Genomic DNA, 55,230 nt, shown 5'->3' on the forward strand with positions numbered 1-55,230 from the left:
CTTCTTCGTCAACCCCGCGCAGAAGGAGAAGGGCTCGCAGCTCGGCGGGCAGGGCATCTCGGTGGTGGCATATTCGCCTAACCGCGCCGAAGCGCTCGAATATATCAAGTGGTTCGCCGCGCTCGACACCCAGAAGAAGTGGTGGGCGCTCGGCGGCTACAGCTGCCACAAGGGCGTGCTCAACGATCCCAACTTCAAGAACACCGCGCCGTTCGCCGCCGACTTCCTGGTGGCGATGGACCAGGTGGTCGACTTCTGGGCCGAGCCGTCCTACGCCCAGCTTCTGCTCGCGATGCAGAAGCGCGTCCACGACTATGTCGTCGCCGACCAGGGTACGGCGAAAGGCGCGCTCGACGGGCTGATCGCCGACTGGACCAAGGTGTTCAAGGAGGACGGCAAGCTGTGATGGAGGCGGCACCTCTCGCGCAAGCGAGATCCGCCACGACGATCCCTCCGGCGAGCTTCGGCTTGCCGGGCGGACCAGCCAGTCTCACCGCCAGCCCGAAGCCGCCAGTGAAGCAGCCCCTCGCATGACCGACCAAACCGGACTGAGCAGCCTCGTCGACCGCGCCGCCCTGGTGACGCCGCCCGCCGTGGCGGGGCGCGTGCGCGGCCTGTCCGAGCGCGCCATCGCCTGGCTATTCATCATGCCGACCATGCTGCTGCTGCTCGCGATCAACATTTTCCCGTTGATCTGGACCATCCGGCTGTCCTTCACCAATTATCGCGCGAACCGTCCGAACGCCACCGTGCTCGATATCGGACTCGCCAACTACCAGTCGATCCTGACCGATCCGGACGTCTGGGCGGCGATGACGGTGACCGCGCGCTTCGTGTTCTGGACCATCCTGATCCAGACCCTGCTGGGCTTTACGCTAGCGTGGCTGATCGACAAGAAGTTCCGCGGCCACGGCCTGTGGACCACCTTGATCCTGCTGCCGATGATGCTGTCGCCGGCTGTGGTCGGCAACTTCTGGACGTTCCTCTACCAGCCGCAGATCGGGCTCTTCAACTACGTCATCTCCGCCGTGACGGGCGCGCCCGCATCGTCTTTCCAGATGCTGGCGCAAGTGCCTCTCGCGCCCTGGGCGATCGTCATCGTCGACACCTGGATGTGGACGCCTTACGTGATGCTGATCTGCCTTGCAGGTCTCCGCTCGATTCCCGACTACATCTATGAGGCGGCCGAGGTCGATCGCGCCTCGCCGTGGCGGCAGTTCTGGTCGATCACTTTGCCGATGGCGCTGCCGTTCATCATGCTGGCGGTGCTGTTCCGCGGCATCGAAAACTTCAAGATGTTCGACATGGTCAACCTCCTGACCGGCGGCGGTCCAGGCTCGACGACCGAGGTCGCCTCGATCACCCTGAAGCGCGAAGCCTTCGAGAAGTGGCGGACCGGCTATTCCTCGGCCTTCGCCATCATCCTGTTCGTCACCGTGTTCGGCCTCGCCAACATCTACGTCAAGGCGCTCAACCGGGTGAAAAGCCGATGACCGGTCTCGCAACCGCCCATTCCGTCGTCGATCCGTCGCCGCTGACCAAGCGGATCGCGGCAACCGTGGTGATCGCCTATGCGCTGATCACTCTGGTGCCGCTGCTGTGGATCTTCATGACCGGCTTCAAGTCGCCGTCGGACGCGATCGCCTATCCGCCGAAGCTCGTCGCCGAGCCGAGCCTGGAGGGCTATTGCAACCTGTTCACGACCCGGACCCGGCAGGCGCCGGAGTACATGGCCAAGCTGCCACCGGCTGCCAGTCTGTGCGACCGCATCTCGCGCGGCCGCAACATGGTGGTCGCGGGTCCATCGAACTACATCCCGCGCTACGTGAATTCGCTGGTGATCGCGTTCGGCTCGACGGCGCTGTCGGTCGTGCTCGGCACGCTGGCGGCCTACGCGTTCTCGCGCTTCAAGGTGCCGTTGAAGGATGATCTGCTGTTCTTCATCCTGTCGACCCGGATGATGCCGCCGATCGCGGTCGCGATCCCGATCTATCTGATGTATCGCGAGCTCGGCCTGTCCGACACGCGGCTCGGCATGATCCTGCTCTATACGTCCGTCAACATCTCGCTCGCGGTCTGGCTGCTCAAGGGATTCATGGACGAGATCCCGCGCGAATACGAGGAGGCGGCGATGGTCGACGGCTACACCCGCCTGCAAGCCTTCTTCAAGGTCGTGTTGCCGCAGGCCACCACCGGCATCGTCGCCACCGCGATCTTCTGCCTGATCTTCGCCTGGAACGAATATGCCTTCGCGGTGCTTCTGACCTCGGGCACGGCGCAGACCGCGCCGCCCTTCATCCCGATCATCATCGGCGAGGGCGGCCAGGATTGGCCGGCGGTCGCGGCGGGCACCACGCTGTTCCTGATCCCGATCGTCGTGTTCACGGTGCTGCTGAGAAAACATCTGTTGCGCGGCATCACCTTCGGAGCGGTGCGCAAATGACCGAGATGGCACAAGATCAGCCGGCCGATGCGGCGCACTCGCGCTGGCCACGGGCGCTGCGGCGCGGCCCGATGGAGACGCTGGCAACGATCCTCATTGCGGCCGGCGTGCTGATGCTGCTGCAGCCGTTCGCACTGGTGCTCTACACCTATTCCTTCATCACCACGCTCGCCGGCGTCGTGATGTTCACCATCGTCTCCAAGTTTCCGGACTGACGCCATGGCCGAGATCCGGATCGAGAATCTGTTCAAGGAGTTCGGCGGCTTTGCCGCCGTGCGCGGCACAAGCTTCACGATCGCCGACGGCGAGTTCTTCTGCCTGCTCGGTCCGTCCGGCTGCGGCAAGACCACGACGCTGCGCATGATTGCAGGCCTGGAGCTGCCGACCTCGGGGGCGATCAGGCTCGGCGGCGAGGACGTCACCTTCCGCCGCGCGCGCGAGCGCGACATCGCCATGGTGTTCCAGCTGTTCGCGCTCTACCCGCACATGAACGTGCGCCGGAACATCGCTTTTCCCCTGGTCTCGATGGGGGTGCCCAAGGGGGAGATCCGGCGGCGGGTCGAGGAAGCCGCGCGCATCCTGCGCATCGACCATCTGATCGACCGTCCGGTGAGCGGGTTGTCGAGCGGCGATCGCCAGCGCGTCGCGCTCGGCCGCGCCATCGTCCGCGAGCCGAAAGCGTTCTTGATGGATGAGCCGCTCGGCGCGCTCGATGCGGAGTTCCGTCACATCATGTGCGGCGAGCTGCGCGCCCTGCACGACCGGCTCAAGGCCACCACCGTGTTCGTGACTCACGACCAGCTCGAGGCGATGTCGATGGCCGACACGATCGCGGTGATGAATCGCGGCGTCGTGGAGCAGCTCGGAACGCCCCAGGAGATCTACGACCGTCCCGCCACCATGTTCGTCGCGGACTTCATCGGCTCGCCGGCGATGAACTTCATCCGCTTCGCGGGCAGGCTTGGCGCCGGCACGAACTGCGTGCGGATCGACGGCGCCGAGATCGGCGTGCCCGAGCTGCGCGAGGATGCCGGGAGCGACGAGTTGGTCCTCGGTGTGCGGCCGGAGCAGGTGGCGCTCAGCGCCGAAGGCGGGCTGCGCGGCGAGGTGTTCGGCGCCGAATATCTCGGCACCACCCAGATCATCACCGTCACGACGTCTCATGGCATCGTCAAGGCGCGCGCGCCCGCGGCGGTCCGGGTGCAGCGTGCGGAGCCGGTCGGGCTCAGCTTCCGCGCCGACCGGCTGTCGCTGTTCGACGCCGCCACGGGCCGCGCGGTCCGCACGGCGCTGTATGAGCAGCCGGTGAGAGGAGGGCGCCATCATGGCTGAGACGCGGCTCAACGCCGTCAGCAAGTCGTTCGGTTCCAAGCCGGCGGTACGGGATTTGTCGCTGACCATCCGCGACGGCGAGCTCGTCGTGCTGCTCGGGCCGACCGGTGCCGGCAAGACCACGACATTGCGGCTCGTGGCCGGCCTCGAGATGCCGGATCGCGGCAGCATCACCATCGGCGGCGTCGACCAGACGAAGGCGACGCCGGCCGCGCGTGACGTCACGTTCGTGTTCCAGCAATATTCTCTCTATCCGCATCTGTCGGTGTACGACAATCTGGCTTTCCCACTGCGCTCGCCGGTGCGCAAGATTGCGGAGGCTGAGATCAGGCGCATCGTCGGTGACGTCGCGGCGATGCTCCGGATCGAGGACAAGCTCGGCAACCGCGCTACTCAGCTCTCCGGCGGCCAGATGCAGCGCGTGGCGATCGGCCGCGCGCTGGTGCGCAGACCTGCGATCGCGTTGCTAGACGAGCCGCTATCCTCGCTCGACGCCAAGCTGCGTTCCGAGCTGCGCATCGAGCTCAAGCGTATCCAGCAGGATCTCGGCGCCACCATGCTCTACGTCACCCACGACCAGATCGAGGCGATGACGCTCGCCAACCGTATCGGCGTGATCGAGCAGGGCCGGCTGGTGCAGGTCGGCAGCCCGCGGGAGGTCTATGAGGATCCGGCCAATACCTATGTGGCGACCCGGCTCGGCAGTCCCGGCATCAATCTACTGCCGCGCGGGCTGTTTCCGGATCTTGCGGTGCCGGGCGACGTCGCGACGATCGGCGCGCGCACCGAGCACATGACGGTCCGGCGCGCCGAGAGCCGTGCCGACGCACGGGTGAAATGGATCGAGCATCTCGGCGATCAGAATCATCTGCATATCACGCTGCAGGACCAGACCATCGTCAGCCTGGTGGAGCCGGATACGGAATTGAAAGTCGGCGACTCCGTCGCTATCGAGTTCACCCGGCCGCTGCTGTTCGACCGGGCGGGCCAGCGGGTGAGATAGACAATGGACCAGGCGTTCAAGCGCAAGGTGATCGTGGCGATGGCCGATGCCATCATCGCCCATGCGGAGGAGCTGACCGCGCTCGACTCGGCGATCGGCGACGGCGATCACGGCCTCAACATGAAGCGCGGCTTCGAGGCCGTGCTCGCCGATGTGGACAATATCTCCGCCAAGCCTCTTCCCGAGGCGTTGAAGGCGGTCGGCATGGCGCTGGTGATGAAGGTCGGCGGTGCGTCCGGTCCGCTCTATGGCACGCTGGCGATGGGACTTGGCAAGGCGCTGCCATCAGAGCCCTCTGCCGCCGAAGCGGCGGCGGCGCTCGGTCGCGCCATCGCGGACGTCAGAGCGCGTGGCAAGTCGGAAGCCGGTCAGAAGACCATGCTCGACGTCTTGATCCCGGTGCAGGCAGCTTTTGCGGCCGGTGGCGACGATCTCAGTTCCCGGCTGCCCGCAATCGCCGCCGAGGCCGCCGACGCGACGGTGCCGATGCTGGCGATCCGCGGCCGTGCTTCGTTTCTCGGCGAGCGCTCGATCGGGCACATGGATCCCGGCGCGCGCTCGTCCAGCCTGCTGGTGCAGGCGATCTGCGGCGTATTCAATGAGGCCTGGGCATGAGTGAGCAGAAGAATGTCGGCATCGTCATCGTGTCGCATTCCGCCAAGGTGGCGGAAGGCGCGGCCGACATGGTCCGGCAGATGGTCGGCGACAGCGTGCCGCTCGCGGCGGTCGGCGGCAATGCCGATGGCGGGCTCGGCACCGATGTCGGCGCCATCATGGGCGCGATCGACAAGGCATGGTCGGAGTCGGGCGTTGCGATCCTGGTCGATCTCGGCGGCGCCGAGACCAACAGCGAGATGGCGGTGGAGATGATGCCGGAGGAGCGGCGCGAGCGCATCGTGATCTGCAACGCGCCGCTGGTCGAGGGCGCCGTGATGGCGGCGACGGAAGCTTCCGGCGGCTCGCCGCTCGATGCGGTGCGCGCGACCGCCGAAGAGCTGATGGGCGGATGAGCAGGAACGATAATGGCTGACGGTGGAGAGATCGGCATGCAGGAAGCGAAGGCGCGTGCGCTGCTGACCAACGAGGTCGGGCTGCATGCGCGGCCCTCGGTCAAGCTGACCCAGCTCGCCAAGCGCTTTGCGTCGAGCATCGAAGTCGCGATCGCGGCCGACGGGCCCTGGACCGACGCCAAGAGCCCGGTGAAGATCATGCGCGTCAAGGCGGCCAAGGGTGAGACGCTGTTCCTGCGCGCCAACGGAACTGATGCCGAGGCGGCCATCGCGGCGCTTGTCGATCTGGTCGACCGCAAGTTCGACGAGGAGTGACGATGGAGCGGCGCATTTTCGGGCGTGGAGCGTCGGACGGGTTGGCCATCGGGCCCGCCGCGATCCTGCATGCGCTGGAGGGCGCCAGCCGGAGCAAAGGGGCGATCGCCGAGGAGCATGAAGCGCTCGCCACAGCGGTCGCACATGCACGTGAGGCCGTGGCCGAGCTGATCGACGGGCTCGAGGGAGACGCGGCCGAGCTGATCGGCTTTCAGCTCGCACTGCTCGAAGACGATGCGCTGACAGAAGCGGCTTACGTCCAGATCGAGGGCGGCGTCGCTGCGGATGCGGCCTGGCGTGCGGCGATGGCGGAGGAGATGGCGGGGTATGAGTCCGCTGAGGACGAATATTTCCGCGCCCGCGCCGGCGACCTCGCCGACATCCGGGATCGCGTGCTGCGACACTTGTTCGGCTTGCAGCAGAACGGCAAGTTGCCGAAGGGGGCGATCGTCGTTGCGCGTGATCTGGCGCCATCGGCTTTCCTCGCCATCGAGTGGACGAATGGAGGGGGCATCGCGCTCGGCGAGGGCAGCCCGACCAGCCATGTCGCGATGTTGGCGCGCAGCCGCGGCGTGCCGATGGTGGTCGGGCTCGGTCACGATTGGGACAAGCTGACAGGGGATTTGCTGGTCGATGGCGGTCGCGGTGTCGTCATTGCCGATCCCAGTGCGCAGCGTATCGCTGCCGCCCGGGCGGAGGATGCGACCGCCTCGCGCCGCAAGGCGGACGCGATCGCGCGCCAGCACGAACCGGCACTGACGCGCGACGGCACCCGCGTCTCGGTGCTCGTCAACATCTCCGGCCCTGCCGACATGACGCTGCTTCCGGCCGCAGCCTGCGACGGCATCGGCCTGGCACGCACCGAGTTTCTCACCGGCAACCTGCTTCACGACGAGGAGGCACAATATCACGCCTATGCCGAGCTCGTGCGCTGGGCCGAAGGCCGGCCGGTCACGATCCGCACGCTCGATGCCGGCGGCGACAAGCCGATTCCGGGCTACACGATCGATGGCGAGAGCAACCCGTTTCTCGGCCTTCGTGGCCTCCGTCTGTCCTTGCGTCACCCCGAGATCTTCCGCGTTCAACTGCGCGCGCTGGCTCGCGCCGCTGCGCTCGGACCGCTCAAGGTGATGCTGCCGATGGTGACCAATGCAGCGGAGCTGGACGTGGCGCGTCGCCATCTCCGCGCCGTGCTCGCCGACTTGGCCGCCGGCAACGTCGCGTTCGCCGCGCCGGCCTTCGGAATGATGGTCGAGGTGCCGGCTGCTGCGTTGGCAGCGCATGACTTCGCTGCGGACTTCTTCTCGATCGGCACCAATGACCTGACCCAATACGCGACCGCTGCTTCGCGTGACGGCGCCGAGGTCGCCGACTATGCTGACGTGCTGCATCCCGGGGTGCTGGCGATGATTGCCCATGTGGTGCGCGCTGGTCGCGCGCGGGGCGTGGAAGTCTCGATCTGCGGCGACGCCGCCGGTGATGTCAGAGCCATGCCGGCGCTGCTTGAGCTCGGTGTGCGCGCGCTGTCGGTCGCGCCGGGCCTGCTGCCGCTGGTGAAGGCGGCGATCCGCGAGCTTGACCTCGCCAAGGGCACGGAAAAGACCGCGGAAGAGGGCGCATGAGTGACCAGGATGCATCGGGGGCCGCGAGTCCGCTCACCGAATACAAGGCGATCCTGCGCGCGGTCATCGACAGCCGTCCCTCCGGTACACGGCAGCGGCTGGCGGAGGCGATCGGCAAGAATCGCAGCTTCATCTCGCAGATCGTCAATCCGGCCTATGCGACGCCGATCCCGCTGCAGCATCTCGAGACCATCTTCCACATCTGTCACTTCTCGCCGCATGAGCAGCAGGCTTTTCTGACCGCCTACCGCGCCGCCCATCCGGGCCGGCTGGACGAGGTCGAGGCGCAGCGGCCGATGCGGCGCCTCGTGGTCGAGCTGCCGGACTTCGGCGACCCCGCGCTCAACGCCCATGCCGACCGCATCATCACCGGCGTCGCGCGCGGCATCACCGCGCTGATCTCAGCCAACGAAAACAACGACGACGCCGAACCGGGAGGGAAGCCATGAAGAAGCTGATCAACGCCGTTTCCGATGTGCTGAGCGAGAGCCTGCAGGGTTTTGCCGCCGTGCATGGCGACATCGTCACGCTGGGCGAGGACAACAAGTTCGTTCGCCGCAAGAGCCTCAAACCGGGCAAGGTCGCGCTGATCTCCGGCGGCGGCTCCGGCCATGAGCCGCTCCATGCCGGCTTCGTCGGGCCGGGCATGCTCGATGCCGCCTGTCCGGGCCAGGTGTTCACCTCCCCGACGCCTGACCAGATGCTCGCGGCCGCGCAGGCCGTGGACACCGGCGCGGGCGCGCTGTTCATCGTCAAGAACTACGAAGGCGACGTGATGAATTTCGCGATGGCCGCGGAGATGATGGAGGGCAAGGTCGCGACCGTCATTACCGACGACGACGTCGCGGTCGAGACCTCGACCTATTCGACCGGCCGCCGCGGCGTTGCCGGCACGCTGATCGTGGAGAAGATGCTGGGTGCTGCGGCCGAGCAGGGCCGCGATCTCGACGCGCTGAAGGCGCTTGGTGACGACGTCAACAGGCGCACCCGCTCGATGGGCGTGGCGCTGACCTCATGCACGGTGCCGGCCGCGGGCAAGCCGACCTTCACGCTCGGCGAGGACGAGATGGAGATGGGGGTCGGCATCCATGGCGAGCCCGGCAGGCGCCGGGTCAAGCTGGCGTCCGCGGACGCCATCGCCGAGGAGATGATGGGCGCGATCCTGGCCGATCTTGCAGCGAAGCCCGGGACTCCGTGCCTGCTGCTGGTCAACGGCTTCGGGGCTACGCCAGCGATGGAGTTGTACGTGATGGCCAATGCGGCGCGGCGCATCTTGGAAGGGCGCGGGCTCGCCATCGCGCGCGGGCTGGTCGGCTCCTACGTCACCTCGCTCGACATGGCCGGCTGCTCGCTCACCGTGACCGCGCTCGATGATGCGTCGCTGGGACTGTGGGACGCGCCGGTGCACACCGCGGCGCTGCGCTGGGGCTGCTGAAGCAATGCGTGCTCAGCGGATCTCGTTCGAGTAGTAGTGTTGCGCCGTCGTGGCGCGGTGCTGGCTGAGGATCGCCAGCGCGCCGGTCTGGTCGAAGGCCTCCTCGTCGATCACGAGCACGGCGCTCGGAGAGGGCAGGCCGAGCAGCTTGCGGTCCTCCTTGGTGGCGACCTCGGCCGTCACCTTCTCGCGCACCGCAGCGATCCGGATGCCATAGGCCTCGAGCAGATGGCGGTAGATCAGGGCAGGGACCTTCTTCGGCTCGGCCGGAAATCCCGCCACGCGGCTCGCGACAATCGAGATCCGCGAATGCAGCACCGGCGCGCCAGCGACGCGGCGGATGCGATGAAGATGCAGCAGCGGCCCGCGCTCGGCCATCGCGAACAGCGCCGCTTCGTCTGGCTCGGCGGCGCGTGTCGTCACCGACAGCACCTCGGCCTCCGAGTGCAGCAGGCCGCCGTCCGCGCCGAGCAGGCGGAAGTACTGGAAGAAGAAGCTGAGCCCATGCTGCGACGCGCGGCCCGTCACCACCGTGCCGGTCTTGCGCCGGCGCATCAGCATGCCGCCCGCGGTGAGATCGGCCAGCGCGCGGCGGATGGTGCCGACGGCGACGCCATATTGATTGGCGAGCGCGACCTCGCCGGGCAGCACCGTCCCCGGCGGCATGTCGCCGATCAGGATCGCCTCGGCGATCTGGCGCTTGACATGCTCGTAGAGCGGCACCGGCAGCGCGCCTGGACCCGCCCCCACCCCGTCTGCCGCTTTGCTGGCCACAGCTGCCTTTTTCATGGAATTGACAAACGCCGCGTCGTGAATTCTATTTCTATATAGAATATAGGATAGAGCTGGCGGCAAATGATTTCTGAGGGCATTCCAGCGGACCGGGGCGCGCGCAGCCTGGCCAGCGCTTTTGCCGCGATCGACGCCATGGCCGAGACGGCGGTCGAGGACCTGCGGAAGATGGTGGCGGTCGACACCAGCTTTCCTCCGGGGGCCGGCTACGATGCATTTGCCGACGTGATGGAGCAGCTCGCTGCCCCGCTGGCACTGGATAGCGAGCGCGTGATCGTTCCGGAGGACCTATGGCGCGCACCGGGCGCGCGCGGATCGCGGACGAATCTGATCGCACGGCGCCGCGCCGGCAGACCGGTGCTCGGGCTCTATTTCCATGTGGACACGGTACCGGCGGCGCCCGGCTGGGTCACCGATCCGCTGCAGCTGAGCCGCGACGGTGACCGTCTGATCGGACTCGGCGCGGCCGACATGAAGGGATCGATTGCGGCGGCGCTGCTCGCACTCCGCGGCGCGCAGCAGACTGGATTGCCGCTGGCCTATGATCCGATGTTGCTGCTGTGCACGGACGAGGAGGCAGGGCTTTATCCCGGCGTGCGTTACCTTGCCGAGCAGGGCCGTCTCGAAGGGCATATTCTGAATTTCAACGGCAGTGCCATGCCGCGGATCTGGGCCGGCTGCTTCGGCCTGTTCACGCTCACGGTGCGGGTTCACGGCAAGGCAGCGCATGCCGGCGAGCAGCGCCGCGCCGGCGCCAACGCGATCGAGGCGGCGCTGCCGATCCTCAATGCGCTCGCGGCCCTCGAGCCGGTCATCGCGCAGCGGACGTCGGCGTTGCCGCCACCGCCGCAGGCGGCTGGACCGCTCGCCGCGAGCCTCGACATCTCAGCCATTCATGGCGGCCAATGCGGCGGACAGATCCCCTCGCTGGTCGAGATTCTCCTGTGCCGCCGATACACGCCCGAGGAGGACTTCGCCGCTGCACGCCGCGAGATCGAAGCGGCCGTCCGGCAGGCGGCCGGCACCCTCGACGTCGAGATCATCCTCACCGGCCATCTGATGCCGACATCCGATCCCGGCGGGCCGCATTGGTCGCGCTGGCAGCAGGCGCTGTCGGCCGGTTTCGGCTATGCCGCGGAAGACTTCGCTCGCTGGGGGGCGGCCGGCTGCTCCGATTTCGGCTGGGTGCAGCAGGCCACGGGCGTGCAGGAGGTGCTGCTCACGGGCCTCGGCAGGCCCGATAGCCGCATTCATGCGCCGGGCGAATCCACGACGCTCGCCGACATCGTCGCATTGGCGAAATCGGTGCTCGCCTATCTCGCAGCCGAGTTCCGTCCCGAACTCTGTCCCGAAGCCATCACGCCTGAAAAGGACTTCGCCTGATGCCGTCCGTGACCCGTCGTCATTTCCTTGCCGGCTCCGCGCTCGTGCTTGGTGCTCTGCCGCAAGTCTCTCTCTCGGCCGAGGCGCCGAAGCGCGGCGGCGTGTTGCGGATCTCGGTCGACCAGGGCGCGGCGGTCATTCATCCGCTGCTCGCGCGTGTCAATCCGGAATACCTCATCACCGAGCTGCTCTATTCCAACTTGACCCGGTTGAAGCCGGACATGTCGGTCGAGCCGGACCTCGCCTTGTCGTGGCAGGCCGGCGCGGGGCTCACCGAGTGGACGTTCAGGCTGCGGCCCAATCTCAGCTTCCACGACGGCTCGCCGCTGACGGCGGAGGATGTCGTCGCGACCTTCAAGGCGATCCTCGATCCGAAGACCGCATCACCGGCGCGCACCAATGTCGGCCCGATCAAGGATGTCGCTGCCGTCGATGCGTCGACCGTGCGGTTCACGTTGTCGGTTGCCTTTGCCGATTTTCCGGTCGCGCTCGCCTACAACAATGCGCGCATCGTGCCTGCGAAAGTCGTTGCTGCCGATCTCGCCAGCCTCGCCACAAAGGCGAATGGTTCAGGGCCGTTCAAGCTCGTGTCCTATGAGCCGGACCGCAAGATCGTCGTCGAGCGCAACCCGGCGTATTACGATCCGGCGCGGCCTTTGCTCGATCGCGTCGAGATTCTCGTCTATCCCGACCGCACCGCCGAAGCATCGGCTCTGATTTCGGGCGACATCGATCTCATGTTGTCGACCACGCCCGGCGAATATGAGCGGCTCGGCAAGGCCAGCGGCGTCAAGGCGGTGCGGGTCCCCTCGGGGCAGTTTCTGAACGTCAACATGGGCTGCGATCAGAAGCCGTTCAACGACGTTCGCGTGCGCCAGGCGCTGGCGCTGACCATCGATCGCGAGGCCATGGCCGGCTTCGTGGCCGGCGGCTACGGCACGCCCGGCAACGACACGCCGCTGAGCCCCGCCTACCGGTTCTATCAGGACAGCAAGCTGAAGAAGCCCGACATCGCGAAAGCCAGGCAATTGCTCGCCGATGCCGGCTATCCCTCCGGCATCGACCTGACGATGGTGGCATCCGACAAACCGGACACGCGCACGCAGCTTGGCGTTGCGATCCGTGAGATGGCGGCACCGGCCGGCTTCCGCATCAACGTTCAGACGATGCCGCACGCGACCTATCTCGACCAGGTCTGGAAGAAGGGCAATTTCTACGTCGGATTCTACAACATGCAATCGACCGCCGACGCGATCTTCAAGCTGCTCTACACCTCGGATGCCGCCTGGAACGAGACACGCTGGAACAATGCGCGCTTCGACGAGATCGTCAATGCGGCGCGTAGCGAGACCGACGATGCCAATCGCGCCGCGCTCTATGCGCGGGCCCAGACGATGATGAGCGAGGAGGTGCCGTCGGTCATTCCGGTCTTCTTCGACATCCTGGCGGCGCAGCGCGCCTATGTGGAAGGATACCAGCTGCATCCGCGCGGATCGGTGTTTCGGCTCGATCTCGTCTCGCTCGGCGCAGGCGCGCCCAGGCGCAGCTGAGGCGGGGATCCGAGCGGTGTCATTCGCCTGGCTGCTGCGGCGGCTGCTCCTGATGGTCTATACGGTCGTCGTCGTCAGTGTGCTGGTGTTCGCCATCACACAGGCGCTACCGGCTGACGCAGCGCAGACGCTGCTTGGCGAGAACGCTTCGCCGGAGGCGCTGGCCGCAATTCGCAGCCGGCTCGGGCTCGACGACCCGGTCTGGCTGCAATTCACGCATTGGGTCGCGCACGCGGCCATCGGCAATTTCGGTGTCTCCATGCGCACCGGCCTGCCGGTCGCGCCGGAGATGCTGACGGCGCTGTCGCGCTCGCTGCTGCTGGCAGCGGGCGCACTCGTCGTCACCCTCCTGATCGCGGTCCCGCTCGGAATCTTCGCGGCGCTCCGCAAGGGGCGGCCGGCGGATACGGCCACCAGCGTGGTCGCCTATCTCGGGGTCTCCCTGCCGGAGTTCGTCACGGCAACCGTGCTCGCGCTGCTGCTGACCGACATTCTGCCATGGCTGCCGGCGACCGGCTACGTGTCGCCGCTGGAGGATGCCGGGCCGGCGCTGCGCCATCTGATCCTTCCGGTCCTGACCGTCTCGGTCATTCTCGTCGCGCATGTGATGCGCATGATGCGTTCGGAGACGCTGGACGTGCTGCAGTCCGACTACGTCCGCGCGGCGCGGCTGAAAGGCCTGCCCGAGCGGACGGTGCTGATGCGGCATGTGATGCGCAACGCGCTGCTGCCGGTCATCACCATCGTCGCGCTCGACGTCGGCTATCTCCTGGGCGGCATCATCGTCATCGAGGAGATTTTCGCCATTCCCGGCATCGGTCGGGCATTGATGATCGCCATCACCACCCGCGATCTGCCGTCGATCCAGGCCGGCGCGATGATCATGGCGGTCACCTATGCGATCACCAACACGCTGGCGGATGTCGTCTACGCGCTGCTCGACAGGCGGATCAGCTATGACTGAGCTGCTCGGCAGGATGATCCGCAAGCCGCAGGGGGCGATCAGCGTGATGCTGCTCGTTGCCCTCGCCATCGTCTGCATCCTCGGCCCGTGGCTCGCGCCCTATGGGCCGGAGAAGATGGATTTTCTCGGCCGTTTCCGCCCGCCGGGATGGCAGAACTGGCTGGGCGCCGATCAGTTCGGCCGCGACGTGCTGAGCCGGCTGCTGTCCGGCGCGCGCGCCACCGTTCCGATGGCGCTCGCGGCGACGCTCGCCGGCAGCGCGATGGGCGCCGTGATCGGCGTCGCATCGGCCTATCTCGGTGGCAAGGCCGACGAATTCATCATGCGCACCAACGATGCTGTGATGGCCATTCCCGGTCTCCTCATGGCGCTGCTGCTGGTCAGCACGCTCGGAAATGGGGCTGTCAACGCGGTGATCGCGATTGCCTTTGCGTTCGCGCCGGGCATGGCACGGGTCACGCGCTCCGTGGCGCTTGCTGTGCGCAGTCAGGACTACGTCAAGGCCGCCATCGCGCGCGGCGAAGCGGCATCGCAGATCATTTTCCGCGAGATGCTTCCGAACGTGATGGGCCCGATCATCATCGAGGCCACCATCCGGGTGTCATTTGCGGTGATGCTGTTCGCGACGCTCAGCTTCCTCGGCCTGGGTGCACAGCCGCCGGCATCGGAATGGGGCCTGATGGTGGCCGATGCGCGCCAATACATGCACCGGGCGCCATGGATCCTCATCGCGCCCTCGGCCGCGATCGCGCTGTCGGCGATCGCCTTCAATCTCGTCGGCGATGCCCTGCGCGACGCGCTGAATCCGAGGGACGATCGATGAAGCCGGCGCTCGCCATCACTGGTTACGGGCTGGACTACGTCACCCCGGCGGGCGCTGTGGAGGTGCTGCGTGACGTGTCGCTCGAGATCGCGCCCGGCGAGGTGCTCGGCCTCGTCGGCGAATCCGGCTCCGGTAAGAGCTCGCTGGCTTGGGCGTTGATGCGGCATCTGCCGGCCAATGCCCGCGAGGTCTCGGGCTCCCTGTGTCTGGGTGACCTCGACCTGCGGTCCCTCAGCCTGAAGCGACTGACCGCGGTCCGTGGCCGCCGCATCGGCATGGTGTTCCAGGATCCGTCGACCGCGCTCAATCCGACATTGACCATCGGCCGCCAGATCACCGAGGCGCTGATGCGTCATCGCGATCTGAATGCGCGGGCCGCCAGGAACCTCGCGATCGAATTGCTCGGCCATGTCGAGCTGCGCGACCCCGTGGCGGTGCTGCGGCGCTATCCGTACGAGATCTCCGGCGGCGAGAAGCAGCGGGTAGTCATCGCGACGGCCTTCGGGTGCCGGCCCGATGTCATCCTGTTCGATGAGCCTACGACGGCGCTCGACGTCATCACCGGCGCCCGCATCATCGAGCTGTTTGCGCGGTTGCGTGCGGAGACGGGCGTCGCTGCGCTCTACATCTCGCACGATCTCGCGATGATGACCCGGGTCGCCGATCGTGTCGCGGTGATCCGGCACGGCCGCATCGTCGAGCAGGCGCCCGCGTCTGATATCTTCAGGACGCCGCAGCACGCCTACACCAAGGCGCTCATCGCCGCCGTGCCGCGTCCGGAGCGGCGGCTCGTGAACGATCAGCCGGGCGCGGCCCTGGTACTGGACGCACGCGGCATCGAAGTCCATTACGGCAGGGGCGGGCTGTTCCGTGCGGCTCCGTCACCGGCGACCAGGGCCGTCGATGTCCGCGTCCGTGCCGGCGAAATCGTCGGCCTCGTCGGTGAATCCGGCTCGGGGAAGTCATCCGTCGCTCGCGCCCTCACCGGGCTTGCCCGCTTCGACGGCACGATCAGCTTCGACGGCCGAACGTTGCGCAGGGCCGGTGACATGAACCGTGCCTATCGGCGCGATGTCCAAATCGTGTTCCAGCACCCGGATTCCTCGCTCAATCCGCGCCATCGGATCGGTGAGATCCTGTCGCGCCCCTTGAAGCTCTATGGCGGCGACGTCGCCGCCGTGCCGCGCCTGCTCGAACAGGTCCGGCTGCCGGCGTCGTATGCCATGCGCTGGCCGCACCAGCTCTCGGGTGGCGAGAAGCAGCGCGTCGCGATCGCGCGTGCTTTTGCGGCGCGGCCGCGCCTGGTGATCTGCGACGAGATCACGGCGCCGCTCGACGTCTCGGTCCAGGCCCAGATCATCGAGCTGCTGCTGGCTTTGCGCGCCCAGACGGGTGCGGCCTATCTCTTCATCACCCACGATCTCAACCTGATCAGGCAGATCGCGCACCGCATCGTCGTGATGCGCCACGGCCGGCTGGTCGACAGCCGTGCCGTCGATGCCTTCGGCGCAGACGACGTTCACCCTTACACCCGCGAGCTGATGGCGGCCTCGCCAGCGCCCGTTGGCTGACCGCAAGGATTGCCCCCATGGATCGCAACGACCTGCTCGCCCGCATCGACATTCCAGCTTCGCTCGCGCTGCTGTCGCGCATGGTTCAGCACAAGAGCTATTCGAAGACCGAGGGCGAGAAGCAGCTCGCGACCTTCATGGCTGAACAGATGAGCGCGATCGGCCTGGATGCCGCGGTCGCCCCGTTCGGGGCCGAGGGCCGTGTCAACGCGGTCGGCCGCTGGCACGGCACCGGCGGCGGCAAGAGCCTGCTCTTCAACGGCCATGTCGATACAAATCCGGTGACCGAGGGCTGGACCCTCGATCCCTGGGCGGGGAAGGTGGACGACGACTTCGTCTACGGAATCGGCGTGTCAAACATGAAGGCCGGCGACGCCGCCTATTTCTGCGCGGTCAAGACGCTGATCGAGGCCGGCGTCAGGCTGAGGGGTGATGTCGTTCTGACCTATGTGGTCGGCGAGCTGCAAGGCGGAGTCGGCACCTATTCGTTGCTGGAGCAGGGGCTGCGCGCGGACTATTTCATCAATTCCGAGCCAACCGACCTCAAGGCGATGACGATGCATGCCGCGGCATTCATGTTCATCATCGAGCTCGTCGGCAACACGCGGCATCTGTCGAAGCGCGAGGAGGCGGTGGACGCCATCACCGCCGCCTGCGATCTCATTCCGCGCCTCAATGCGACGCGGTTCTCCGGCGCGCGTTCGCCGGCACATGAGGCCATCAATCGCGTCCATGTCGGCGTCGTGCACGGCGCGCTCGGTCGTGAGTTGCACGAATGGCGGACGCCGCAGGTCGCGGATTTCGTCCGCATCAAGGGCTCCGGTCGTTACGCTCCTGGGCAGACCGAGCAGGGCGCGCTCGCGGACATGCGGCGCGAGCTCGATGCGCTGGAGGGGCGTTTTCCCGGCCTGAAGGCCCATCTGATGTCGGAGGACCGCGCCGGCGTGCCGACCATGCCGCCGTTCGAGGTCGCGCCGGACAGCCCGATCGTCCGTGCCGTCAACAATGCCTATCGCGTCGTGCGCGGCGCCGCCCAGCCGACAGGCCCGGTGGCGCCGAGCTGCTTCTATGGCACCGATGCCGGCCATCTCTATACGTATGGCGGCATGGAGGGCATCGTCTGCGGGCCGGGCGGCCGCTACAACACGATGCCGGACGAGCGCGTCGACATTCCCGACTATCTCGACATGATCCGCATCTACATGCTGGCCATTCTCGATATCTGCGGCTGAACCCGCGCTCAGGCGGCGGCTGCCTGTTGCTGGAATTGCTCGAACGCCGCAATCGCATCGGCGGCATACATCAACGACGGTCCGCCGCCCATGTAGATCGCCATGCCGAGCGTCTCCTCGACCTCCTGCCGGCTTGCACCGAGACGGACGAGCGCCTCCGCGTGAAAGCCGATGCAGCCGTCGCACCGAACGGCAACCCCGATCGCCAGCGCGATCAGCTCCTTGGTCTTCTTGTCGAGCGCGCCATCAGCGGCGGCGGCCCTCGCCAGTGCCGAGAAGCCCTGCATGACGTCCGGAATGTCCTTGCGCAGCGTCTTCAGGTTACCCGAGATGTCCTTGCAGATCTCGCTGTACAGTTTGGTCATGATAGCTCCTACGACATCTTCGTGGTGGGTTTGCCGGGCTCGCGCAGTGCGATGTAGATCGCGGGGATCACGAGTACGGTGAGCAGGGTGGAGGAGGCCAGGCCGAACAGCAGCGAGATCGCCAGCCCCTGGAAGATCGGATCGAGCAGGATCGTCGCAGCACCGATCATCGCCGCGAGCGCCGTCAGCAGGATCGGCTTGAAGCGCACGGCGCCGGCCTCCAACACGACGTCGCGCAGGGTCTTGCCCTCGCCGCCACTGTGCCGGATGAAGTCGACCAGCAGGATCGAGTTGCGGACGATGATGCCGGCCAGCGCAATGAAGCCGATCATCGACGTCGCCGTGAACGGCGCGCCCAGCAACCAGTGGCCGAGCAGGATGCCGATCAGGGTCAGCGGGATCGGCGTCAGGATCACCAGCGGCAGCCGGAAGCTCTTGAACTGCGCCACGACCAGAACGTAGATGCCGAGGATGGCCGCGCCGAATGCGGCGCCCATGTCGCGGAAGGTCACGTAGGTGATCTCCCATTCGCCATCCCACAGCAGCGTCGGACGGGACTCGTCCTTGGGCTGGCCGTGGAAGCCGATCACGGGCTTCGGCAGCTTGCCCCAGTCATGGGCGTCGATCCGGTCGGCGACCGCGAGCATGCCGTAGAGCGGGGCCTCGAAGCGGCCGGCGAGTTCTGCCATCACCATGTCGGCAAAGCGGCCGTCGCGGCGGAAGATCGTCGGCGACCCCTCTTCCATGGTGGCCTTCACGACCTGGCCGAGTTCGACGACGGTCTTGCTGCCGGGCACCGTGTTGGCGGGCACCGGCGTCGAGGCCAGGGCCTGACTCCAGCTCTTGTCGTGCTTCGGCAGACGCACGGCGATCTCGATCGGATTGCGGTCTTCGCCGCGATGCGAGTAGCCGACCGAGACGCCGCCGAACAGCGTCTGGATCGTGTCGTAGACGTCGCGCTGCTCGACACCGAAGAACTCGAGACTGTCCTGGTCGATCGACAGTCGCAGACGCGGCCGTCGCTGACCGATGGAATCGTCGATGTCGACGATGAAGGGAACGTCGGCGAAGACCTTCTTGAGTTCGGTGGTGACGGCGCGCCGGGTCGCCGCGTCCGGACCGTAGATCTCCGCCAGCAGGGTGGCGAGCACCGGAGGCCCGGGCGGCACTTCGACCACCTTGATGCTGGTGCCGGCCGGCACAGGGATGCTCTTCAGCCGCTGGCGCAGCTCGAGCGCGATGTCGTGGCTCGCGCGCTTGCGGTCGCCGCGCGCGGCGAGATTGACCTGGAGCTCGCCGAGCTCGGGCCGCTCCCGCAGATAGTAGTGCCTCACGAGACCGTTGAAGTTGAACGGGGCCGCCGTGCCGGCATAGCTCTGCACGGTCGTGATCTCCGGCAGCCCATGCGCAATGTCGGCGGCCGCGAACAGCGTGCGCTCGGTATCCTCCAGGCTCGCGCCTTCGGGCAGATCGACCATCACCGCGATCTCCGACTTGTTGTCGAACGGCAGCAGCTTGACGGTGACGGACTTGGTGGCGAACAGCGTCATCGACAGCAAGGTGGCGATGCCGACGCCGAGCAGGAAGATCCAGGCGGAGCGCTTGCTGGCGACGATCGGGCGCGCGACGCTGCGGTAGATGCGTCCGAGACGGCCTTCGCCATGCGCGTCATGAGAGTCCGCCGAGGCGCTGGTGGACCTCGGCGCCAGCCGCAGCATCAGCCACGGCGCCACCACCATGGCGACGAAAAACGAGAACAGCATCGCCGCCGAGGCGTTGGCCGGGATCGGCGCCATGTAGGGGCCCATCAGTCCCGACACGAACAGCATCGGCAGCAGGGCGGCGACCACGGTCAAGGTCGCGACAACGGTGGGGTTGCCGACTTCGGCGACCGCCTCGATGGTGGCCTGCAGGCGCGGCCGGCCGTCATGCATGCCCCAATGGCGCGCGATATTCTCGACCACGACGATGGCGTCGTCGACCAGGATGCCGATCGAGAAGATCAGGGCAAACAGGCTGACCCGGTTGATCGTGTAGCCCATCAGATTGGCGGCGAACATCGTCAGCAGGATCGTGGTCGGAATCACCACGAAGGTGACGAGGGCTTCGCGCCAGCCAATGGCGACCGCAATCAGCACGACGATCGAGATCGTGGCGAGGCCGAGATGGAACAGCAGCTCGTTGGCCTTCTCGTTGGCGGTCTCGCCGTAGTCGCGCGTCACCGTGACTGCGACGTCGCTCGGAATGAGACTGGCCTTCAGCCCTTCGAGGCGCTGCGCGATGTCGTGAGACACCACCACGGCATTGGCGCCGGCGCGCTTGGCGAGCGCGAGGCTCACCGCCGGCACCCGGTGCCAGTCGCCCTTGTCGGTGCGGGCGTCATCCCAGACGCGATGCTCTGCGAGGTTGGGGCCGATGACGACGGTGGCGACGTCGCGCACATAGACGGGACGGCCGTCGCGCGTCGAGATCAGCAGCAGGCCGATGTCCGGGATGCCCGTGAGCGTCTGGCCCGCGGCGACGTTGCGCACGATACCGCCGTCGCGAACGTCTCCGGCCAGGAACGAGCGGTTCGCGTCCTTCACCTTGGCGACGAGCTGCTGCAGAGTCACGCCGAACAGCGACAGCTTTTCCGGATCGGGCTCGACCCGGATCTGCTGGGCGCCGCCGCCGGAGATATAGGTCAGGCCGATATTGTCGACCTTGGTCAGCTCCGCACGCAGCTTGTCGGCGAGCTCGTAGAGGTCCTTGTCGGACCAGCGCCCGGCGGCTTCCGGCTTCGGCGACAGCGTCAGCACGGTGACGGCGACGTCGTTGATGCCGCGGCCGACGATCAGCGGCTCGGGAATGCCGACGGGGATGCGGTCGAGGTTGGCGCGTAGCTTCTCGTGGACGCGCAGGATCGCGTCCTCGAACTTGGTCCCCACCAGGAACCGCGCGGTGACCATGACACGGTCGTCCTCGGTCTGGCTGTAGACGTGTTCGACGCCATCGATCGCCTTGACGATGGTCTCCAGCGGCTTGGTCACGAGCTCGACGCCGTCGGGCGCACGCAGGCCGTCGGCGCTGACGCGGATGTCGACCATCGGCACGCTGATCTGCGGCTCTTCCTCGCGCGGGATCACGACGACGGCGATGAGGCCGACCACGAGCGCCGCGAGCAGGAACAGCGGCGTCAGCGGCGAGGCGATGGTCGCCTGGGTAAGCTTGCCTGAGAGTCCGAGTTTCACGGCTGCACCAACTGGTCGCCGGCGCGCAGGCCGGACAGGATTTCGAGTCCATCGGGGAGATCGGCGCTCGGCAGAGCGCGGCCGCGCTGCACCGGAACGCTCACCTTCTGCGTCCCTTGCTGCAACTGGACATAATCGATGCCGAACCGCGTTGTGACGTAGCGCTGCGGGATCACGTAGGCATCGCGTTGGCCGCCGGAGATCCAGACCCGGAGCCGGTCGCCGACGAAATACTGGCCGAGACCGGAGACGATCGCGTCGGCCACGACACGGCCTTCCTCGATCTGCGGATAGACCAGGTCGATCACCCCCCATTTGTCGGCGCTGTCGCCGAACTCGGCACCGTCGACCCGGACCTTGTCGCCGGCCTTGAGAAAGAGAGCGTGGCGCTCGGGCACGCGCAGTCGCAGCTTGAAGTTCTGCTGCGCCACCGTGACCACGGGATCGCCGGGCAGAACCACAGATCCGACGGCAACCAGCTTCTTCAACACGCGGCCGTCATCGGGAGCCAGCACCTGGCCCTCAGTCATCTGCTGGTTGACCACGGCACGCTCGGCGGTCTTGGCCCGCAGCCCGTTCTCGGCGACGTTCAGCGCCGTGCGCGTCTCGTCGAGCTTGATGCGGGGCAGGGTGCCGCGCTCGACGAGGCCCTCGGTGCGGGTGAAGTCGATCTGCGCCTGGTTAGCTTGCGCCTGCAGCGCTTCGATCTGGGCGTCGAGCGATTTGATCTGCAGGGCCAGTTTGTCGTCGCCGATCAAGGCGATGGGCTGGCCGCGCCTGACCGGGTCGCCTTCGCGCACCGAAAGCTGCACGATGGTGCCGCCGATGCGGCCGCGGGCAGGGACCACGCTGATGCTCTCCACCGTCGCGAACACCGCCTTCTCGTCGGCGACCTGCCGCGGCGCCACCGTCAGCGTCTCCGCAAGGGCCGGCGCTGCCTGCCACGCCATCGCGGCGATCAAGCTCAGGACCGATAATCTGCGCATCAGCCTATTCCTGTCTGGTTTGATTCGATTTGTGAGGTTCGGGCGAGCCGTCCGCAGCCGGCTGCAGACATCTCACCTGGATGGGAGTTCCCGTTTGATATCGGTCAAGATGCCGGTCCGGCATCCTCATAGTCTCGGTAACGGTCTCGGCCCGCAGTACACCTGATAGAGCGTCTTGAGGACCTCGCGGGCCGGATCGCTTGTGATCGAATAGTAGATCGTCTGCCCCTCGCGCCTGGCGGTGACCAGGCCGTCCTTGCGCAGGAGCGCCAGGTGCTGCGACACGGTCGAATCGCGCAGGCCGAGAAACTCGGCGAGTTCTCCGACCGACCGCTCGTCGTCGACCAGCTGGCAGATGATCAGGAGGCGATGGCGGTTCGACAGCGCCTTCAGCAGGTCGCTGGCCTGGTCCGCCGCCGCTTCCATGATGTCAGCGTTAATTTTCATAGTTGCGTATATACAGATATTCGAATATATAGTCAAGGCCGGCGGCGGCGCCGCGGTGACATGAAGCAAGAATGAATCAAGTGCGGATGGAGGATCCCAATGGCGGAAATCGTGGTGATCGGGGCGGGGCTGAGCGGCTCGCTGATGGCTTATGAAATGTTGCCGCAACTGAGGAAGGAGGATCGCGTGACCGTCGTCTCGCAGGGCTCCTCCTATCATTTCGTGCCATCCAACCCCTGGGTGGCCGTGGGCTGGCGCAAGCGCGACGAGATCGAGATCGATCTGGTCGACGTCATGCAGCGCAAGGGCATCCGGCTGCTGACGCAGGGCGCCAAGCGCGTGCATCCGGCCGAGAACCAGGTCGAGCTGACGGACGGCGGCATGGTGGCATACGATTATCTCGTCGTCGCCACCGGTCCCGAACTCGCCTTCGACGAAATCCCGGGGCTTGGACCCGATGGGCATACGCAATCCGTGTGCCACGTCGACCACGCCGCTCATGCCAAGGCGGCCTTTGACAGGCTCGCCGAGAAACCCGGGCCCGTGATCGTCGGTGCGGTACAGGGCGCCTCATGCTTCGGCCCCGCTTACGAATTCCTGTTCATCCTGGAAACCGAGCTGCGCCGGCGCAAGATGCGCGATCAGGTGCCGATGACCTTCGTGACCTCCGAGCCCTATATCGGCCATCTCGGCCTCGACGGCGTCGGCGACACCAAGGGTCTGCTGGAAAGCGAGATGCGCGAAAAGCACATCAAGTGGATCACCAGCGCGCGCGTCACCAAGGTCGAGGATGGCCGCATGTTCGTGGAGGAGGTCGCCGACGACGGCACCGTCCGCAAGACGCACGAGCTACCGTTTGCCTATTCGATGATGCTGCCCGCCTTTCGCGGCGTGGGAGCCGTCCGCGGCATCGACAAGCTCACCAATCCCCGCGGCTTCGTCGTCGTGGACAAGCATCAGCGTAATCCGACCTTCCCCAACGTGTTTGCCATCGGCGTCTGCGTTGCGATTCCGCCGATCGGGCCGACGCCGGTGCCGGTCGGCGTGCCCAAGACCGGCTTCATGATCGAATCGATGGTGACGGCGACGGCCTTGAACATCGGGGCGCTGCTGCGCGGCCAGGAGCCAAAGGCCGAGCCGACCTGGAACGCGATCTGTCTTGCCGATTTCGGCGATTCCGGCGTCGCCTTCCTGGCCCAGCCGCAGATCCCGCCGCGCAACGTCAACTGGTCGTCGAAGGGAGAGTGGGTGCACTATGCCAAGGTCGCCTTCGAGAAGTACTTCCTGCGCAAGATGAGGCGCGGGACGCCCGAGCCGTTCTACGAAAAGTTCCTGCTCGACCGGCTCAACATCGCCAAGATCAAGGAAGTCAGGACCGGCACATGAGCAACGGTTTGCAGATCGTGTGCGGCCATTGCGGGCAGATCAACCGTCTGCCCGCGGACCGGGCGCCGACGCAGGGGAAATGCGGCAAGTGTCATACGCCGCTGTTCAGCGGCCATCCGATCGAGGTCGACCAGGCCGCGTTCGAACGCCATGTCGCGCACAGCAGTCTGCCGCTGCTCGTCGACGTCTGGGCGCCGTGGTGCGGCCCGTGCCGCGCGATGGCGCCGATGTTCGCGCGCGCTGCGCAAGAGCTGGAGCCGCGTGTGCAGCTTCTGAAGCTGAACTCGGACGAGGCGCCGGAGGTGTCGGCGCGGCTCGGCATCTCCGGAATTCCGACCATGCTGCTGCTGCAGCAGGGGCGGGAGCTGGCGCGAATCTCGGGTGCGATGGACTCGCAACGAATCGTCGCCTGGACACTGTCCGGCCTGCGGCAGTAGCCGTACGGCCGGGCCGGCACTTGCTTGATTACGCTCAAATGCAACCATGAAGGAGTATGTCATGAACGTCGACAAAGCAGTTCTCACCTTCGCGGGCGTCGTCGTCCTGCTCAGCCTGACGCTGGGCTGGTACGTCAGTCCCTACTGGTTCTTGCTGGCGGCCTTTGCGGGCGTGAACATGATCCAGGCCTCGTTCACGGGCTTCTGCCCGGCGGCGATCGTCTTCAAGAAGCTGGGGCTCAAAAGCGGCAACGCGTTCTCCTGAATCGGTCGGAAGGACGGCAAGATGAAGCGGGGATATCATGGCTGACTCGGACGAAACCTATATCGTCGGGCCGCTCTACAAGGCGCGCGACAAGGTCTATCCGGCGGCCGTGCACGGCCGCTTCCGGCGCATCAAGTGGACGATCCTGTGCATCACGCTCGGCATCTACTACCTGCTGCCCTTCGTCCGCTGGGATCGCGGACCCGGCATGCCGAACCAGGCGGTGCTGGTCGATTTCCCGCATCGCCGGTTCTACTTCTTCTTCATCGAGCTGTGGCCGCAGGAGGTCTACTACTTCACCGGCCTGCTCATCATCGCGGCGGTCGCCCTGTTCCTGATGAACGCGGTCGCCGGCCGGCTGTGGTGCGGCTATCTCTGTCCGCAGACGGTGTGGACCGACCTGTTCTACGCCGTCGAGCGCTGGGCCGAGGGCGACCGCCGTGAGCGCATGCTCAGCGACAAGCGCGGCTGGACCTTCACCCACATCCGCCAGGCCGCGCTGAAGCATTTCCTCTGGATCATGATCGGCTGGTGGACCGGTGGCGCCTGGGTGCTGTATTTCGACGATGCGCCGACCCTGGTGAAGGACCTCGCCACCTTCCAGGCGCCGTTCACCGCCTATCTCTGGATCGGCATCCTGACGGCGACGACTTATGTGTTCGCCGGCCACGCTCGCGAGCAGGTCTGCATCTACATGTGCCCGTGGCCGCGCATCCAGGCGGCGCTGACCGACGAGTGGGCGCTCAACGTCACCTACAAGGGCGACCGCGGCGAGCCGCGCATGTCGGTCAAGAAGGCGGAAGCTGCACGGCTGCAGGGCGCACCCGCCGGGGATTGCATCGACTGCCATCAATGCGTCAACGTCTGCCCGACCGGCGTCGACATCCGCCACGGCATCCAGCTCGGCTGCATCCAGTGCAGCCTGTGCATCGATGCCTGCGACAGCGTGATGACCCAGATCGGCCGTCCGACGGGCCTCATCGGTTACGACACCGACATCAACGTCCAGCGCCGCAAGGAAGGCAAGCCCGAGATCTACCGGATCATCCGACCGCGCACGATCATCTATGCGACCTTCATCGCGATCGTCGGCGGGATCATGCTGTACTCGCTGGTGACGCGCGGCACGATGGGCATCAACGTGCTGCATGAACGTAACCCGCTGTTCGTGCAGTTGTCGGATGGCGGCGTCCGCAACGACTACACGGTTCGTCTGCTCAACAAGCGCGGGCCGCGCGACTTCGTGCTGGACGTCGTGGGGCTTCCGAACGCCAAGGTGACGGTGGCCGGCGAAACGCGCGAGCAGGACGGTCGTATGGTGATCGACGTCGGCCAGGATCAGACCCGCGAGATCCGCATGTCGATCGAGGCCAAGGGGGCCGACCTTCCCTCGGCGCCGGTGGACATCGAGATCAAGATCACGGATCCGGCGACCGGGACGTCGGTCAGCAAGCGCGATCACTTCGTTCCGGGGACACGATAGAGCAGCGTCGTTCGATCGCCGACTGTAAGGCGTCGGCGACATTCTGTCGGCTCATCGGGATTGATCGAGGGAGGAGCAGGTCGCTCCTCCCTCGATTGCTGAGTCCGGTTGTTCCAAATCAATGCCGGCTCGAAGCCGCAGGCAGAGCATTCTCGCGTCAAGGGATCGGAAGCTTTCCTACTGACGGAGAAAGACAGATGTTCAAGGTCGCAATTCTCATCTGGGTCATGCTGGGCACGGTGCTGGCAGGCAGCGCGGTGACGGCATTGTTGACGGTGCAGGGGCTGGTCGCGAGTCCGATGAAAGACCTGCCGTTGGCGGCGCTGGTCGGATTCGTCGTCGCCATGCCGCTATCCTATCTCGTCGCCGCGAAGATCAAGGGCGGGCGCGGCCGGACGGCGTGACGGTCATCGACGACGGGCCGGATCATCGTGCCGGTCCGGCCTGATCGTCGCGCAGGAGCCGAGGGAGCGCCAGCCTGGCGCCGTCCATGAAGAGGTCGATCGCATCACGCACGGTTTGCTCGAGATCTGATGGAACCGGTGTCTCGTAGATGAACTTTCGGATCGCGAGATAGAAGATGCGTCCGTGCAGTCCCCAGAACATCTCCGTCTCGCGGCTGCCGAGAGGGTAGGTGGCGGCGTCTGGCAGCTGCAGTTCATGCCGCAGCTCGATCGCGGCAGGCTCGATGATCTCGTGCCGGACGAGGTCGAGATAGCGGCCGGTGATGCCGAACGACTTCATGCCGGAGAACACGAAGATCCGCACCCAGTTGTATTCGAACACGCGTGCCACGTAGTCGAGATAGAAGCCGGTCAGTCGCGTCTTGAGTGGATGGCTGCGATCGCGGATCAGCGGGCCCCAGTCCTGCGACCAGCGGCTAAGATAGACCTCCTGATAGACGCGCTCGATCAGGGCTTCCTTGCTGGGGAAGTGCCGGTAGATCACCGAATGCGCGATGCCCATGCGCTTGGCGAGCTCCCGCGTCTGGCCTTCGAAGCCGCGCTCGGCGAAAAAGCGGATCGCTTCATCCACGATCACGCGCTCGCGGTCGGCGGCGCGCATGTTGCGGCGCCTCGCCTGAGGACGGTTCTCGGACCTGCGCGGGCGTCCATCAACTCGGCCTGTTGTCTCAGCGCTCGCTGTCTTCGGGGTCCTAGCCATGGTCTCTATCGATTGCGGCGACAGTCTGCTTGATAGCCGAAAGCTGATTTGTGACCAATCGTTCGTTTCTGGTTGACCGCGGTGCCGCTGCGTGCAACTCTTTTGAGACCAGATGGTCACAAATTTGGGAATCCGGGCTGGCGAGCCCTGGCGGTGAGGAAACGGATGAAAGCGAGGGCTTTCAGCTATTTTCGTGCACACACGATCGGCGAGGCGCTCGAAGCTCATGCGGGCGCCGGCGACGATGTGCGTTTCATTGCTGGTGGTCAGAGCCTGGTTCCGGCGCTGGCGTTGCGTCTTCAGGCCCCGCGAATTCTGATCGATATCAACCACATTGCAGAGCTGCGCGGCATCACGCGGGACGGCGAATGGTTGCGGATCGGCGCCTTGACCCGGCACTGCGAGATGCTGACCGATCCGCTGATCGCTGAGTTTGCGCCGCTGTTGCGCGCCGCAGCCCCGTTCGTTGCGCATCCTGCCATCCGCAATCGCGGGACCTTTGGCGGCAGTGTCGCGCTGGCCGACCCAGCCTCCGAGTTTCCGGCGATGGTGCTGGCGCTCGACGCCGAGATTGAGATTGCCGGCGCGTCCGGCCGGCGCCGCGTCAAAGCCGATGACTTCTTCACCGATCTTTTCGAGACGGCGATCGCGCCCGGCGAGATCCTCGTCGCGGTTCATGTTCCTCTCTTCCAAGCCGGCCAGCGCATTGCGTTCGATGAGCTGGCCCGCCGGCGCGGCGACTATGCACTGGTCGGTTGCGGCCTGCTCGCGACCTGCCAGGGCGATCTGATCGAGCGCATAGGCATTTCATTCTTTTCGGTCGGCGACGTCCCGACCCGTGCGAGGCATGCGGAGACAGCGCTCACCGGCAACCGGATCGATGCTGCACGGATTGCGGCGGCGCAGGCTGCGCTCGACGCCGATCTCGCGCCCGCTGACAGCGACGATGTTCCGGCGGCGATGCGTCTGCATCTGGCGCGCGTTCTGCTCGGCCGGCTGCTGGGACGGATCGGAGAAGCCGCATGAGCCCGCCGGTCGACATCGAGACCGAGGAGCAGGTCCGCATTCGCCTCATCGTCAACGGCCGCAAGGTGGCGTGTGACGTCGCGCCTCGCGACACGCTGGTGGATTGTCTTCGCCAGCAGCTCGAGCTGACCGGCACGCATGCCGGTTGCGAGATGGGGGCCTGCGGCGCCTGCCTGGTTCAGCTCGACGGCGCTGCCGTGCATGGCTGCCTGATGTTCGCCGTGCAGGCCGATGGCGCGCGGATCGATACGATCGAGGGGCTCTCGGAGAGCGGCGTGATCGCCGACCTGCAAGCCGAGTTTCATCGGCGCAATGCGCTGCAATGCGGGTTCTGCACGCCGGGCATGCTGATCACCGCTCATGAGCTGCTGACCCACGTGGCACGGCCGAGTCGCGAGACCATTCGCGACGCGCTCTCGGGCAATTTCTGCCGCTGCACCGGATATGAAGCGATCGTCGACGCCATCGCCGCGGTCGCCGCGGCACGGGCAGCAACGGCATCGCAGGGCGCGGAGGGCTCGTCGCCATGAGCCCGCCGCTGACGTCGCTGGACCGCCCGAATTCCTATATCGGCCGCTCCGTGCCGCGACCGAATGCGAAGCGACTGCTCGCCGGACGCGGGCGCTATGTGACGGACATTCGCCTGCCGCGCATGCTGTATGCCGCCTTCCTGCGCACCCCGTATGCTCATGCACGGATCACCGGCATCGAGGTCGATGCGGCGCGGGCGCTTGCGGGCGTGCATCTGGTTGCGACCGGCGCCGATCTGGCGAAGATCTGCACACCGTGGACCGGGACGCTCGATCATTTCAAGGGCATGACGTCCGAGCCGCAGCTGCCGTTGCCATTGGATCGCGTCGTCTGGGCTGGGCAGGCCGTGATTGCCGTGGTCGCCGAGAGCAGGGCGATCGCGGAGGATGCGCTGGAGCTGATCTCGGTCGACTACGAGGAGCTGCCGGCGGTGGTCGATCTCGACGCCGCGCGTCGGCCGGGGATGCCGCTGGTCAATCCGGTTGCGGCGTCCAACATCTGTTTCCGCACGCAGCTCGACAGCGGCCGCGTCGATGAGGCCTTCGCGTCGGCCGCGCATGTGATCGAGGAAGAATTCAGCTTCGGCCGTCATACCCCGGTCACGCTCGAGCCGCGGGCCATCGTCGCGGACTATGATTCCGAGAGCGGCGCGCTGACGGTGCACCACGCCACGCAGACGCCCTACCAGTTCCAGGATCTGTACGCTCGCCACTACGGCATCCCGGAAGCCAGCGTGCGCGTGATCGCGCCCGATATCGGCGGGTCGTTCGGCATGAAGCTGCATGTCTACCACGAGGACATGGCGGTTGTCGGGCTGTCGATCCTGCTCGGGCGCCCGGTCAAATACGTCGCCGATCGCATCGAGTCCTTCGTGTCGGATATTCATGCCCGCGATCACCACGTCCGCGCGCGCATGGCCGTCGACGCCGACGGCAAGATCCTTGCCATGGACGTCCACGATGCCACGGCGATCGGCGCGTTCTCGACCTATCCGCGCACCAGCGTCGTCGAAGGCAATCAGGTCATCCGCCTGATCGGTGCGCCGTATGATTTCAAATCCTACCGCGCCGCGCTCGAGGTCGTGTTCCAGAACAAGGTGCAGACCAGCCAGTATCGCGCGGTTGGACATCCCATCGCCTGCGCGGTCACCGAGCGCATGGTGGATCTCGCTGCTGCCCGCGTCGGGCTCGATCCATTCGCGATGCGCGCCAGGAACGTGATTGTCGACAGCGCCTATCCGACGGCATCGCCGACCGGCTACAGGTTCGAGGCGCTGTCGCACGAAGTCTGCCTGCGGCGGCTGCGCGGGATCATGGACTATGACGCGCTCCGCGCCGAGCAGGCCGAGCTGCGTCGGCGCGGCATCTATCGCGGCATCGGCATTGCGACCTTCGTCGAGATCACCAATCCGAGCCCTGCGTTCTACGGCGTCGGCGGCGCGCGCATTTCCTCGCAGGATGGCGCGACCGTCAGCCTGACGCCGTCGGGCGAGGTGCGCTGCGCGATCTCCGTGACGGAGCAGGGACAGGGCACCGAGGCGATCATCGGCCAGATCGTCGCCGACCAGCTCGGCCTCGCCCAGGAGCACGTCAAGATCATCACCGGCGATACCGAGGTCACGCCACATGGTGGTGCGACCTGGGCCTGCCGCGGTGCGGGCATCGGTGGCGAAACGGCGCTGCAGGCCGCGCGGAAGCTCAAGGCGAACATTCTGGAGATTGCCGCGCTGGTGCTGCAGGAGCAGCCCGCCGCGCTCGACGTCGTCGACGGCCAGATCACCTCTGTCGCGACGGGGCAGCCGCGTATCCCAGTCGCCGAGATCGCGCGCATCGCCTATTTCCGGTCCGACACCTTGCCACCGGGCACTCAGGCGCAACTGACGGTCAGCCATCATTTCGCGCCGCAGGGCTACCCCTTTGCCTTCACTAATGGCATCCAGGGCAGCTACCTTGAAGTCGATGTCGAAACCGGCTTCATCAAGCTGCTGAAGCACTATGTCGTCGAGGATTGCGGCCGCATCATCAATCCGATGCTGGTCGACGAGCAGTTGCGCGGCGGTGTCGTACAGGGTCTTGGCGCTGCGCTGTTCGAGGAATGCCGTTACAGTGAGACCGGCCAATTGCTCAACGGATCGCTGGCCGACTATCTGGTGCCGATGGCGATGGAGATGCCAGACATTACCATCGATCACGTCGAGACGCCGACGGCGGACACCATTCTCGGCGCAAAGGGCTGCGGCGAGGCCGGCACCGCGGCCGCGTCGGCCTGTGTGCTGAATGCGGTCAATGATGCGCTGATGCCCTTCGGCGCCTCCATCAACACCATTCCGATCACGCCAGCGCGCGTGCTCAAGACGCTCAATCGATACTAAGAAAACAAGGTGAGGGAGGACATCATGCAAGTCTACGAGACGAAGTTGCGACGCGCAGGAATATCCCGCCGCACGGCGCTGATGGGGATGTCGGCAGGTGTCGCCACGCTCGCGATGCCGCGCCTGGGGCGTGCCGCCGATGACACCATCCGCATCGGCTTTCCGACGCCGCTGACCGGTCCGTTCGCCGCCGAGGCGCGTGACCAGGTCAAGTGCGCCGAACTCGCCGTCAAGCTGGTCAACGACAAAGGCGGCGTCGCCGGCCGCAAGGTCGAGCTGCTTGTGCGCGACGACAAGCTCAACGCCGGCGAGGCGGCGACGCGGACGCTCGAGCTGATCGAGAAGGACAAGGTGCACGCTATCGTCGGCGCGCTCTCCAGCGCCGTCCAGCTTGCCGTCAACGAGGTGACGCGCGCTCGCGGCGTGATCTACGTGTCGATCAGCCAGTCCGACACCATCAACGAGGTCAAGGATTTCAGCAAATACACCTTCCACGAGGCGCTGAACCCGCACATGACCACGGCGGCCGTGGCCCGCCAGACCATCAAGAAGGGCATGAAGGTCGCCCATCTCGTGGCCGACTATGCCTATGGCCATGAGATGCTGCGCGGCTTCAAGCGGGCGCAGACGGCGATCGGTGCCGAGAGCGTCGGCGAGATCCTGCATCCGTTCGGTGCGGCCGACTATTCGACCTTCATGCCGCGGCTGATGTCGCTGCGGCCGGACGTGCTGTGCATCAGCAATTTCGGCCGCGACCAGGCCAACGCGATCAAGCAGGCGGTGGATTTCGGCATCAAGCAGCAGATGAAGATCGTGGTGCCGGTGATCCTGCACAATCAGCGCCTCGCCGTCGGGCCCGACGTGTTCGAGGGCGTCGTCGGCGGCGCCAACTATTATTGGGGTCTTGAGACACAGAACAAGACCGCGGCCGAGTTCAACAAGGCGTTCCGGGCCGCCAATGGCGGCGCGATCCCGACCGACTACGGCGCCTATGGCTACTCCGGCGTCGGCTCGCTGCTGCAGGCGATGCAGGCCGCCGGTGGCACCGACACCGATAAGGTCATCGCGGTGCTGGAGGGGCTGCAATACGATCTGACCAAGGGCCCGCAGCATTACCGCAAATGCGACCACCAGTCGGTGCAGTCGGTGCTTGTGCTGGAATCCAAGAAGAAGTCGGCGATGGCGAGCGAGAACGACCTGTTCGCGATCGTGGCCAGCGATCCCGGGGCGGACGAGATGCTGCGCAGCTGCGGCGAACTCGGCCACGCCACCTGATCCTGATCGCATGGACCTCTCGCTGATCATCATGCAGCTGTTTTCCGGCATCGCCCTTGGGGCGGTGCTGGTCATCACTGCGCTCGGCCTGACCATCGTGTTCGGCATGCTCGGCGTGGTCAATTTCGCCCATGGGGCGCTGTTCATGATCGGGGCCTATGCCGGTCTGTATCTGGCATCGCTGACCGGCAGCTTCTGGTGGGGCTTGCTGCTCGCCCCAATTCTGGTCGGCGCGTTCGGCATGCTGATCGAACTCGTCCTGGTCCGGCGCCTGTATGGCCGGTCGATCGATGATCCATTGCTGCTCACCTTCGGTCTCAGCTACATCCTGGTCGAGGGGGTGCGCATCGTATTCGGCAGCGACGGTATTCCGTTTCCGACACCGTCCCAATTGATCGGCGTCGTCGATCTCGGCGTCGGCTTCTTCCCCAAATATCGTCTGTTCGTGATCGCGCTGGTCGCCGTCGTGCTGCTGGTGCTCTGGCTGATGCTGGAGAAGACCCGTGTCGGCCTGATCGTGCGGGCCGGCGCCCGTGATCCCCTGATCATGCGGGTGCTCGGGGTCGACATCGGCAAGGTGTGGCTCGCGATCTTCGGCCTCGGCGTCGGCCTTGCCGCGCTCGGCGGGGTGCTGGCGGGACCCATGCGCAGCGTCAATCCCGAGATGGGAACGCTGGTGCTGGCGGAGGCCTTCGTCGTCACCGTGATCGGCGGCCTCGGCTCGATCGTCGGCGCCGTGGTCGCGGGGCTGATGGTCGGCATCTGCATCAGCATGGTCGCGCTGTTTGCGCCCGAGATGGCGACGATCGTGATGTTCGCGCTCATGGCCGCGGTCCTGCTGATCCGGCCACAGGGTCTGTTCGGCCTCAAGGGGAGAGCGTGATGACGGTGCATTCGACCGGCGAAGCACCGCCGCTTCCTCAGGCGCAGCGCCTCTTCGCGCTTCTCGCGGATCACCGCGTGCTGGTCTCGCTGGTCGCGCTGGCGCTGCTGCCCTGGCTGCTGCCGTCGAAGGCGCTCGCCGTGAACGTCCTGATCTATGGCGTCGTGGTGATGGGCTACAACCTCCTGTTCGGCTACACCGGGCTGCTGTCGTTCGGCCACGCCGCCTTCTTCGGCACCGGCGCGTATCTGACCGGCATCGCCATCGGCCGCTGGGGCCTGCCGTGGTTTGCCGCGGTGCCGCTGGCGATCGCGGCGAGCATGGCGCTCGCCGCATTGATCGGAACGATCTCGACGCGCACCCGCGGCATCTATTTCTCCATGGTCACGCTCGCGCTGGCGCAACTCGTCTACTACGTGGCGCTGCAGGCCTCCTCCTTCACCGGCGGCGAGAACGGGCTGCGCGGCTTCACGGTCGACCACATCGGTCTGTTCGGCGCGCAGATCAACTTCCTCGATCCGGTGAACAAATATTACGTGCTGATGGTGCTCGCGGCGATCGCGATCTGGGTGCAGTCGCGCATCCTCAACTCGCCATTCGGCGCGGTCATCGAGGCGATCCGCGAGAACGAGCAGCGCGCGCGGGCCTGCGGCTACGACGTCGAGCGCTGCAAGCTGATCGTGTTCATGCTGTCGGGCGCCATCTCCGCCGTCGGCGGCTGCATGTCGGCCCTGCATTTGTCCATCGTTCCGCTCGACATCCTGCACTACCAGACCTCCGGCATGATCGTGATGATGGTGCTGCTCGGTGGCGCCCGCAGCTTCTTCGGGCCGTTCGTCGGGGCCGCGGTCTTCCTGATTCTGGAGGACGTCGTGTCATTGTGGACGCCGCACTGGCAGATCGTGGTCGGCGCCATCTTCGTCGTGTTCGTGCTGTTCCTGCCCAAGGGCATCTGGGGCACGTTCCTCGATGTGCTGCCGATCGCGAGGCAACGCCGATGAGCACCGAGTTGTTGCGCGCGGACGGGATCGGCCGTCGCTTCGGCGGCTTCGTCGCGCTCGAAGGCATCTCAGTCGCGTTCGCGGCCGGTGAGCTGACCTCGATCATCGGCCCGAACGGGGCAGGCAAGAGCACCTTCTTCAACATTCTCTCCGGCACGCTGTCGCCGAGCAGCGGCACCCTGCGGTTCAAGGGCCGCGAGCTGAACGGCCTGCCACAGCATCGCTTCGTGCATCAGGGCATCTCGCGCTCGTACCAGATCACCAACATCTTTCCCGACTTGTCGGTGCACGAGAATGTCCGAGTCGCCGCCCAGGCGATGCGGGTAAGCTACGACATCTGGCGCAAGCGCGCCGATCTTGCCGAACTCGGCGAACGCGCCGATGCGGCCCTGATGGCGGTCGGCCTGATCGGCAGGCGTGGCGAGCTCGCGAAGTATCTCGCCCACGGCCAGCAGCGCGCGCTGGAGATCGCCATTGCGCTGGTCTCCGAACCGGAGCTTCTGCTGCTCGATGAGCCGACCGCGGGCATGGGGCCGGAAGAGACCAAGGAGATGGTGGCGCTGCTGGAGCGGCTGGCGGAGAAGCGCACGGTGCTGCTGGTCGAGCACAAGATGAAGATGGTGCTCGGCCTGAGCCAGCGGGTGCTGGTGCTGCATCACGGCCGGCTGCTCGCCGATGGTCGTCCTGAGGACATCCGATCCAACCCCGACGTGCGCCGGGTCTATCTGGGACAGAGTGAAGGCTATGGCTGAGACCGCGTTGCTCGAGCTCGACGGCCTCCAGGCCTGGTATGGCGCCAGCCACGTCCTGCACGGCATCTCGCTGCGTGTGAGCGAGGGCGAGGTGGTCGCGCTCGTCGGCCGCAACGGCGCCGGCAAGACCACGACGTTGCGCACCGTCATGGGGCTGATGCCCCGGGCCGCGGGGCGCGTGCGCTTTGCCGGCCATGATCTGCTGCCGCTTGCGGCCCACAAGCGCTTTCATCTCGGGCTCGCTTATGTTCCGGAGGAGCGCCGCATCGTGCCGGGCCTGTCGGTGCGCGAGAACCTGCGGCTTGGGCTGGTCGCCGCCAGCGCCGATATCGAGGAGCGCGCGGCGTTCGCCGAGGTTGCGGAGACCTTTCCACGATTGAACGAGCGGCTGGATCAGGAGGGCGTCACGCTGTCGGGTGGCGAGCAGCAGATGCTGGCGATCGCGCGGGCCTTGATCGCGCGGCCGCGCATGGTTCTGCTCGACGAGCCGTCCGAAGGCATCATGCCGGTGCTCGTCGAAGAGATGGGCGTGCTGTTCCGGCGATTGCGCGACCAGGGCAAGACGCTGCTGTTGGTCGAGCAGAACGTCGAATGGGCGCTGCGGCTCGCCGATCGCGCCGTCATCATCGACCAGGGCGAGGTCGTGCATGAGAGCAGCGCCGCGGCGCTGCTGGCCGACAAGGATATCCAGGACCGCTATTGCGCGGTGTGATGTTTCGGACTGCGCCGGCATCATGACGCGCCATCTCCATCCGGCGCCGGCAGCTGCGGCAGCCGGGCGAGGCTGACGCCGGCGGCCTGGTGGAGGAACATGCGCTGGATCAGTTCGGCCGCCTGGCTCGCCGCATCCGCCGGTGCGAGGCCGCCCTGGCGGACGTTGGAGATGCAGTTGCGTTCGGCATCGACGCGGCCCCGGCGCGGCATCCAGGTGAGATAGAGGCCAAGGGAATCGGCCGCGCTCAGGCCCGGGCGCTCGCCGATCAAGATGATCGAGGCCGACGCGCCGAACAGCTCGCCAACATGATCGGCGAGCCCGACGCGGCCCTGCGAAGCAACGATCACCGGCGACAGCCGTCTGCCGGTTGCAGCCAGGCGCGGCATCAACATGTCGAGCACGGGCGGGGCGTTGACCTGGACCGCGCGGCTGCTCAGGCCATCAGCCACCACCAGCACGATGTCTGCCGGCGCGCGCGGCTCGGACAACAGCGCTTCCGACGCCGGCGACAGCAGGCGCCCTGCATCGGGACGCTGCAGATAGGTCGCGCGATCGGCAGCGCGGCTGTGCACGGCAAGGGCCGGCCAGCCATGCGCGGTCGCCTCGGCGGCAAAGCGCTCGGCGTCGAACGGCTTCAGCACGGCATCGCGCGCTTCGGCGTGGGCAGCCTGGAAGGCGAGATGTGCCGATGTCGGCAGGCCAGGACCGCAGCGTCCCAACGCGATCCGCGCTTCGGTATAGCGTGACAGCCAGCGCCAATCGTCCGATGACGAACTTGCCGGCGAGTCGCTCTTGTCGGAGCCGCCCATCACTTGGCCTCCAGCAGCGGCAGCGCCGGCATCAGCCGCGCCGGCTCGAAGCGCAGCTCGCCTTTGGCATCGCTGAGGCCGGTGGCCGCGAGCCAGGTCTCGAACTCCGGCGCCGCGCGCTTGCCGAGCACCTTGCGCACATAGAGCGCGTCATGGAACGAGGTGCTTTGATAGTTCAGCATGATGTCGTCAGCGCCCGGCACACCCATGATGTAGGTGCAGCCGGCGACGCCAAGCAGGGTCAGCAGCGCATCCATGTCGTCCTGGTCGGCTTCTGCGTGGTTGGTGTAGCAGACGTCGCAGCCCATCGGCAGCCCCAGCAGCTTGCCGCAGAAATGATCCTCCAGGCCCGCGCGTATGATCTGCTTTCCGTCGTAGAGATATTCCGGACCGATGAATCCGACCACGGTGTTCACGAGCAGCGGCCGATAGCGCCGCGCGACCGCGTAGCAGCGTGCCTCCAAGGTCTGCTGGTCGACCCCGCAATGGCCGCCGGAGGAGAGCTCGCTGCCCTGTCCGGTCTCGAAATACATCACGTTGCCCCCGACGGGGCAGCGCTGCAGGCCTTCGGCCGCGGCGAGCGCCTCGTCGAGCAGCGACAGCGTGATGCCGAAGCCGCGATTGGCCTCCTCGCTGCCGGCCAGGGACTGGAACACGAGATCGACCGGCGCGCGGCGCTCGATCGCCTTCAGCGCGGTCGTAACATGGGCCAGCACGCAGGACTGGATCGGTGCATGCGAGGCAAGCCGCAAGGTCTCGATCAAGTCGAGCAGCCGCACCATCGTCTCGACGTCGTCGCTCGCCGGGTTGATGCCGATCGTCGCGTCGCCGACGCCGTACATCAGCCCGTCGAGGATCGAGGCCGCGACGCCCTTGGGATCGTCGAGCGGATGGTTGGGCTGCAGCCGTGTCGACATCCGGCCCGGCAGGCCGATGGTGCAGCGGAAGCGCGTCACGACCTCGCATTTCGCCGCGACCGTCACCAGGTCCTGCAGCCGCATGATCTTGCAGACCGCAGCAACCATCTCCGGCGTCAGCCCTGGCGATACGCCGCTGAGTGCATCTGCGTCGGCCGCATCCGACAGCAGCCATTCGCGGAAGTCGCCGACCGTGAGGCTTGCGACGGGAGCGAACGCCTTGCCGTCATGCTGGTCGACGATCAGCCGCGTGACCTCGTCGGTCTCGTAGGGGATGACGGCCTCGTTGAGGAAATGGCGCAGCGGCAGCTCGGCGAGCGCCATCCGTGCCGCCACGCGTTCGGCGGCATCCTCCGCGGCGAGGCCCGCCAGCACGTCGCCCGAGCGCAACGGCGTTGCCTTCGCAAGCAAGGTTCTGAGGTCGTCGAACCGGTAGCGCGCGCCGCCCAGCGTGTGTGAAAAACCCATTGGCGTTCTCCTTCAATGTTCCTCGTGGTCAGCCATGCCAGCCGGATCCGGCCGATGGATCGCCATCACGGGAAAGACGGGGAGGAACATCATTCGAAGACCTTGTTCTCAGGTTCGTCCAGCGCATCATCTTGCACGATATATGTCGGCATCAGATGACCATTTTCTGTGGCGGGGGCGCTTGATGTCCACCCGGCTTGCGTCGGCCGCGCCGTTGGCTAAGGTCGCATGGCGTACGAGGCAAGCAACCGAGGGAAACACGACATGGCGCGCGTCCGCTGTATCACCGAGATGGGCATGGGCGTCGACGTCCACGGCCGCGACGCCACCAAGGCGGCCAAGCGCGCGGTGTCGGACGCGATCCGCCATTCCAGCCTCGGCTTCTTCCGCATGGTCGGCAAGACGCCGCAGGACATGTTCGTGGACGTCACCATCGGCGTGCCGAACCCGGAGGCTGTCGACACCGCTGCAGTGGCCAAGGAGCTGCCCTATGGCACGGTGACCGTGACCGCGGTCAAAGGCGGGCTGGAGATTGCGGCCGAGGCCGGCAGCGACGCCATCATCATCGCCAACGCGGCGGTGCTGGTCCATCTCGACGACGGCAAGTGACGCTCACGTGCAGGGGTCATGCGCGTGGCGTTCTGATATGAATGTCAAATAGCATGTCATCGCGATCCCGCGGCGCGTTGCGCGCCCGGGTGATGATCGTACGGTGTCCCTCTTTGAACAGAGGGCGCAGGGAAGGCCGGGTATCCGCTGATACCCGCGGCCCCCGTGCGTGAAGAAGTGCACGGGGCAGGAACCACAGGCTCAGCCGGACGATCCCGGCCTTCCCTGCGCAACGGTTTTCCGGCTTATACGTGCTCTCCTCGGGGACCGGGCTTTGTTGCCCCCGTCGCCGGCCGATCATCATCTCAGCCGGCTTGACCTCAGCATCGGGAGGCCAGGACCACACGATTTCGCCGGCGCATCCTGCCGTTCGTCCGCACGGCAAGGCCATGCTGCGGCAGAGCTGCGCCCATCGCATCCCGCCTCCACGTTCGTGACGATCGCGAAGCGCCCCTCATGGCGAGGCGGGACGGGCGGAGTATTTCACAGAATTCGGAAAAACAAAAGCGAAATCTTCGTGGACCAGGCGTGCGAACCGCGATCGCATTGCAGGGGCTGTTGAAACGAGTGTTTCGCCGCGCGCCTTTTCCCGCCGGCGGTGCGCTGCCCTGAGGTCGCGGCCACGGCCGCGGACTGATTCATTGTCACCATGGGATCAGGCGGGTGCCGACCTTCCGCGTTTGGCGCCGAAGATCGCATCGTCTCGGCGCAGACAATCTTGCCCGGGCCTGGCCCGATCGCTGTGAAAGTTGCCGGCTGGCTTGCACCCGGAACGGGGCCAGGCCAGCCGATGCGCATACTCAGCGTCTTGGGCCTTTGCCTCGGCCGGGTCCCGTAGTGTCGAGGGCCTGGCGGCAATCCGCCGAGACTTTCTCGCGGTTGCTCTTGAGGCAGGCGCGAACCTGGCCTGCGCCGTGCTGCTTGCCGGAGCAGAAGCTCTGGATGTCAGCGGCGCATTGCGTTGCCACCGGCCCGGTTCCCTGAGCGAAAGCGGGCATGGCCACGGTGGCGGCGATGACGATGGCGAGTTGCACGGACGTCCTCATTCAAGCCTCCTTGGGGAGCGGTGTAGGCACGGTGGCGTGTGTCGTGCGTCCGTTCGTTGCGCAGGATCAAGCCGAAGGGGGAGTCCATGGCCGCGTGGGGCTGGTCTGGTGCGTCGCTGGATGGGGAACTCGAAGCTGTCTGGCATGGACAGTGCGGACCAGGGTGAGGTCATCGCGCAGGCCCGCTTCATCTTGAAACGCGGCTTGGGGGAAAATGCTGGTCCAGGCATCGGCGGGCGAGCCACGCACATAGGCCGGAACGACGCGGAGAGACTTGAGCGCCTCGATGACCGCGTGAGGTGCGACGTCACGAATGTGCAGGTTGGTGATGAACGACCCCATGGCTTCCTTCCGCAACTCGGTTGCTCAAAGTCACGTTTTGGCTTGAGAGCGCCCGTCACTGGGTGCCGCAACCCGGAGCGTAGGCACCATGGGCGGCTGTGATACTCTCGCAGATGACGTCGACATATTCGTCATAGAACATGATGCGAAAATGTCGGCAGCGGGCCAGATGCCGCTGGGCGAAGCTCAGCAGCCAGTCCGACTTTCCCAGGTCCACCACGGCGGCTTGATCGATCGCGGGCCCCCAACTGACTATTTCGCGGGAATAGTCATGGACTTCCTCTGGCGTGACTTGGTGCACTTGAGCCTTGTGAAGAATCAAGTGTCGCATATCGTCTTCGGCAGCCCAGTCCGGGTTCAGATAATCGAGGGCGATCAAGTTCAATCCATGGCCAAAAAAGTGCCCTCGTCGCAGCTCTGGTCCGCGTCCGTCGGCCCATATCCAATCACGCAAGATCGGCTTGTACATCGCAGAAGATCGGCCTTGTTGGTTCTTGAGCGGCTCACAGCCGCGGATCGATCGGCTCGCTCTCCAGCGCCAGCACCGCGAACACGCATTCGTGCACGCGGCGCAGCGGCTCGCGGGCGACGAAGCGGGTCAGCGCCTCATGGCCGAGCGCGAACTCGCGCAAAGCGAGGTTGCGCTTGCCGTCGAGCTTGCGCTGGCGCAGCCGGGCGATGTGCTCCGGCGCATCATATTCCGGGCCGTAGATGATGCGCAAATATTCTGGGCCGCGCACTTTCAGCGCCGGCTGGATCAGACCCTTCGGTCCGCGCGCGACGAAGTTCTTGGGCTTCACCACCATGCCTTCGCCGCCGCCGGCCGTGAGTTGCTCCCACCATGCGATGGCGTTGGCGATGGCCGTTTCGTCAGCCAGAGCCACGGTGCGCCACTGCGTGCGGGTGACCACGGATGCTGACGCGGCGGCCAGCCGATCGGCGAGCGTCATGTGCCAGACATGGTCCTGATCGAACCAGACCTGGCCCTCGCTGGCGAGCAGGTGAAACGGCGCGACCTTGAGATCGTCGATGCCGCGGACCGGCCAGACATAGGGTGCCCATGCCTCGCCATATCGCCGCGCCCGCGTCACCCGATCGCGGAGGTGATCGCCGAGTGCCGCGACATCAAGACCGCGCGCGGCGGCGCGCGCCAACGCGTCTGCCGCCGCTTCGAGCCCTGCAACCGATGACGCCGCGACCGGCGCGTACTGACTCTCGATCAGGCTGCCAGCCTTCGCCGACCACGGCATGATCTCGGCGTCGAGCAGCAGCCAGCCGGATTGCAGCTCCTGCCAGAGGCCGGCGCTGTCGACAGCATCGCGCAGCCGTGCCAGCAGCGCCTCGCTCATTGCGGGATCGTCGAAGAACGCGCGGCCGGTGCGGGTCCAGATCGCGCCGCTCTCGCCGCCCGCGACGCCGAAGCGGGCCCCGGCGATATCGGCGCTCCTGCACAGCGCGATGACGGCGCGCGAGCCCATGTGCTTCTCCTCGCACACCACCTGCTCGACGCCGCGGGCGCGGAAATGCGCGAACGCTTCCTCGGGGCGCTCCAGCCAGCCGTCGCGCGCGCTGGTCTCCGATGGCGACATGGTCGGTGGCAGATAGACCAGCCATTGCGGCGCGAGCGCGAAACGGCTCATCACCTCCAGCGCAGCGGCCGCGTTCTCCTCAGCCACGACCATGCGGCCGCGCAGCCTGGTGTCGATCCATCGGCGGCCGCTCACGTCATCGATATCGAGCAGCTGATCCGCCTCGGCCTGCGCGGAGGCGCTGCCGGCGCGAGGCGCGAGCGGACGCACCGGCTCGCACCAGACGCGCTCAGCCTCGACCTCGACGAGCTCACGCTCCGGCCAGCGCAGCGCCGTCAGCCGGCCGCCGAACACGCAACCGGTGTCGATGCACAGCGTGTTGTTGACCCATTCGGCATTGAGCACGGGCGTGTGACCGTAGACCACGGTGGTCGGTCCGCGATAGTTCGCGGCCCAGTCGGCGCGCACGGGAAGGCCGAACTCGTCGATCTCGCCGGTGGTTTCGCCATACAGCGCGAACTCGCGCACCGCGCCGGAGCCGCGGCCGATCATCTCCTCCTTCAGCCCGGCATGCGCCACCGCGAGCCGGCCGCCATCGAGCCAGACATGGCTGCGCAGGCCGTCGAGGAAGCCGGGCAGGCTGTCCCGGAAGCTTCGATCCGCGCCGGTGAGCTGGTCGATCGTGGCCTGCAGGCCGTGCGCGATCGTGACCTTGCGACCGGCGAGCCAGCGTCCGAACTTGCGGTCATGGTTGCCCTGCACGGCATAGGCAGTGCCTGCCGAGACCATGCCCATGACGATGCGCAGCACGTCCGGCGATTGCGGGCCGCGGTCGACGAGATCGCCGACGAACACGAGCTTGCGGCCTGCGGGCGGCGTGACGCTGACGGCGCGCCGGCCGTCGTCATCGCGCCATCTGACCTGATAGCCGAGCTTCGCCAGCAGCGCCTGCAACTCATCAGCGCAGCCATGGACGTCACCGATGATGTCGAACGGCCCGGTGTCGTGCCGCTTGTCGGTCCACAGCGGCTGCCGCGCGATGGTGGCGGCCTCGATGCGCGCGACGCTGTCGAGCTTCCACACCTGACGAAAGCCTTCGCGCTGCAGGCCACCGAAGCCACGGCGGACCTCCGAGACCATGCGCTGCACGACCGGGCCGCCGAAGCTGCGCTCAGGCCGCGACTTGTTTCTGTCGATGCAGACGTCGATGCCGGGATCGAACACGATCGCGACCGGCAGCGCATGCCATTTTCGCGCCAGCTCGACCCAGCCCTTGCGGTCGGCGGGGCGCACATTGGTGGCGTCGATCACCGCGAGCCGGCGGTGCTTCAGCCGCTTGCCGGCGATCTCGCGGACGATGTCGAACGCGTCGGCGGAGACGCCCTGGTCGGTCTCGTCGTCGGCGACGAGCGCGCGGCAATGATCCGAGGAGATCACCTCGGTCGGCAGGAAATGCTTCGCAGCAAAGGTCGACTTGCCGGAGCCGGTCGAGCCGATCAGCACGATCAGCGCGAAATCGGGGATGTCGATGTTCATGGAATTGCTCAGCGGGTGAAGACGGCCATTTGCGTCGGCGCGCCATGGCTCTCGTCGTGATGGCCGATGCCGGAGAAGGCGGCCTGATAGTTGAAGGTTGCGCAGATCCGCTGCGCCCAGTCGGCAAACTCGGCGCGCGACCATTCGAAGCGATGGTCGCGGTGGCGGAACTGCCCGGCGGGCAGGCTCGGAAACAGTGCGTTGTATTCGGCGTTCGGCGTGGTAACGATCACCGCGCGCGGCCGCGCTGCGCCGAACACCACGCGCTCGAGCATCGGCAGTCGGTCGGGATCGAGGTGCTCGATCACCTCGACCAGTGCCGCCGCATCGGCCTCGGCCCAGCGCGCATCGCGATAGGTGAGCGAACCGTGCAACAGCATGACGCGACCCTCGGGCGGCGCGCCGGGCGCGCCCAGCTTCAGCCGCTTGGCCGCGCGCTCCAGTTCGCGGACGGCGGGATCGAGCCCGATCAGCCTGTCGACCCAGCGCTCGCGGACCAGGAGCTGCAGCAGCCTGCCTTCGCCGCACCCGAGGTCGGCGACAATTTTGGCGCCGCTCGCCCGCAACGCCTCGACCACGGCGGCCATGCGCAGGTCGTTGAGGCGGGTCGGCGCCTCCAGTGTCTCTTCTGACTCGCTGCGCGCCTCGGGCTCGATGGCCTCGTCCTGCGTCTCCGGCGCGAGCCGGGCCAGCGCCGCGCGCGCGAGCACGCCGCGATGGCGCAGATAGCGGCGCACGATCAGCTCCTTGGCGGGGTGGGCGTCGAGCCAGCCTTCGCCGCGCTTGAGCAGCTTGTCGATCTCCTCGTCGCCGACCCAATAGTGCTTGGCGTCGTCCATGACGGGGATCAGCACGTAGAGATGATTGAGGAGCGCGCTGAGCCGCGCGGTGCCGCGCAAGGTGAGCCGGACGTAGCGGCTCGACGGATCGCCTTGCGGTCCCGGGATCGTGGTGAGATCGACCTGCCAGCCGAGCGGCTCGAACAAATGCCGCAGCACGGCTTCGCCGCCGCGCAGGGGCAGGGGTGTCACAACCGCTTCGAGTGCAATGGCGCTGTCGGCGAGCTCCTGGCGCGCGCTGCTGACGCCGTTCATCGCGGTCCGGAACGCCTTGTTCAGCGCGACCGACAGGAACGACGACGCGGCATAGGGCCTGTCGTTGACATATTGGTCGAGCAGCCCGTCGTTCTGGCCTTTGCCGCGGACGATGCCGATCGGGTCGACGTCGAGCACCAGCGCCGCCTCGCAGCGGCTCTCGCTGGCCTCGGGATAGAAGATCAGCGCCTTGCCATAGGTGAGCTCGAGCTCGTGCAGCCGCTCCGGATGCTTGTTGAGCAGGTAGCCGAGATCGGTGGCGGGCTGGTGGGTGGTGGCGATGGACAGAAACATGAGGTCAGATACCGGATGAAGAAACAACGATCCAGTGCTTCGAAGCCAAAGTTTGGCGGTGGCCCTTCTCGCATTCGCTTTCGCATCGGCTCTGGGAGCGCTGGACAAAAGGTGCGCCATCTCCGCAGGACAACTCTTTCGGGGAACGAGGGCAGGGACGCAATTCGGCTCGAATCATCATGAAATTGACATCGCATGAGCAGAGTCCTGAAAATCGGCGGGCTGCTGGTGCTGATCTGCGCCGGCTTCATGTTTTTCAACAACGCCAATCTGCAGGTGACAAAGGAGGCTGGGCGGCTGCATCTCCTGGCTCATCGAGGTGTGTCGCAGCAGTTCGATCGCACCGGCCTGACGAGCGAAACCTGCACCGCGGCGCGGATGCTGCCGCCGACGCATGAGTATCTCGAGAACACCATCGCCTCGATGCACGCCAGCTTTCTGGCCGGCGCCGATATCGTGGAATTCGACGTGCACCCAACCACCGATGGCCAGTTCGCGGTGTTCCATGACTGGACGCTCGACTGTCGCACCGATGGCAAGGGCGTCACGCGCGAGCATGCGATGACGGCGTTGCGGCAGCTCGATATCGGTTATGGCTACACCGCCGATGGCGGCCGCACCTTTCCATTCCGCGGCAAGGGCGTCGGCCTGATGCCGTCGCTGGACGAGGTGCTCGCAGCCTTTCCGGACAAGGCTTTCCTGATCAACGTCAAGAGCAATGATCCGGCGGAAGGCCGACTGCTGGCGGATGCTCTGGCGCGCTTGCCTGGCGCGCGACGGGCGCGACTGACGGTCTATGGCGGCGACGCGCCGATCGCGACGCTCAGGGCGTCTCTGCCGGATCTCAAGGTCATGTCGCGCGGCATGCTGAAGAGCTGCCTGGTCCGTTATCTCGGCTATGGCTGGACCGGCCTGGTGCCGTCCGCGTGCCACAACATGATGGTGCTGGTCCCGATCAATGTCGCGCCGTGGCTGTGGGGCTGGCCGGACCGATTCCTCGCGCGCATGACGCGCGCCGAAAGCAGCGTCTTCGTCGTCGGCTCCTATAGTGGTGAGGCGTTCTCAGCCGGGCTGGACACACCGGACGACATCGCCAGGTTGCCCAAGAACTTTACCGGCGGCGTCATGACCGACGAGATCGAAACCGTGGCGCCGCTGCTGAAGCAGACGCCTTGAAGCAAGCAGCGCAAGTCGGCGCCGAATGTGCCTGGTTAACGGAAGACCCGGGCGCGTCCGTGACGCGTCCGGGTCCGTTGTCGTCAGTGCAGGGTCGCGCCGCGCAGAGTCTCCTCATGCGCCGCGATCCAGGCGATCACGGCCTCGGAGAAGCCGTCGACCCGCGTCCAGGGTCCGTAGCCGACCCCGTGCTGGTACGACGCCACGTTGACCATGGTCCAGCGCGCCTTGGGCGCCGGCACCGCATCGTGGCTCTGCTCGTCGGTGAAGACGATCAGGCGGTCTCCCTTGCGGTCGACCTCGCCCACCGCACGCCCGAGATAGGTCCCGGAATGCGGCTGCGATCCGAGGATCGCGTCGCGCAGCGCAAAGCCACGCCGCGGCGGCACCTTCACGACCTTGTCGCTGAACGTGAAGATCTCCACCTCGTCGCAGACCTCGCGGGCCAGGATCGCCAGCCCGCACGCCGCGTCCGCGCGCGTCATCTCCGACTTCGCCGACAGCGATGCGAACATCGAGCCGGAGACGTCGATCAGCAGCCGCGTGCGGCCCGGAAGCCGCGCGTAGCCCTTGATCGACCGGAGCATCGCGGCCTCGAGCTCGGGCTCGAAGTCCGGCGCGTGCCGGGCCGCCGTGATGAACTGATACGGCAGGATCCTGTCCGTCCGCATCGTCTCGATCGCGGCCGCGATAATCGACCGCGACACCCCGGCCTGTTGCATCAGGCGCAGGTTGCGCAGCAACGCCAGCGCTCCGAGCCGCTTCTCCGAGAGCAGCCGCTCGAAGCTCGCGCGCTTGTCCGCACCGGCCGAGAGCGCGACCTCCCAGGTGTCGGGTGACGGCAGCCCGCCATCGGCGAGCTGCTTCCACACCGCCTCCTGCGCGGCGTCCCTGGGCCGGGCGTGCACCAGGAACAGCACGTCGCGAAGCCGCACCGGTCCCTCGCGGTCATACTTCGCGAGCTGATAGGCGTCGAACTTGGTTAACGCCTTCGCCAGCCCCTTCTTGACCTGCGCCGAGACCGGCTGCCGCTTGCGCTGCTGCTGCGGACCCAGCGAATCCGCCCAGTAGATCGCCAGCAGCTCGGTCATCTCGTCCGGCCGCTGGATGATGCGCGACAGCGTCTCGGCGACCAGCGCACGGTGCGTGGGCAGCCGCGCCATCTCGCGGGCGACGAGCAGCGGCGCATGCCGCAGCTTCATCTCCTCGCGTGCACGGACCGCGAGCTGAGCCACCTCGCGCGGCTCGACCAGCGGCACCAGCGCCTTGATGCGCTCGGCGATCGCGATCCCGTCCTCGTAGAACTGGTCCTCCCACAGCAGGCAGCTCATCAGCGTGCGCTGCAGCGCCTGCTCGGGCGCGAGCTGCCGGGACGGCGCACCCTCATGGGTGAAGGCGCGCAGGAACTTGTTGAGCCTGACCATGATGGCCTCCTCTCTGGGTTGATGATGGATGGAATGGCCGGAGCACCGGCCGTCACGCATGATCTCGTCTCGGAGACCATGCGCGGCAGGGGACCACGCGCCGGGAACGGGCGAATGCTGAGTTCCGCTCCACTGGCATGGAGCGGATAGCGCTCTGCCGCTGAGCTACCGGCGCATGGAACGCCGGATGGGAGTCGAACCCACGACCTCTCGATCCGCAATCGAAGTATCAGCACTCTTCACCACGGCGCGTGGAAGAAGGCGGCGCAGCAGGTAGCTGCGCCGTAACGACGTGACCGCCTGTTCGATGAGGGTCAGCGGTTGAGATGGATCACGAGCCGGGAACAGGCGACGACTGAGACCCGGTCGCTGAGAGACCGGACAGCGCTCTGACCTCTGAGCTACCGGCAGGACACCGGGCGGGAGTCGAACCCGCGACCTCTGGCGTGCAAGGCGAAGTAACAGTCGTCTTCACCACGGCTCGTGGATACGTTCGGCGGGGAATAAGCGATGCTGTCGCTGCCCCAATGGGGCGCTCGGTTTCAACGAAGTAACAGACATCTTCACCACCGCCTTGGCCGCCCGGCGGTCACCGAGTGGCGTTGATGGCATGCTGGGGAACAGGCGGTCTCGGCGATCAATGACGCCAACGCAGGTCATCCGAAAGAAGAACAACCGCAACCCGCGACTCGACGGCCCTCGCATGGCCGCCTCCACGGTACGTGACGCCATAGGCGGGATTCGAACCCGCATCACCAATGGCACGAAGGAGCCGACACCTTCACCACCAGCAGCTCCCGGCCGCAAGCGGCCGGGAATTCAAATAGCTTGTCTGCGGCGCTCTTCGGCGCCGCATGTTGCGAGCTCCTCGAAGCTCGCTCTGCCATCGGTGTCCGGCGTTGCCGCCTCGTTCCCTCCGACAGGCCCCGCGCGCTCGGGCACGCGCATCACCTGCGCGAGCCCCGGGATCCGGGTCTCCCGTTCCGGCTGACAGCCGGGACTTCCGTTGGTTTCGCCGTGCAGCCGGTTCGCCCGAGGGCAACAAAAAACCCTCCGGAGCGGCTGGCTCGGGAGGGTCCGTGTGATGCGGACTGTTGATCTTGCCTCAAGCAAGATCGCTCCCCCGAGCATGGCGTGCGCCATCCACCGGCATGACGCCGTTGGACGTGCGGATGAAGTGTTCGTAGCCGAAGGACATCGTCTCGCTCATGTTTGTCGCGGGCGCAGTCGCTCGCGAGGCCGCGGGACATACGCCGCTTTGTTGGTGCTGTCAACAGCATGGAGTCGATGTTCTTGCCGGCTGCCGCGGCCTTGATCTGCAACAACGCGCCGATGCGGAACATGCTTATCGTGAGGATATCGAGGTCGCGGCGAGAATTGCGGGCGCAGAGTTATGAACCGACGGCAGGTCCTGATAGGAGGCGGCAGCGCGCTTGCGGTGGCCGCGCTCGGCGCCGGCACCTGGCGCGCCGCGACCGGCACGATGCGCGCGTATGACGACTATATCGCCCGGTTGCGCGCACCGCTGTCGCCCGAGATCACCGATGTCATCCGTTACGCGACACTCGCAGCCAACAGTCACAACACGCAGCCATGGCGCTTTCGCGTGACGCAGGATGCGATCGAGATCATGCCCGATCCGTCACGCCGCACGCCGGTGGTCGATCCGGACGACCATCATCTGTTCGTCAGCCTGGGCTGCGCGGCCGCCAATCTCGCGATCGCGGCGGCTGCAAGCGGCCGAAGAGGCGAGGTTGCCATCGACGGGCAGACGGTGCGCTACAGCTTTATGAACGCCGAGCCGCATGACGATCCGCTATTGCCTGCGATCGTCCGCAGACAGTCGACACGTGCCGACTACGACGGACGCGCCGTGCCGTCAGGCGATCTTGCGGCGTTGCAGGTGGCAGCAGCCACGCGAGGCGTCGATCTCATACTCATTACGGATCGTACCGTGATTGCGGCCATCCGCGACCTCGTCGTCGCCGGCAACGACGCCCAGATGCGCGACGTCGCGTTCATGCGCGAGCTGAAGTCCTGGCTGCGCTTCAATCCGCGCAGCGCGATGGCAACGGGTGACGGCCTGTTTGCACCCGCGAGCGGCAATCCGTCGTTGCCGACCGCGCTCGGCGGCATCGCGTTCGACCACCTCTTCGATGCGGCGGCAGAGAACGACAAATATGCGCGCCAGATCGGCTCATCTGCCGGTCTTGCCGTGTTCGCAGCCGAGAACGCCGATCCCTCGCACTGGATCAGGGTCGGGCAGGCGTGCCAGCGCTTTGCGCTCGAAGCGACGCGCCTAGGCCTCAAGCTTGCCTTCATCAACCAGCCGGTAGAGGTGGCTGCGCTGCGTCCCGAACTGGCGCGCGTGATCGGAACGACACGGCGGCCGGATCTCATGTTGCGTTTCGGCTATGGTCCTACGCTGCCGTTCGCGCCGCGGCGGCCGGTCGCAGACGTGCTCGGTTCATGAGTCGTTCCTGTCAATCTTGACGGATTTGCGACTCGGTGCATTGCTTCGCTGCATGTTCGAGAACACCCGATTGGCACGTATGAGCGACGGGCATTATTGCCTGGTGCGCGACCTTGGCCTGGTCAAGGGCGGCAAGGGCATGCGCCATCACGAGGTGGTGGTGGATTTCAGCTATCGCGGCATGAAGCTGTTTGCCAAGCAGGGCGCGTCGTCGCTGATGCGCCGGGTCGCGGCGAAGCTCGCGCAGCACGATGCCACCTCGAAACTGCCGGCGCTGCTGCGCGTGCGCCTGCGCGAGCCGCAGTAGCGTCAGCGCTTCCGCCGAATCTCACCGCGCTGCGGCGTAATCGATCGTTTCGGGTCGTAGGGGCTGTCCGGATTGACGTCGAGCTCGACGTCGGCGACGCAGTGTTGCGGCTGGCGATGGCTGCCCCCGGAATGCCAGCGCCCCTGGCGCAGCTCGACCTCGCTGATGTCAGCGACATCGAAGCACTTCCATTGGCCGCCCGGCGGCAGGCCGCTGCTCGCGCCGCCCGCGAACTGGAACGCGAGCACGCGCTCGCGGCCGGCGGTGTGGCCGAGGATGATCGGGCAGATCGCGCGGGCGAAGCCGCCATACAGGCACAGCACCGGCTGGCGCGTGATCATCGCCTGCATGATCAACTGGTAGGTCGGGCTCGGCATGCTGGCTTTCTGCACGATGCAGCAACATAAGACCGTCGGCCGCATGCGGTTCCGCATCGAACCTTGCAGCGGCGGCTCACGGGCTTAGATTGAGGCCTCAGCGACAAAGCGAGCCAGAGCCACGATGTCCGATCTCTCCAGCTTTCCGATCACCACGCGCTGGCCGGCGCAGCATCCCGACCGCATCCAGCTCTATTCACTGCCGACCCCGAACGGCGTGAAGGTCTCGATCATGCTGGAGGAGACCGGCCTGGCCTACGAGCCGCACACGATCGATTTCGGCAAGGACGACCAGAAGACCCCTGAATTCCTCTCGCTCAATCCGAACGGCAAGATTCCCGCGATCATCGATCCCGACGGTCCCGGCGGCCAGCCGCTCGGCCTGTTCGAATCCGGCGCGATCCTGCAGTACCTTGCCGAGAAGACCGGAAAATTCCTGCCGAACGATCCGGCGCGGCGCTGGCAGACGATCCAGTGGGTGCATTTCCAGATGGGCGGCATCGGTCCCATGTTCGGGCAGCTCGGCTTCTTCCACAAATTCGCCGGCCGCGAGTACGAGGACAAGCGGCCGTTGCAGCGCTATGTCGCGGAGAGCAGGCGGCTGCTCGGCGTGCTCGAGGCGCGGCTCGATGGCCGGCAGTGGATCATGGACGCCGACTACACGATTGCCGACATCGCGACGCTTGGCTGGGTGCGCAACCTGATCGGGTTCTACGGCGCGCGCGACATCGTCGCCTTTGATGAGCTGAAGCACGTGCCGGCCTGGCTCGAACGCGGGCTGGCGCGACCGGCGGTACAGCGCGGGCTGGAGATCCCGCAGCGGCCGTGATCGTCAGCGATGCCGATTTCGAACGGTGCTTGGCCGAGGTGCTGTCCGCGCCGGCCACGCCGGGCGATGCCGTGCTGCCGTCCGACAGCGTGATGTGGCGCGTGCATCGCGAGGCCGCGCTGTTTCTCGGCGCCGGCCGCGCGCTGCTGTTGCAGCTCGCCCATCCCTGGGTGGCGGCGGGCATTGCCGAGCAGTCCAAGGTGTTCGCCGATCCGCTCGGCCGTTTCCACCGCACCTTCAGCATCGTCTACACCATGGTGTTCGGCACGCGCGCGCAGGCGGTCGCTGTGGCGCGGCGGCTGTATCGGCGGCACGCCGCGGTCGACGGCGTGATGCCGGAGACGGTTGGACCGTTTACGGCCGGCTCGCGCTATCGCGCCAATGACGTCGACGCGCTGCGCTGGGTCCATGCCACGCTGGTCGAGACTGCGATGATGTCCTACGGCCTGCTGTGCCGCCCGCTCGACGATGCCGAGCGCGAGCAATATTGGCGCGAGGCGACGCGGTTCGCGGGCCTGTTCGGAATTCCACACGAGGCCATGCCGCCGGACTGGGCGTCGTTCAAGGCCTATACGGCCGAGATGATGGCGTCGGAGACGCTCACGGTCGGCCCGGCGGCGCGCGAGATCGCGCAGCGTATCTTCTCCGGCGAGGCGACCCTTATCGGACCGCCGCGCTGGTTCACGGCGTTGACGGCCGAGATGCTGCCGGAGCGGCTGCGGCTTGCGTTCGCGCTGCCCTATGGCGAGCGCGAACGCCGCAGCGCGGCGCGCGCCAGGCGGTTTCTGCCGCGCGCCTATGCGATGCTGCCGGAGAGATTGCGTACCGTCGGCCCCTATCAGGAGGCGATGGCGCGTATCGAGGGGACGACGTGTCCGCCGTTCACGCGGCTGCTCAACCGCGTCTGGATCGGACAGCCCAGCATGGCGAGCCCGTTCGAGCAGCGCGCAGAACGTGCACGGAGCGGGACGGTCTGAGTCCGGCGCGCTTGCGGCGCAGACGACGGATCATGGCCGCGGAGCAAGCCTGAGCGTGATGCCGCGAACCTCCTGCGGCGTCGGCGCGCGGCTGCCGCCGGGTTGGCTGATGCTGAGACGGATCGACAGGCGTCCACTCTTGATCGCCTCCTTCGGCACCGGAAGCGCGTAGGTGCCGGCCTCCGCGCCAGTGCGAAGGCCGAATGGCGAGATGGTCCCGAGCGGCATCCCGGACGCCGTCGTCACCGTCACCTCCTGGCCTCGCCCCAGTGCGCCCAGGCTGATCTCGACGACGGGAGCCTCGCTCGCATCCAGTGGCCGCGGCACGACCAGATCGACGGCTCTGAACGGCTCCGCGGCCAAGGACGAGGTCGGCCGCAGCACGGCACAGAGCAGCACGGCGCAGGTCCGCAGCACGGCGCGCCTGCCGTTCATCGGCGCAGCGGTCCGACCGAGAGCGCTTTCAGCGTCGGCGCGGTGCCGACGCCGCCCGAGGGCACGACGCGGATGCTCAGCGGCTGGTTGGGCGCGGCCCGCAGGGCGGAGAAGGCCTCCTGCTTCGTCGGCAGCGGCACCGCGAAACTCGCATCGGTGGTCATGGCCATGCCCGGCATCATCGATCCGAAAAAGGCGATGGTGCCTGCATAATAGGGGCTGTCAGCCGTGACGTTGCTGACGTTGGCGGGCGCGTTGACCAGGACGTCGAATTCGCGCACGGTCGAATAGCCGCTCGGGCGAGGCAGCGTGATCTGCGCCATCAGCGGCTGCGGCCGCGCTGCCGCCAGATGCGCTTCGAGCGCATCGCCAGGGATCCTCACCGTGCCCACGTTGGCCTTGACCGAGCCCTGCTGCGGCTTGGCCTGCGGCGCCGCGGCGACCGCGGGCGGATTGACGATGTCCTCGCCGAAGCCCGGCGCATAGTCGTAGTCGAAGCGGTCGGTCGAGATGTAGTCGCCGGCCTTGCTGGGGCCGACATAGCCGCCCTTGCCGTCGGCGTAGAACAGGAACGGCTCGTCGGAGAACGTCTTCAGGTCGGCGCCCTGCGGCAGATAGGGCAGCTTGAGCCGCTGCTGCTTGCGCGTCCAGACATCCCAGAGCCGGTCCATGTTCGAATGGTGCAGGAAGAAGATCGGATCGACCGGCGACAGGAAGTTGGTCATGTTGCCGTAGGGGCCGGGATCGAGCGGACCGACGCCGCCGATGTAGTTGTGGACCTTGTTGTGCGGCAGGCCTTCCAAGGTCGAGAACTTGGTCGCGCCGTTCGGCTGGTTGTTGTGTGAGGCGGTCTTCGAGCTGGTGAAGCTCAGATAGTTGTCGACGTTGTAGAAGTCGGTCGGCAGCAGGCCCGCCATGATCACGAAGGGCGAGACGTCGTAGGCGGTCTTGGCATCGAGCTTCGGATTGTCGCGCGACAGATAGCGTGAGGCGCAAGTGGTCGCGAACGCCTCGTTGCCCGAGATGCCGGCGTTGGCGGAGGGCGAGAAGCCGGTGACGTCGTTCCAGAGATCGTCGATCGACTTGTAGCCGCGAATCTCGAGCTGGCCGCGCTGATCCTTCGACAGGCCGTTCCAGTAATCGGTCAGCGCCGGCTTGATCAACGCGGTGAAGACCGCGAGATTCGCGGTGAACGGCTGATACGCCTTGTCGGTCGGCGTCAGGGCGCCGTCGAACATGCCGGCGGGAATTTCCGGCAGCTCGGTCCAGTCCCAATAGGGCAGCGCGAAATCGTCGTCGCCGCTGAGCGCGCGGATCGATTGCTCGAAATAGCCGAGATAGCCGCGATGCCAGACGTAGAACCACCAATTGCCGTGCGGGCAGTCCATCAGGTGGATGAACGCGTTGCGGAACCAGTTCTGCGGATGGTTTGCGGGGAGCTGCAGCATGGCGGCGACGCCTTTGGCGTAGCTCGCCAGCATCTTCTGGCCTTCCGCGCTGGTGACGCTGTGGCGGCGATATTTCGCGGCGGCGCGGCTCGGCCTCGGCGAGATGACCGTGCTGGCTGCCGCCACCGCGGCCGTCGCCAGGAATGTCCGGCGGGTCTGTCGCAATCCCATGCTCATCTGAAATGAATCCTGGTTGGAAAAACGCCATGATGCGTTCTCGCGATTGCAATCTCAAGTAGCAATTGCGTGTGATGGATGTATGATGCCACCTGAGAGGTTTGCCGATGAACGCGCTGACGCTGCTGATCATCCGCCATGCCGAGAAGCCCGATGGCGACGCGACAGGCCCGGGCCTGACCCACGAGGGCAAGCCGGACTCGAAGTCGCTGGTGATCTTCGGCTGGGAGCGGGCAGGGGCCTGGACGGCGCTGTTCGGCAGCGGACTGGGCGGCACGGATTATCCGACACCGCAGGCGGTCTATGCCGCCGATCCCGACAGCACCGAGAACGGCTCCGACCCGAGCCGCCGGCCCTATGAGACGGTGCTCGATTTGGCTGCGCGCGTCGGCCTCGACAAGCCGAACACGTCCTTTGCGAAGGGGCAGGAGGCGGCGCTGGTCGAAGCCCTGCTATCGCTGTCCGGCACCGCGCTGGTGGCGTGGGAGCACAAGGCGATCATCTCCGACATCCTGCCACGGCTGCCGGTGAGCAATGAAGACCAGTTACCGACCCACTGGTCCGGCAAACGCTTCGATGTGGTGCTGCGTTTCGATCGCGCCGACGGCGGGGCGGAATTCACGTTCAGCGAGCTCTATCCCTGCCTGATGCCGGGGGATTCCGACAAGCCGCTGAAGAGCGATCCGATGGACGGGTGAACCACCAAGCCGGAGATATTATCCCCATGGAAGAGGGTGCGGCGCGATGCTGCCGCCCGGATCGTGGTAAATGGGTCTGTCGAACGCGCGATCGCGTTCGCCGGATTACAATGCATGCCGCTTCCTTTCAAAAGACCCCAGGCCATCCGGTCCTTCTTTAGCCACGCCGCCTTTCAGAAGGCCGAGCATATTCAGCTTCGCGGAGCGGTTCTCGATCTCGACATCAGCGATGACGGCCGGGAGCTGGCGGCCTCGGTGCAGGGATCGCAATCCTGGCCCTATGAGGTCGAGATCAGGCTGGAGCGGGACCAGCACGGGCGCTTGGACGTATCCGGCACATGCACGTGCCCGATGCAGCACAATTGCAAGCACGTTGCGGCGGTTCTGCTCGAAGCCATCGAGCCGTCGGAGAACGACCTGGATCAGGGGACTCCGCCAAGGGCGGCGGGAAAGACAGCAGGGCAGGCGGGCAC

56 protein-coding genes and 1 tRNA gene (2 of these 57 cut by a window edge) are annotated in these 55,230 nt (G+C 66.3%); 39 read left to right on the forward strand and 18 right to left on the reverse strand.

Annotated elements, in window-relative coordinates:
- From QX073_RS04155 to dhaK, 12 genes are all read left to right on the forward strand, one after another.
- Positions 1-406, forward strand: the end of a protein-coding gene (locus QX073_RS04155) for an ABC transporter substrate-binding protein (RefSeq protein WP_315749849.1). It extends 926 nt beyond the left edge of the window; only the last 406 of its 1,332 coding nucleotides appear in the window; the start codon falls outside the window, past its left edge; its stop codon occupies positions 404-406.
- Positions 407-530: 124 nt separating this feature from the next.
- The gene (locus tag QX073_RS04160; protein ID WP_316225358.1) at positions 531-1,493 is read left to right on the forward strand and encodes a sugar ABC transporter permease; all 963 of its coding nucleotides are present in this window, start codon (positions 531-533) and stop codon (positions 1,491-1,493) included.
- The gene (locus QX073_RS04165) at positions 1,490-2,443 is read left to right on the forward strand and encodes a carbohydrate ABC transporter permease (RefSeq protein WP_315712568.1); all 954 of its coding nucleotides are present in this window, start codon (positions 1,490-1,492) and stop codon (positions 2,441-2,443) included. The genes QX073_RS04160 and QX073_RS04165 overlap by 4 nt, the downstream gene beginning before the upstream one ends.
- Positions 2,440-2,658, forward strand: a complete 219-nt coding sequence (locus QX073_RS04170; RefSeq protein WP_315749850.1) for a hypothetical protein — start codon at positions 2,440-2,442, stop codon at positions 2,656-2,658. Before QX073_RS04165 ends, QX073_RS04170 begins: the two co-directional genes overlap by 4 nt.
- Before the next feature lie 4 nt (positions 2,659-2,662).
- Positions 2,663-3,775 (forward strand): ABC transporter ATP-binding protein, encoded by a 1,113-nt coding sequence (locus tag QX073_RS04175; protein ID WP_315712564.1) that lies wholly within the window; start codon positions 2,663-2,665, stop codon positions 3,773-3,775.
- The gene (locus tag QX073_RS04180) at positions 3,768-4,778 is read left to right on the forward strand and encodes an ABC transporter ATP-binding protein (protein ID WP_315749851.1); all 1,011 of its coding nucleotides are present in this window, start codon (positions 3,768-3,770) and stop codon (positions 4,776-4,778) included. Before QX073_RS04175 ends, QX073_RS04180 begins: the two co-directional genes overlap by 8 nt.
- Positions 4,779-4,781: 3 nt before the next feature.
- Complete coding sequence (gene dhaL / locus QX073_RS04185) at positions 4,782-5,393, forward strand: dihydroxyacetone kinase subunit DhaL (protein WP_316194090.1); 612 nt, start codon at positions 4,782-4,784, stop codon at positions 5,391-5,393.
- Entirely contained in the window at positions 5,390-5,788 is a 399-nt protein-coding gene (dhaM, locus tag QX073_RS04190) for a dihydroxyacetone kinase phosphoryl donor subunit DhaM (protein WP_284416623.1), read from the forward strand. The genes dhaL and dhaM overlap by 4 nt, the downstream gene beginning before the upstream one ends.
- 12 nt (positions 5,789-5,800) lie before the next feature.
- Positions 5,801-6,103, forward strand: coding sequence for an HPr family phosphocarrier protein (locus tag QX073_RS04195; protein ID WP_316194091.1), 303 nt, complete (start codon positions 5,801-5,803; stop codon positions 6,101-6,103).
- A gap of 2 nt (positions 6,104-6,105) precedes the next feature.
- The gene (gene ptsP / locus QX073_RS04200) at positions 6,106-7,725 is read left to right on the forward strand and encodes a phosphoenolpyruvate--protein phosphotransferase (RefSeq protein ID WP_316225359.1); all 1,620 of its coding nucleotides are present in this window, start codon (positions 6,106-6,108) and stop codon (positions 7,723-7,725) included.
- A complete protein-coding gene (locus QX073_RS04205) occupies positions 7,722-8,174 on the forward strand; it encodes a hypothetical protein (protein ID WP_316225360.1) in 453 nt (150 codons plus the stop codon). The genes ptsP and QX073_RS04205 overlap by 4 nt, the downstream gene beginning before the upstream one ends.
- Positions 8,171-9,160, forward strand: a complete 990-nt coding sequence (dhaK, locus tag QX073_RS04210) for a dihydroxyacetone kinase subunit DhaK (protein WP_316225361.1) — start codon at positions 8,171-8,173, stop codon at positions 9,158-9,160. The genes QX073_RS04205 and dhaK overlap by 4 nt, the downstream gene beginning before the upstream one ends.
- 12 nt (positions 9,161-9,172) lie before the next feature.
- Here the strand turns inward: dhaK and QX073_RS04215 are convergent, their stop codons facing one another.
- Entirely contained in the window at positions 9,173-9,949 is a 777-nt protein-coding gene (locus QX073_RS04215; RefSeq protein WP_316225362.1) for a GntR family transcriptional regulator, read from the reverse strand.
- Positions 9,950-10,015: 66 nt separating this feature from the next.
- On the opposite strand from QX073_RS04215, the gene QX073_RS04220 reads away from it, so the two are divergent.
- The 6 genes from QX073_RS04220 to QX073_RS04245 are packed head-to-tail and all read left to right on the forward strand — an operon-like array spanning position 10,016 to position 17,475.
- Entirely contained in the window at positions 10,016-11,335 is a 1,320-nt protein-coding gene (locus QX073_RS04220) for a M20 family metallopeptidase (RefSeq protein ID WP_315712553.1), read from the forward strand.
- Positions 11,335-12,885 carry an ABC transporter substrate-binding protein gene (locus QX073_RS04225; protein WP_315712551.1) on the forward strand — a complete coding sequence of 517 codons (1,551 nt, stop codon included), beginning with the start codon at positions 11,335-11,337 and terminating at the stop codon, positions 12,883-12,885. Before QX073_RS04220 ends, QX073_RS04225 begins: the two co-directional genes overlap by 1 nt.
- 16 nt (positions 12,886-12,901) lie before the next feature.
- The gene (locus QX073_RS04230) at positions 12,902-13,849 is read left to right on the forward strand and encodes an ABC transporter permease (RefSeq protein WP_316225363.1); all 948 of its coding nucleotides are present in this window, start codon (positions 12,902-12,904) and stop codon (positions 13,847-13,849) included.
- Positions 13,842-14,672 carry an ABC transporter permease gene (locus tag QX073_RS04235; protein WP_315712549.1) on the forward strand — a complete coding sequence of 277 codons (831 nt, stop codon included), beginning with the start codon at positions 13,842-13,844 and terminating at the stop codon, positions 14,670-14,672. Before QX073_RS04230 ends, QX073_RS04235 begins: the two co-directional genes overlap by 8 nt.
- Positions 14,669-16,243, forward strand: coding sequence for an ABC transporter ATP-binding protein (gene nikE / locus QX073_RS04240; protein WP_316225364.1), 1,575 nt, complete (start codon positions 14,669-14,671; stop codon positions 16,241-16,243). The genes QX073_RS04235 and nikE overlap by 4 nt, the downstream gene beginning before the upstream one ends.
- Positions 16,244-16,260: 17 nt before the next feature.
- The gene (locus QX073_RS04245) at positions 16,261-17,475 is read left to right on the forward strand and encodes a M20 family metallopeptidase (RefSeq protein ID WP_316225365.1); all 1,215 of its coding nucleotides are present in this window, start codon (positions 16,261-16,263) and stop codon (positions 17,473-17,475) included.
- Positions 17,476-17,483: 8 nt separating this feature from the next.
- Here the strand turns inward: QX073_RS04245 and QX073_RS04250 are convergent, their stop codons facing one another.
- The 4 genes from QX073_RS04250 to QX073_RS04265 all read right to left on the reverse strand — a co-directional run bounded on the left by QX073_RS04250 (position 17,484) and on the right by QX073_RS04265 (position 22,482).
- Entirely contained in the window at positions 17,484-17,840 is a 357-nt protein-coding gene (locus QX073_RS04250) for a carboxymuconolactone decarboxylase family protein (protein WP_315712545.1), read from the reverse strand.
- 8 nt (positions 17,841-17,848) lie between these two features.
- The gene (locus QX073_RS04255; RefSeq protein WP_315712544.1) at positions 17,849-21,070 is read right to left on the reverse strand and encodes an efflux RND transporter permease subunit; all 3,222 of its coding nucleotides are present in this window, start codon (positions 21,068-21,070) and stop codon (positions 17,849-17,851) included.
- On the reverse strand, positions 21,067-22,056 hold the full coding sequence (locus QX073_RS04260) for an efflux RND transporter periplasmic adaptor subunit (protein WP_315712542.1): 990 nt from the start codon (positions 22,054-22,056) through the stop codon (positions 21,067-21,069). Before QX073_RS04260 ends, QX073_RS04255 begins: the two co-directional genes overlap by 4 nt.
- A 126-nt stretch (positions 22,057-22,182) precedes the next feature.
- Positions 22,183-22,482: a metalloregulator ArsR/SmtB family transcription factor gene (locus QX073_RS04265; RefSeq protein WP_315750038.1), complete on the reverse strand. Its 300-nt coding sequence runs from the start codon at positions 22,480-22,482 to the stop codon at positions 22,183-22,185.
- A 120-nt stretch (positions 22,483-22,602) separates the two neighbouring features.
- Between QX073_RS04265 and QX073_RS04270 the strand changes: the two genes are divergently transcribed.
- The 5 genes from QX073_RS04270 to QX073_RS04290 all read left to right on the forward strand — a co-directional run bounded on the left by QX073_RS04270 (position 22,603) and on the right by QX073_RS04290 (position 26,478).
- Entirely contained in the window at positions 22,603-23,889 is a 1,287-nt protein-coding gene (locus tag QX073_RS04270; protein WP_315712541.1) for an FAD/NAD(P)-binding oxidoreductase, read from the forward strand.
- Positions 23,886-24,326, forward strand: a complete 441-nt coding sequence (trxC, locus tag QX073_RS04275) for a thioredoxin TrxC (RefSeq protein ID WP_315712540.1) — start codon at positions 23,886-23,888, stop codon at positions 24,324-24,326. The genes QX073_RS04270 and trxC overlap by 4 nt, the downstream gene beginning before the upstream one ends.
- A 61-nt stretch (positions 24,327-24,387) precedes the next feature.
- On the forward strand, positions 24,388-24,591 hold the full coding sequence (locus tag QX073_RS04280) for a DUF2892 domain-containing protein (RefSeq protein ID WP_315827454.1): 204 nt from the start codon (positions 24,388-24,390) through the stop codon (positions 24,589-24,591).
- Between the two features lie 37 nt (positions 24,592-24,628).
- Complete coding sequence (gene ccoG, locus QX073_RS04285) at positions 24,629-26,074, forward strand: cytochrome c oxidase accessory protein CcoG (protein ID WP_315712537.1); 1,446 nt, start codon at positions 24,629-24,631, stop codon at positions 26,072-26,074.
- Positions 26,075-26,271: 197 nt separating this feature from the next.
- On the forward strand, positions 26,272-26,478 hold the full coding sequence (locus tag QX073_RS04290; RefSeq protein WP_315712536.1) for a hypothetical protein: 207 nt from the start codon (positions 26,272-26,274) through the stop codon (positions 26,476-26,478).
- Between the two features lie 22 nt (positions 26,479-26,500).
- Here QX073_RS04290 and QX073_RS04295 read toward each other — a convergent pair whose 3' ends face one another.
- Positions 26,501-27,139, reverse strand: a complete 639-nt coding sequence (locus QX073_RS04295; protein ID WP_316184823.1) for a helix-turn-helix domain-containing protein — start codon at positions 27,137-27,139, stop codon at positions 26,501-26,503.
- A gap of 264 nt (positions 27,140-27,403) precedes the next feature.
- Between QX073_RS04295 and QX073_RS04300 the strand changes: the two genes are divergently transcribed.
- The 8 genes from QX073_RS04300 to QX073_RS04335 are packed head-to-tail and all read left to right on the forward strand — an operon-like array spanning position 27,404 to position 35,789.
- Positions 27,404-28,264: a xanthine dehydrogenase family protein subunit M gene (locus QX073_RS04300; RefSeq protein ID WP_316170523.1), complete on the forward strand. Its 861-nt coding sequence runs from the start codon at positions 27,404-27,406 to the stop codon at positions 28,262-28,264.
- Complete coding sequence (locus tag QX073_RS04305; protein ID WP_316164653.1) at positions 28,261-28,794, forward strand: (2Fe-2S)-binding protein; 534 nt, start codon at positions 28,261-28,263, stop codon at positions 28,792-28,794. Before QX073_RS04300 ends, QX073_RS04305 begins: the two co-directional genes overlap by 4 nt.
- A complete protein-coding gene (locus QX073_RS04310) occupies positions 28,791-31,166 on the forward strand; it encodes a xanthine dehydrogenase family protein molybdopterin-binding subunit (RefSeq protein ID WP_316225366.1) in 2,376 nt (791 codons plus the stop codon). Before QX073_RS04305 ends, QX073_RS04310 begins: the two co-directional genes overlap by 4 nt.
- Before the next feature lie 24 nt (positions 31,167-31,190).
- Positions 31,191-32,441 (forward strand): ABC transporter substrate-binding protein, encoded by a 1,251-nt coding sequence (locus QX073_RS04315; protein ID WP_315712532.1) that lies wholly within the window; start codon positions 31,191-31,193, stop codon positions 32,439-32,441.
- Between the two features lie 10 nt (positions 32,442-32,451).
- On the forward strand, positions 32,452-33,324 hold the full coding sequence (locus tag QX073_RS04320) for a branched-chain amino acid ABC transporter permease (RefSeq protein WP_315712531.1): 873 nt from the start codon (positions 32,452-32,454) through the stop codon (positions 33,322-33,324).
- Positions 33,324-34,325 (forward strand): branched-chain amino acid ABC transporter permease, encoded by a 1,002-nt coding sequence (locus tag QX073_RS04325; RefSeq protein ID WP_316225367.1) that lies wholly within the window; start codon positions 33,324-33,326, stop codon positions 34,323-34,325. Before QX073_RS04320 ends, QX073_RS04325 begins: the two co-directional genes overlap by 1 nt.
- Positions 34,322-35,077 carry an ABC transporter ATP-binding protein gene (locus QX073_RS04330; protein WP_315712528.1) on the forward strand — a complete coding sequence of 252 codons (756 nt, stop codon included), beginning with the start codon at positions 34,322-34,324 and terminating at the stop codon, positions 35,075-35,077. The genes QX073_RS04325 and QX073_RS04330 overlap by 4 nt, the downstream gene beginning before the upstream one ends.
- Positions 35,070-35,789, forward strand: coding sequence for an ABC transporter ATP-binding protein (locus tag QX073_RS04335; protein WP_315712527.1), 720 nt, complete (start codon positions 35,070-35,072; stop codon positions 35,787-35,789). The genes QX073_RS04330 and QX073_RS04335 overlap by 8 nt, the downstream gene beginning before the upstream one ends.
- A 20-nt stretch (positions 35,790-35,809) precedes the next feature.
- Here QX073_RS04335 and eutC read toward each other — a convergent pair whose 3' ends face one another.
- Positions 35,810-36,601 carry an ethanolamine ammonia-lyase subunit EutC gene (gene eutC, locus QX073_RS04340; RefSeq protein WP_316225368.1) on the reverse strand — a complete coding sequence of 264 codons (792 nt, stop codon included), beginning with the start codon at positions 36,599-36,601 and terminating at the stop codon, positions 35,810-35,812.
- A complete protein-coding gene (locus QX073_RS04345) occupies positions 36,601-37,986 on the reverse strand; it encodes an ethanolamine ammonia-lyase subunit EutB (RefSeq protein ID WP_315749873.1) in 1,386 nt (461 codons plus the stop codon). Before QX073_RS04345 ends, eutC begins: the two co-directional genes overlap by 1 nt.
- Positions 37,987-38,250: 264 nt before the next feature.
- Between QX073_RS04345 and QX073_RS04350 the strand changes: the two genes are divergently transcribed.
- A complete protein-coding gene (locus QX073_RS04350) occupies positions 38,251-38,595 on the forward strand; it encodes a Lin0512 family protein (RefSeq protein ID WP_315712523.1) in 345 nt (114 codons plus the stop codon).
- Between the two features lie 800 nt (positions 38,596-39,395).
- Here the strand turns inward: QX073_RS04350 and QX073_RS04355 are convergent.
- The 5 genes from QX073_RS04355 to QX073_RS04375 all read right to left on the reverse strand — a co-directional run bounded on the left by QX073_RS04355 (position 39,396) and on the right by QX073_RS04375 (position 44,436).
- Positions 39,396-39,629 (reverse strand): cysteine rich repeat-containing protein, encoded by a 234-nt coding sequence (locus QX073_RS04355; protein ID WP_316225369.1) that lies wholly within the window; start codon positions 39,627-39,629, stop codon positions 39,396-39,398.
- Between the two features lie 78 nt (positions 39,630-39,707).
- A complete protein-coding gene (locus QX073_RS04360; protein ID WP_315749876.1) occupies positions 39,708-39,983 on the reverse strand; it encodes a hypothetical protein in 276 nt (91 codons plus the stop codon).
- Between the two features lie 55 nt (positions 39,984-40,038).
- Positions 40,039-40,452: a hypothetical protein gene (locus QX073_RS04365; protein ID WP_316194100.1), complete on the reverse strand. Its 414-nt coding sequence runs from the start codon at positions 40,450-40,452 to the stop codon at positions 40,039-40,041.
- 34 nt (positions 40,453-40,486) lie between these two features.
- Positions 40,487-43,048, reverse strand: a complete 2,562-nt coding sequence (locus QX073_RS04370; RefSeq protein ID WP_316194101.1) for a polynucleotide kinase-phosphatase — start codon at positions 43,046-43,048, stop codon at positions 40,487-40,489.
- 8 nt (positions 43,049-43,056) lie between these two features.
- The gene (locus QX073_RS04375) at positions 43,057-44,436 is read right to left on the reverse strand and encodes a 3' terminal RNA ribose 2'-O-methyltransferase Hen1 (RefSeq protein ID WP_316225370.1); all 1,380 of its coding nucleotides are present in this window, start codon (positions 44,434-44,436) and stop codon (positions 43,057-43,059) included.
- 195 nt (positions 44,437-44,631) lie between these two features.
- Here QX073_RS04375 and QX073_RS04380 point away from each other — a divergent pair, with 195 nt between their 5' ends.
- Entirely contained in the window at positions 44,632-45,612 is a 981-nt protein-coding gene (locus tag QX073_RS04380; protein ID WP_316225371.1) for a glycerophosphodiester phosphodiesterase family protein, read from the forward strand.
- 83 nt (positions 45,613-45,695) lie between these two features.
- Here QX073_RS04380 and QX073_RS04385 read toward each other — a convergent pair whose 3' ends face one another.
- Together QX073_RS04385 and QX073_RS04390 are read right to left on the reverse strand one after the other, a co-directional pair.
- Positions 45,696-47,036 carry a TROVE domain-containing protein gene (locus QX073_RS04385; protein ID WP_316225372.1) on the reverse strand — a complete coding sequence of 447 codons (1,341 nt, stop codon included), beginning with the start codon at positions 47,034-47,036 and terminating at the stop codon, positions 45,696-45,698.
- A 176-nt stretch (positions 47,037-47,212) separates the two neighbouring features.
- Positions 47,213-47,287 (reverse strand) — tRNA-OTHER (locus tag QX073_RS04390).
- Positions 47,288-48,429: 1,142 nt separating this feature from the next.
- On the opposite strand from QX073_RS04390, the gene QX073_RS04395 reads away from it, so the two are divergent.
- Together QX073_RS04395 and QX073_RS04400 are read left to right on the forward strand one after the other, a co-directional pair.
- The gene (locus tag QX073_RS04395; protein WP_316194105.1) at positions 48,430-49,509 is read left to right on the forward strand and encodes an Acg family FMN-binding oxidoreductase; all 1,080 of its coding nucleotides are present in this window, start codon (positions 48,430-48,432) and stop codon (positions 49,507-49,509) included.
- A 79-nt stretch (positions 49,510-49,588) separates the two neighbouring features.
- Positions 49,589-49,816: a hypothetical protein gene (locus QX073_RS04400; RefSeq protein ID WP_316164666.1), complete on the forward strand. Its 228-nt coding sequence runs from the start codon at positions 49,589-49,591 to the stop codon at positions 49,814-49,816.
- A 2-nt stretch (positions 49,817-49,818) separates the two neighbouring features.
- Here the strand turns inward: QX073_RS04400 and QX073_RS04405 are convergent, their stop codons facing one another.
- Positions 49,819-50,193, reverse strand: coding sequence for a hypothetical protein (locus QX073_RS04405; RefSeq protein WP_316170380.1), 375 nt, complete (start codon positions 50,191-50,193; stop codon positions 49,819-49,821).
- 124 nt (positions 50,194-50,317) lie between these two features.
- Between QX073_RS04405 and QX073_RS04410 the strand changes: the two genes are divergently transcribed.
- On the forward strand, positions 50,318-51,022 hold the full coding sequence (locus tag QX073_RS04410) for a glutathione S-transferase family protein (protein ID WP_315749889.1): 705 nt from the start codon (positions 50,318-50,320) through the stop codon (positions 51,020-51,022).
- Complete coding sequence (locus tag QX073_RS04415) at positions 51,019-51,999, forward strand: oxygenase MpaB family protein (protein WP_315712506.1); 981 nt, start codon at positions 51,019-51,021, stop codon at positions 51,997-51,999. The genes QX073_RS04410 and QX073_RS04415 overlap by 4 nt, the downstream gene beginning before the upstream one ends.
- Before the next feature lie 30 nt (positions 52,000-52,029).
- Here QX073_RS04415 and QX073_RS04420 read toward each other — a convergent pair whose 3' ends face one another.
- Together QX073_RS04420 and QX073_RS04425 are read right to left on the reverse strand one after the other, a co-directional pair.
- A complete protein-coding gene (locus QX073_RS04420) occupies positions 52,030-52,434 on the reverse strand; it encodes a hypothetical protein (protein WP_316194106.1) in 405 nt (134 codons plus the stop codon).
- A complete protein-coding gene (locus tag QX073_RS04425; RefSeq protein ID WP_316194107.1) occupies positions 52,431-54,059 on the reverse strand; it encodes a tyrosinase family protein in 1,629 nt (542 codons plus the stop codon). Before QX073_RS04425 ends, QX073_RS04420 begins: the two co-directional genes overlap by 4 nt.
- Before the next feature lie 107 nt (positions 54,060-54,166).
- Here QX073_RS04425 and QX073_RS04430 point away from each other — a divergent pair, with 107 nt between their 5' ends.
- Both QX073_RS04430 and QX073_RS04435 read left to right on the forward strand, forming a co-directional pair.
- Positions 54,167-54,757 carry a histidine phosphatase family protein gene (locus tag QX073_RS04430; RefSeq protein ID WP_316225373.1) on the forward strand — a complete coding sequence of 197 codons (591 nt, stop codon included), beginning with the start codon at positions 54,167-54,169 and terminating at the stop codon, positions 54,755-54,757.
- A 114-nt stretch (positions 54,758-54,871) separates the two neighbouring features.
- Positions 54,872-55,230, forward strand: the 5' end (the start) of a protein-coding gene (locus tag QX073_RS04435; RefSeq protein ID WP_316225374.1) for a DEAD/DEAH box helicase. The gene runs 2,950 nt beyond the window's last position; 359 of the gene's 3,309 nt are visible here — the first part of the coding sequence; it begins with the start codon at positions 54,872-54,874; its stop codon lies beyond the right edge, outside the window.

Source organism: Bradyrhizobium sp. SZCCHNS3052, assembly GCF_032484495.1.
Taxonomy (GTDB): domain Bacteria; phylum Pseudomonadota; class Alphaproteobacteria; order Rhizobiales; family Xanthobacteraceae; genus Bradyrhizobium.

What these genes read in the sequence shown, in the direction of transcription:
- QX073_RS04405 (WP_316170380.1), bottom strand. Translation starts at nt 50,193, where the DNA reads ATGCCGAGCCCGACCTACCAGTTGATCATGCAGGCGATGATCACGCGC.
- QX073_RS04215 (WP_316225362.1), bottom strand. Translation starts at nt 9,949, where the DNA reads ATGAAAAAGGCAGCTGTGGCCAGCAAAGCGGCAGACGGGGTGGGGGCG.
- trxC (WP_315712540.1), top strand. Translation starts at nt 23,886, where the DNA reads ATGAGCAACGGTTTGCAGATCGTGTGCGGCCATTGCGGGCAGATCAAC.
- QX073_RS04310 (WP_316225366.1), top strand. Translation starts at nt 28,791, where the DNA reads ATGAGCCCGCCGCTGACGTCGCTGGACCGCCCGAATTCCTATATCGGC.
- ccoG (WP_315712537.1), top strand. Translation starts at nt 24,629, where the DNA reads ATGGCTGACTCGGACGAAACCTATATCGTCGGGCCGCTCTACAAGGCG.
- QX073_RS04160 (WP_316225358.1), top strand. Translation starts at nt 531, where the DNA reads ATGACCGACCAAACCGGACTGAGCAGCCTCGTCGACCGCGCCGCCCTG.
- QX073_RS04425 (WP_316194107.1), bottom strand. Translation starts at nt 54,059, where the DNA reads ATGAGCATGGGATTGCGACAGACCCGCCGGACATTCCTGGCGACGGCC.
- QX073_RS04305 (WP_316164653.1), top strand. Translation starts at nt 28,261, where the DNA reads ATGAGCCCGCCGGTCGACATCGAGACCGAGGAGCAGGTCCGCATTCGC.
- QX073_RS04430 (WP_316225373.1), top strand. Translation starts at nt 54,167, where the DNA reads ATGAACGCGCTGACGCTGCTGATCATCCGCCATGCCGAGAAGCCCGAT.
- QX073_RS04250 (WP_315712545.1), bottom strand. Translation starts at nt 17,840, where the DNA reads ATGACCAAACTGTACAGCGAGATCTGCAAGGACATCTCGGGTAACCTG.
- QX073_RS04195 (WP_316194091.1), top strand. Translation starts at nt 5,801, where the DNA reads ATGGCTGACGGTGGAGAGATCGGCATGCAGGAAGCGAAGGCGCGTGCG.
- QX073_RS04420 (WP_316194106.1), bottom strand. Translation starts at nt 52,434, where the DNA reads ATGAACGGCAGGCGCGCCGTGCTGCGGACCTGCGCCGTGCTGCTCTGT.
- QX073_RS04245 (WP_316225365.1), top strand. Translation starts at nt 16,261, where the DNA reads ATGGATCGCAACGACCTGCTCGCCCGCATCGACATTCCAGCTTCGCTC.
- QX073_RS04380 (WP_316225371.1), top strand. Translation starts at nt 44,632, where the DNA reads ATGAGCAGAGTCCTGAAAATCGGCGGGCTGCTGGTGCTGATCTGCGCC.
- QX073_RS04295 (WP_316184823.1), bottom strand. Translation starts at nt 27,139, where the DNA reads ATGCGCGCCGCCGACCGCGAGCGCGTGATCGTGGATGAAGCGATCCGC.
- QX073_RS04170 (WP_315749850.1), top strand. Translation starts at nt 2,440, where the DNA reads ATGACCGAGATGGCACAAGATCAGCCGGCCGATGCGGCGCACTCGCGC.
- dhaK (WP_316225361.1), top strand. Translation starts at nt 8,171, where the DNA reads ATGAAGAAGCTGATCAACGCCGTTTCCGATGTGCTGAGCGAGAGCCTG.
- QX073_RS04400 (WP_316164666.1), top strand. Translation starts at nt 49,589, where the DNA reads ATGAGCGACGGGCATTATTGCCTGGTGCGCGACCTTGGCCTGGTCAAG.
- QX073_RS04180 (WP_315749851.1), top strand. Translation starts at nt 3,768, where the DNA reads ATGGCTGAGACGCGGCTCAACGCCGTCAGCAAGTCGTTCGGTTCCAAG.
- dhaM (WP_284416623.1), top strand. Translation starts at nt 5,390, where the DNA reads ATGAGTGAGCAGAAGAATGTCGGCATCGTCATCGTGTCGCATTCCGCC.
- QX073_RS04165 (WP_315712568.1), top strand. Translation starts at nt 1,490, where the DNA reads ATGACCGGTCTCGCAACCGCCCATTCCGTCGTCGATCCGTCGCCGCTG.
- QX073_RS04260 (WP_315712542.1), bottom strand. Translation starts at nt 22,056, where the DNA reads ATGCGCAGATTATCGGTCCTGAGCTTGATCGCCGCGATGGCGTGGCAG.
- dhaL (WP_316194090.1), top strand. Translation starts at nt 4,782, where the DNA reads ATGGACCAGGCGTTCAAGCGCAAGGTGATCGTGGCGATGGCCGATGCC.
- ptsP (WP_316225359.1), top strand. Translation starts at nt 6,106, where the DNA reads ATGGAGCGGCGCATTTTCGGGCGTGGAGCGTCGGACGGGTTGGCCATC.
- QX073_RS04235 (WP_315712549.1), top strand. Translation starts at nt 13,842, where the DNA reads ATGACTGAGCTGCTCGGCAGGATGATCCGCAAGCCGCAGGGGGCGATC.
- QX073_RS04395 (WP_316194105.1), top strand. Translation starts at nt 48,430, where the DNA reads ATGAACCGACGGCAGGTCCTGATAGGAGGCGGCAGCGCGCTTGCGGTG.
- QX073_RS04410 (WP_315749889.1), top strand. Translation starts at nt 50,318, where the DNA reads ATGTCCGATCTCTCCAGCTTTCCGATCACCACGCGCTGGCCGGCGCAG.
- QX073_RS04290 (WP_315712536.1), top strand. Translation starts at nt 26,272, where the DNA reads ATGTTCAAGGTCGCAATTCTCATCTGGGTCATGCTGGGCACGGTGCTG.
- QX073_RS04325 (WP_316225367.1), top strand. Translation starts at nt 33,324, where the DNA reads ATGACGGTGCATTCGACCGGCGAAGCACCGCCGCTTCCTCAGGCGCAG.
- QX073_RS04270 (WP_315712541.1), top strand. Translation starts at nt 22,603, where the DNA reads ATGGCGGAAATCGTGGTGATCGGGGCGGGGCTGAGCGGCTCGCTGATG.
- QX073_RS04225 (WP_315712551.1), top strand. Translation starts at nt 11,335, where the DNA reads ATGCCGTCCGTGACCCGTCGTCATTTCCTTGCCGGCTCCGCGCTCGTG.
- QX073_RS04330 (WP_315712528.1), top strand. Translation starts at nt 34,322, where the DNA reads ATGAGCACCGAGTTGTTGCGCGCGGACGGGATCGGCCGTCGCTTCGGC.
- QX073_RS04385 (WP_316225372.1), bottom strand. Translation starts at nt 47,036, where the DNA reads ATGGTCAGGCTCAACAAGTTCCTGCGCGCCTTCACCCATGAGGGTGCG.
- eutC (WP_316225368.1), bottom strand. Translation starts at nt 36,601, where the DNA reads ATGGGCGGCTCCGACAAGAGCGACTCGCCGGCAAGTTCGTCATCGGAC.
- QX073_RS04175 (WP_315712564.1), top strand. Translation starts at nt 2,663, where the DNA reads ATGGCCGAGATCCGGATCGAGAATCTGTTCAAGGAGTTCGGCGGCTTT.
- QX073_RS04375 (WP_316225370.1), bottom strand. Translation starts at nt 44,436, where the DNA reads ATGTTTCTGTCCATCGCCACCACCCACCAGCCCGCCACCGATCTCGGC.
- QX073_RS04370 (WP_316194101.1), bottom strand. Translation starts at nt 43,048, where the DNA reads ATGAACATCGACATCCCCGATTTCGCGCTGATCGTGCTGATCGGCTCG.
- QX073_RS04280 (WP_315827454.1), top strand. Translation starts at nt 24,388, where the DNA reads ATGAACGTCGACAAAGCAGTTCTCACCTTCGCGGGCGTCGTCGTCCTG.
- QX073_RS04315 (WP_315712532.1), top strand. Translation starts at nt 31,191, where the DNA reads ATGCAAGTCTACGAGACGAAGTTGCGACGCGCAGGAATATCCCGCCGC.
- QX073_RS04265 (WP_315750038.1), bottom strand. Translation starts at nt 22,482, where the DNA reads ATGGAAGCGGCGGCGGACCAGGCCAGCGACCTGCTGAAGGCGCTGTCG.
- QX073_RS04220 (WP_315712553.1), top strand. Translation starts at nt 10,016, where the DNA reads ATGATTTCTGAGGGCATTCCAGCGGACCGGGGCGCGCGCAGCCTGGCC.
- QX073_RS04345 (WP_315749873.1), bottom strand. Translation starts at nt 37,986, where the DNA reads ATGGGTTTTTCACACACGCTGGGCGGCGCGCGCTACCGGTTCGACGAC.
- QX073_RS04360 (WP_315749876.1), bottom strand. Translation starts at nt 39,983, where the DNA reads ATGGGGTCGTTCATCACCAACCTGCACATTCGTGACGTCGCACCTCAC.
- QX073_RS04335 (WP_315712527.1), top strand. Translation starts at nt 35,070, where the DNA reads ATGGCTGAGACCGCGTTGCTCGAGCTCGACGGCCTCCAGGCCTGGTAT.
- nikE (WP_316225364.1), top strand. Translation starts at nt 14,669, where the DNA reads ATGAAGCCGGCGCTCGCCATCACTGGTTACGGGCTGGACTACGTCACC.
- QX073_RS04205 (WP_316225360.1), top strand. Translation starts at nt 7,722, where the DNA reads ATGAGTGACCAGGATGCATCGGGGGCCGCGAGTCCGCTCACCGAATAC.
- QX073_RS04300 (WP_316170523.1), top strand. Translation starts at nt 27,404, where the DNA reads ATGAAAGCGAGGGCTTTCAGCTATTTTCGTGCACACACGATCGGCGAG.
- QX073_RS04320 (WP_315712531.1), top strand. Translation starts at nt 32,452, where the DNA reads ATGGACCTCTCGCTGATCATCATGCAGCTGTTTTCCGGCATCGCCCTT.
- QX073_RS04350 (WP_315712523.1), top strand. Translation starts at nt 38,251, where the DNA reads ATGGCGCGCGTCCGCTGTATCACCGAGATGGGCATGGGCGTCGACGTC.
- QX073_RS04365 (WP_316194100.1), bottom strand. Translation starts at nt 40,452, where the DNA reads ATGTACAAGCCGATCTTGCGTGATTGGATATGGGCCGACGGACGCGGA.